This is a genomic window from Rothia nasimurium (assembly GCF_035916755.1).
Lineage (GTDB): Bacteria > Actinomycetota > Actinomycetes > Actinomycetales > Micrococcaceae > Rothia.
Genome location: NZ_JAYWIX010000001.1, coordinates 1 through 57,671, shown reverse-complemented (window position 1 = coordinate 57,671; position 57,671 = coordinate 1). Strand labels below are relative to the sequence as shown.

General features: G+C 60.1%; 47 protein-coding genes, 1 tRNA gene, 3 rRNA genes and 1 pseudogene (1 of these 52 running past the window's edge). 16 read left to right on the top strand and 36 right to left on the bottom strand.

Annotated elements, in window-relative coordinates; translation table 11 throughout:
* A protein-coding gene (locus tag VSX42_RS00260; RefSeq protein WP_326502440.1) for a pyruvate carboxylase crosses the window boundary here: on the bottom strand, positions 1–1,115 show its beginning. 2,335 nt of this gene lie to the left of the window's left edge; the window shows 1,115 of its 3,450 coding nt (coding positions 1–1,115); it begins with the start codon at positions 1,113–1,115; its stop codon lies off the left edge, out of view.
* A gap of 290 nt (positions 1,116–1,405) precedes the next feature.
* Between VSX42_RS00260 and VSX42_RS00255 the strand changes: the two genes are divergently transcribed.
* On the top strand, positions 1,406–2,221 hold the full coding sequence (locus VSX42_RS00255; protein WP_326502439.1) for a ParA family protein: 816 nt from the start codon (positions 1,406–1,408) through the stop codon (positions 2,219–2,221).
* 100 nt (positions 2,222–2,321) lie between these two features.
* Here VSX42_RS00255 and VSX42_RS00250 read toward each other — a convergent pair whose 3' ends face one another.
* The 5 genes from VSX42_RS00250 to VSX42_RS00230 form a co-directional block, all read right to left on the bottom strand.
* Positions 2,322–2,915 carry a MerR family transcriptional regulator gene (locus VSX42_RS00250; protein ID WP_326502692.1) on the bottom strand — a complete coding sequence of 198 codons (594 nt, stop codon included), beginning with the start codon at positions 2,913–2,915 and terminating at the stop codon, positions 2,322–2,324.
* Positions 2,916–3,142: 227 nt separating this feature from the next.
* On the bottom strand, positions 3,143–3,898 hold the full coding sequence (locus VSX42_RS00245; RefSeq protein WP_326502438.1) for a MerR family transcriptional regulator: 756 nt from the start codon (positions 3,896–3,898) through the stop codon (positions 3,143–3,145).
* A gap of 2 nt (positions 3,899–3,900) precedes the next feature.
* Positions 3,901–4,341, bottom strand: coding sequence for an FHA domain-containing protein (locus tag VSX42_RS00240; protein ID WP_237185455.1), 441 nt, complete (start codon positions 4,339–4,341; stop codon positions 3,901–3,903).
* 283 nt (positions 4,342–4,624) lie between these two features.
* Positions 4,625–5,011, bottom strand: coding sequence for a glycine cleavage system protein GcvH (gene gcvH, locus VSX42_RS00235; RefSeq protein ID WP_135011394.1), 387 nt, complete (start codon positions 5,009–5,011; stop codon positions 4,625–4,627).
* A 241-nt stretch (positions 5,012–5,252) separates the two neighbouring features.
* The gene (locus VSX42_RS00230) at positions 5,253–8,738 is read right to left on the bottom strand and encodes a proline dehydrogenase family protein (RefSeq protein WP_326502437.1); all 3,486 of its coding nucleotides are present in this window, start codon (positions 8,736–8,738) and stop codon (positions 5,253–5,255) included.
* A gap of 178 nt (positions 8,739–8,916) precedes the next feature.
* On the opposite strand from VSX42_RS00230, the gene VSX42_RS00225 reads away from it, so the two are divergent.
* Positions 8,917–9,819 (top strand): LysR family transcriptional regulator, encoded by a 903-nt coding sequence (locus VSX42_RS00225; protein ID WP_326502436.1) that lies wholly within the window; start codon positions 8,917–8,919, stop codon positions 9,817–9,819.
* 51 nt (positions 9,820–9,870) lie between these two features.
* Here VSX42_RS00225 and VSX42_RS00220 read toward each other — a convergent pair whose 3' ends face one another.
* A complete protein-coding gene (locus tag VSX42_RS00220; protein ID WP_326502435.1) occupies positions 9,871–10,815 on the bottom strand; it encodes a sugar-binding transcriptional regulator in 945 nt (314 codons plus the stop codon).
* 109 nt (positions 10,816–10,924) lie between these two features.
* On the opposite strand from VSX42_RS00220, the gene VSX42_RS00215 reads away from it, so the two are divergent.
* The 3 genes from VSX42_RS00215 (at position 10,925) to glpK (ending at position 15,200) form a co-directional block, all read left to right on the top strand.
* Complete coding sequence (locus tag VSX42_RS00215) at positions 10,925–12,688, top strand: glycerol-3-phosphate dehydrogenase/oxidase (RefSeq protein ID WP_326502434.1); 1,764 nt, start codon at positions 10,925–10,927, stop codon at positions 12,686–12,688.
* Between the two features lie 76 nt (positions 12,689–12,764).
* The gene (locus VSX42_RS00210; RefSeq protein WP_326502433.1) at positions 12,765–13,562 is read left to right on the top strand and encodes an MIP/aquaporin family protein; all 798 of its coding nucleotides are present in this window, start codon (positions 12,765–12,767) and stop codon (positions 13,560–13,562) included.
* Between the two features lie 84 nt (positions 13,563–13,646).
* Complete coding sequence (gene glpK / locus VSX42_RS00205) at positions 13,647–15,200, top strand: glycerol kinase GlpK (RefSeq protein WP_326502432.1); 1,554 nt, start codon at positions 13,647–13,649, stop codon at positions 15,198–15,200.
* 112 nt (positions 15,201–15,312) lie between these two features.
* Here the strand turns inward: glpK and VSX42_RS00200 are convergent.
* A pseudogene (locus tag VSX42_RS00200) lies at positions 15,313–16,191 on the bottom strand (Abi family protein).
* A 340-nt stretch (positions 16,192–16,531) separates the two neighbouring features.
* Between VSX42_RS00200 and VSX42_RS00195 the strand changes: the two are divergent.
* Positions 16,532–17,290 (top strand): alpha-ketoglutarate-dependent dioxygenase AlkB, encoded by a 759-nt coding sequence (locus tag VSX42_RS00195; protein ID WP_326502431.1) that lies wholly within the window; start codon positions 16,532–16,534, stop codon positions 17,288–17,290.
* A gap of 22 nt (positions 17,291–17,312) precedes the next feature.
* Entirely contained in the window at positions 17,313–17,978 is a 666-nt protein-coding gene (locus VSX42_RS00190; RefSeq protein WP_326502430.1) for a DNA-3-methyladenine glycosylase I, read from the top strand.
* 11 nt (positions 17,979–17,989) lie between these two features.
* On the opposite strand, the gene VSX42_RS00185 is transcribed toward VSX42_RS00190, so the two are convergent.
* Positions 17,990–18,688, bottom strand: a complete 699-nt coding sequence (locus VSX42_RS00185; RefSeq protein WP_326502429.1) for a class I SAM-dependent methyltransferase — start codon at positions 18,686–18,688, stop codon at positions 17,990–17,992.
* Between the two features lie 146 nt (positions 18,689–18,834).
* Between VSX42_RS00185 and VSX42_RS00180 the strand changes: the two genes are divergently transcribed.
* Both VSX42_RS00180 and VSX42_RS00175 read left to right on the top strand, forming a co-directional pair.
* The gene (locus VSX42_RS00180; RefSeq protein WP_326502428.1) at positions 18,835–19,344 is read left to right on the top strand and encodes a methylated-DNA--[protein]-cysteine S-methyltransferase; all 510 of its coding nucleotides are present in this window, start codon (positions 18,835–18,837) and stop codon (positions 19,342–19,344) included.
* 61 nt (positions 19,345–19,405) lie between these two features.
* On the top strand, positions 19,406–20,647 hold the full coding sequence (locus VSX42_RS00175; protein ID WP_326502427.1) for an Mbeg1-like protein: 1,242 nt from the start codon (positions 19,406–19,408) through the stop codon (positions 20,645–20,647).
* On the opposite strand, the gene VSX42_RS00170 is transcribed toward VSX42_RS00175, so the two are convergent.
* Both VSX42_RS00170 and VSX42_RS00165 read right to left on the bottom strand, forming a co-directional pair.
* Positions 20,613–21,905 carry a cytochrome P450 gene (locus VSX42_RS00170; RefSeq protein WP_326502426.1) on the bottom strand — a complete coding sequence of 431 codons (1,293 nt, stop codon included), beginning with the start codon at positions 21,903–21,905 and terminating at the stop codon, positions 20,613–20,615. The two genes, VSX42_RS00175 and VSX42_RS00170, sit on opposite strands and share 35 nt — an antisense overlap.
* A gap of 165 nt (positions 21,906–22,070) precedes the next feature.
* Positions 22,071–23,726: a lactate permease LctP family transporter gene (locus VSX42_RS00165; protein ID WP_326502425.1), complete on the bottom strand. Its 1,656-nt coding sequence runs from the start codon at positions 23,724–23,726 to the stop codon at positions 22,071–22,073.
* A gap of 515 nt (positions 23,727–24,241) precedes the next feature.
* On the opposite strand from VSX42_RS00165, the gene VSX42_RS00160 reads away from it, so the two are divergent.
* The 3 genes from VSX42_RS00160 to VSX42_RS00150 are packed head-to-tail and all read left to right on the top strand — an operon-like array spanning position 24,242 to position 25,075.
* Positions 24,242–24,730, top strand: a complete 489-nt coding sequence (locus VSX42_RS00160) for a hypothetical protein (protein WP_326502424.1) — start codon at positions 24,242–24,244, stop codon at positions 24,728–24,730.
* The gene (locus VSX42_RS00155) at positions 24,717–24,890 is read left to right on the top strand and encodes a hypothetical protein (RefSeq protein WP_326502423.1); all 174 of its coding nucleotides are present in this window, start codon (positions 24,717–24,719) and stop codon (positions 24,888–24,890) included. The genes VSX42_RS00160 and VSX42_RS00155 overlap by 14 nt, the downstream gene beginning before the upstream one ends.
* Entirely contained in the window at positions 24,887–25,075 is a 189-nt protein-coding gene (locus VSX42_RS00150; RefSeq protein WP_326502422.1) for an S-layer homology domain-containing protein, read from the top strand. The genes VSX42_RS00155 and VSX42_RS00150 overlap by 4 nt, the downstream gene beginning before the upstream one ends.
* Positions 25,076–25,156: 81 nt before the next feature.
* Here the strand turns inward: VSX42_RS00150 and VSX42_RS00145 are convergent, their stop codons facing one another.
* The 13 genes from VSX42_RS00145 to VSX42_RS00085 all read right to left on the bottom strand — a co-directional run bounded on the left by VSX42_RS00145 (position 25,157) and on the right by VSX42_RS00085 (position 37,828).
* Positions 25,157–25,618 carry a hypothetical protein gene (locus VSX42_RS00145; protein ID WP_326502421.1) on the bottom strand — a complete coding sequence of 154 codons (462 nt, stop codon included), beginning with the start codon at positions 25,616–25,618 and terminating at the stop codon, positions 25,157–25,159.
* A gap of 262 nt (positions 25,619–25,880) precedes the next feature.
* Positions 25,881–25,954 (bottom strand) — tRNA-Pro (locus tag VSX42_RS00140).
* Positions 25,955–26,091: 137 nt separating this feature from the next.
* Positions 26,092–27,669, bottom strand: a complete 1,578-nt coding sequence (der, locus tag VSX42_RS00135; protein ID WP_326502420.1) for a ribosome biogenesis GTPase Der — start codon at positions 27,667–27,669, stop codon at positions 26,092–26,094.
* Between the two features lie 94 nt (positions 27,670–27,763).
* Positions 27,764–28,435 carry a (d)CMP kinase gene (gene cmk, locus VSX42_RS00130; protein ID WP_326502419.1) on the bottom strand — a complete coding sequence of 224 codons (672 nt, stop codon included), beginning with the start codon at positions 28,433–28,435 and terminating at the stop codon, positions 27,764–27,766.
* Between the two features lie 11 nt (positions 28,436–28,446).
* The gene (locus tag VSX42_RS00125; protein ID WP_326502418.1) at positions 28,447–29,601 is read right to left on the bottom strand and encodes a prephenate dehydrogenase; all 1,155 of its coding nucleotides are present in this window, start codon (positions 29,599–29,601) and stop codon (positions 28,447–28,449) included.
* The gene (locus VSX42_RS00120) at positions 29,601–30,680 is read right to left on the bottom strand and encodes a pseudouridine synthase (protein WP_326502417.1); all 1,080 of its coding nucleotides are present in this window, start codon (positions 30,678–30,680) and stop codon (positions 29,601–29,603) included. Before VSX42_RS00120 ends, VSX42_RS00125 begins: the two co-directional genes overlap by 1 nt.
* 59 nt (positions 30,681–30,739) lie before the next feature.
* Positions 30,740–31,507: an SMC-Scp complex subunit ScpB gene (gene scpB / locus VSX42_RS00115; protein ID WP_326502416.1), complete on the bottom strand. Its 768-nt coding sequence runs from the start codon at positions 31,505–31,507 to the stop codon at positions 30,740–30,742.
* A complete protein-coding gene (locus tag VSX42_RS00110; protein WP_326502415.1) occupies positions 31,504–32,334 on the bottom strand; it encodes a ScpA family protein in 831 nt (276 codons plus the stop codon). The genes scpB and VSX42_RS00110 overlap by 4 nt, the downstream gene beginning before the upstream one ends.
* Before the next feature lie 150 nt (positions 32,335–32,484).
* The gene (locus VSX42_RS00105) at positions 32,485–33,345 is read right to left on the bottom strand and encodes an AAA family ATPase (RefSeq protein ID WP_326502414.1); all 861 of its coding nucleotides are present in this window, start codon (positions 33,343–33,345) and stop codon (positions 32,485–32,487) included.
* 71 nt (positions 33,346–33,416) lie between these two features.
* The gene (locus VSX42_RS00100; RefSeq protein WP_326502413.1) at positions 33,417–34,418 is read right to left on the bottom strand and encodes an NADP-dependent oxidoreductase; all 1,002 of its coding nucleotides are present in this window, start codon (positions 34,416–34,418) and stop codon (positions 33,417–33,419) included.
* Between the two features lie 34 nt (positions 34,419–34,452).
* Positions 34,453–34,881, bottom strand: a complete 429-nt coding sequence (locus VSX42_RS00095; protein WP_326502412.1) for an Rrf2 family transcriptional regulator — start codon at positions 34,879–34,881, stop codon at positions 34,453–34,455.
* A 78-nt stretch (positions 34,882–34,959) separates the two neighbouring features.
* A complete protein-coding gene (locus VSX42_RS00090) occupies positions 34,960–35,631 on the bottom strand; it encodes a hypothetical protein (protein WP_326502411.1) in 672 nt (223 codons plus the stop codon).
* Positions 35,632–35,917: 286 nt separating this feature from the next.
* Entirely contained in the window at positions 35,918–37,828 is a 1,911-nt protein-coding gene (locus tag VSX42_RS00085; RefSeq protein ID WP_326502410.1) for a propionyl-CoA synthetase, read from the bottom strand.
* A 250-nt stretch (positions 37,829–38,078) separates the two neighbouring features.
* On the opposite strand from VSX42_RS00085, the gene VSX42_RS00080 reads away from it, so the two are divergent.
* The 4 genes from VSX42_RS00080 to VSX42_RS00065 are packed head-to-tail and all read left to right on the top strand — an operon-like array spanning position 38,079 to position 42,397.
* Positions 38,079–38,759: a GntR family transcriptional regulator gene (locus VSX42_RS00080; RefSeq protein ID WP_326502409.1), complete on the top strand. Its 681-nt coding sequence runs from the start codon at positions 38,079–38,081 to the stop codon at positions 38,757–38,759.
* A gap of 52 nt (positions 38,760–38,811) precedes the next feature.
* Complete coding sequence (locus tag VSX42_RS00075; protein WP_326502408.1) at positions 38,812–40,329, top strand: MmgE/PrpD family protein; 1,518 nt, start codon at positions 38,812–38,814, stop codon at positions 40,327–40,329.
* Entirely contained in the window at positions 40,329–41,240 is a 912-nt protein-coding gene (gene prpB, locus VSX42_RS00070; RefSeq protein WP_326502407.1) for a methylisocitrate lyase, read from the top strand. The genes VSX42_RS00075 and prpB overlap by 1 nt, the downstream gene beginning before the upstream one ends.
* A gap of 20 nt (positions 41,241–41,260) precedes the next feature.
* Positions 41,261–42,397: a bifunctional 2-methylcitrate synthase/citrate synthase gene (locus tag VSX42_RS00065; RefSeq protein ID WP_326502406.1), complete on the top strand. Its 1,137-nt coding sequence runs from the start codon at positions 41,261–41,263 to the stop codon at positions 42,395–42,397.
* A gap of 105 nt (positions 42,398–42,502) precedes the next feature.
* On the opposite strand, the gene VSX42_RS00060 is transcribed toward VSX42_RS00065, so the two are convergent.
* The 12 genes from VSX42_RS00060 to VSX42_RS00005 form a co-directional block, all read right to left on the bottom strand.
* Positions 42,503–43,465 (bottom strand): site-specific tyrosine recombinase XerD, encoded by a 963-nt coding sequence (locus tag VSX42_RS00060; RefSeq protein ID WP_326502405.1) that lies wholly within the window; start codon positions 43,463–43,465, stop codon positions 42,503–42,505.
* Positions 43,462–44,202 (bottom strand): NUDIX hydrolase, encoded by a 741-nt coding sequence (locus VSX42_RS00055; protein ID WP_326502404.1) that lies wholly within the window; start codon positions 44,200–44,202, stop codon positions 43,462–43,464. Before VSX42_RS00055 ends, VSX42_RS00060 begins: the two co-directional genes overlap by 4 nt.
* Positions 44,203–44,344: 142 nt before the next feature.
* The gene (locus VSX42_RS00050; RefSeq protein ID WP_326502403.1) at positions 44,345–45,652 is read right to left on the bottom strand and encodes a DUF3500 domain-containing protein; all 1,308 of its coding nucleotides are present in this window, start codon (positions 45,650–45,652) and stop codon (positions 44,345–44,347) included.
* A 212-nt stretch (positions 45,653–45,864) separates the two neighbouring features.
* Positions 45,865–47,571, bottom strand: a complete 1,707-nt coding sequence (gene recN, locus VSX42_RS00045; protein ID WP_326502402.1) for a DNA repair protein RecN — start codon at positions 47,569–47,571, stop codon at positions 45,865–45,867.
* A 23-nt stretch (positions 47,572–47,594) separates the two neighbouring features.
* Positions 47,595–48,590 carry an NAD kinase gene (locus VSX42_RS00040; RefSeq protein WP_326502401.1) on the bottom strand — a complete coding sequence of 332 codons (996 nt, stop codon included), beginning with the start codon at positions 48,588–48,590 and terminating at the stop codon, positions 47,595–47,597.
* Between the two features lie 81 nt (positions 48,591–48,671).
* Positions 48,672–49,436 carry a TlyA family RNA methyltransferase gene (locus VSX42_RS00035; protein ID WP_326502400.1) on the bottom strand — a complete coding sequence of 255 codons (765 nt, stop codon included), beginning with the start codon at positions 49,434–49,436 and terminating at the stop codon, positions 48,672–48,674.
* A 28-nt stretch (positions 49,437–49,464) separates the two neighbouring features.
* Complete coding sequence (locus tag VSX42_RS00030; protein WP_326502399.1) at positions 49,465–49,665, bottom strand: hypothetical protein; 201 nt, start codon at positions 49,663–49,665, stop codon at positions 49,465–49,467.
* Positions 49,658–50,647, bottom strand: a complete 990-nt coding sequence (locus tag VSX42_RS00025) for an HAD-IIA family hydrolase (protein WP_326502398.1) — start codon at positions 50,645–50,647, stop codon at positions 49,658–49,660. Before VSX42_RS00025 ends, VSX42_RS00030 begins: the two co-directional genes overlap by 8 nt.
* Positions 50,647–51,843, bottom strand: coding sequence for a hypothetical protein (locus tag VSX42_RS00020; protein WP_326502397.1), 1,197 nt, complete (start codon positions 51,841–51,843; stop codon positions 50,647–50,649). The genes VSX42_RS00025 and VSX42_RS00020 overlap by 1 nt, the downstream gene beginning before the upstream one ends.
* A 251-nt stretch (positions 51,844–52,094) precedes the next feature.
* A 5S ribosomal RNA gene (gene rrf / locus VSX42_RS00015) occupies positions 52,095–52,211 on the bottom strand.
* 111 nt (positions 52,212–52,322) lie between these two features.
* Positions 52,323–55,414, bottom strand: a 23S ribosomal RNA gene (locus VSX42_RS00010).
* Between the two features lie 376 nt (positions 55,415–55,790).
* A 16S ribosomal RNA gene (locus tag VSX42_RS00005) occupies positions 55,791–57,321 on the bottom strand.
* Together the 16S, 23S and 5S rRNA genes form the textbook arrangement of a ribosomal RNA operon.
* Positions 57,322–57,671: the final 350 nt, after the last annotated feature.

The following is a 57,671-nucleotide window of genomic DNA, read 5'->3' as shown; positions in this document are numbered from 1 at the left end:
CCAGAGCCACCGGCTGAGCGGTAGTAGGTAACCTTGCCAACGTCGGGGCGGAAGCCGTTCGCCGGGTCTTCGGTGGTGATGCGGGACTGCAGGGCGAAGCCGCGCACGCGCAAATCTTCCTGGCGGATGCCCAGGTCTTCCAGGGTCTCACCGGCAGCAATACGCATCTGGGACTGTACCAGGTCAACGTCGGTGACCTCTTCGGTCACGGTGTGCTCAACCTGGATACGAGGGTTCATCTCGATAAAGACGTGCTGGCCAGCGCGTTCACCGGCGGTATCGACCAGGAACTCCACGGTACCGGCGTTCACGTAGCCCAGTTCCTTGGCGAACTTGACCGCGTCGCGGAAGAGGGCCTGACGGATCTCCTCATCAAGGTTGGGGGCGGGGGCGATTTCAACGACCTTCTGGTGGCGGCGCTGCAGGGAGCAGTCACGCTCAAAGAGGTGCACGATGTTGCCCTCGCCGTCGGCCAGGATCTGCACCTCAATGTGGCGGGGGCGCAGTACTGCCTGCTCAAGGAAGACAGTGGGGTCACCGAAGGCGGTGTCGGCCTCACGCATAGCCGCTTCCATAGCGGGGCGCAGGTCTTCACGCTTCTCAACGCGACGCATACCGCGGCCACCACCACCGGCAACAGCCTTGACGAAGATGGGGAAGCCAATTTCCTCAGCCTCAGCCAGCAGCTTCTCAACGTCTGCACTGGGCTCGGTGGACTTGAGCACCGGGATGCCGGCACGGCGGGCAGCCTTCAGTGCCTCAACCTTGTTACCGGCCAGTTCCAGAACCTCCGGCGGAGGGCCAATGAAGGTGATACCGGCCTCCGCGGCGGCGCGCGCTAGATCAGGATTCTCCGAGAGGAAGCCGTAACCCGGGTAGATGGCATCAGCGCCGGCTTCTTTGGCGACGCGAATAATCTCCTCAACATCGAGGTAGGCACGGACGGGATGGCCCTCTTCACCAATCGGGTAGGCCTCATCGGCCTGCTGACGGTGAATGGAGTGGCGGTCTTCGTAGGGGAAGACGCCGACGGTCTTAGCGCCGAGCTCGTAGGCCGCACGGTAAGCACGGATTGCGATTTCGCCGCGGTTAGCGACCAGAATCTTTGAAAACATTTTCTTCCGTTCCGCCCCACCCAGCACAGCGGGGTGCGGTGAGGCTAAGCCACAGTTCGTGTGTGAACACCTCAAATATATCTTTAGACTTCCTAAAGCACCTGGTTTTGTCTCATTTTTTGTGATGCGGGACGTAACGAAAAGATTTTATTGTGAGCATGACTACACGCGATAGGGTGTGAGCTGTGAGCTTCCCTGACTTTCCCTAGCACCTAGCGGCAGGCCCCTGCCCTGTTGGGTAGCATAGAAGGTCAGTGTGTATCCGCCGAATTCGAGAGGCTTTCGTGGCAATGAGCAGCGTGGTAAGTATTAGCAGCCTAAAGGGCGGCGTAGGCAAAACATCGGTCGTGCTGGGGCTGGCCTCTGCCACTCAGGCCAGCGGGCTCCGCACCCTCGTCATCGACCTCGACCCCCACGGGGACGCCTCAACCGGCCTCGGCGTGAACACCGCCGAAGGCACCGACATGGGCACCATCTTGCTCGCCCCTTCGGATTATTCCCTGGCGGACGAGCTCACCCCCGCTTCGTGGGCTACCCTCGGCAGCCTGGGCAACGCCTCCCGCACCGGACTGGACGCAGGCACCTGGGTTGGGCGCGCGTCCGCCCGTCTTACCGCCCTAGAGCAGCTCGACTCAGCCACCCTGCTCCCCCGCCTGGCAGACCTCCTTGAGCCTGTGCGCGAGAGCTTTGACCTGATTCTCATCGACTGCCCGCCCACCCTGGGCCGTCTCACCGAGATGGCGTGGGCTGCCTCTGACCGGGTGTTGTCTGTCGCAGAACCCTCACTCTTCTCTGTCGCGGGCTCCGAACGCACCCTGCGCGCCATTGCCCGCTTCGAAGCCAATACCCCCTATGCCGTGGAGTCGGCCTCTATCGTGATCAATAAGGTACGCGCTGGCGACCCAGAACACGACTACCGTATCGAGGAAATGAAGGTGCTCTTTGGCGACCTGGTCGCTGAGACTATCCTGCCCGAGACGCACCTGCTCCAGCGCATTCAGGGATCCGCCTACCCCGTGCACTACTGGCCCGAAGAAGAAGCCCAGGAACTCGCCAGCGCCTTCACCGCGCTACTGGCGGGCCTGCTCGATGTAGCTACGGAATAAGACGTATAGGGGCCCAGGCTCACGCTCGCTGTGAGCCTGCGCCCCTAGACGTGACTACCCCGCCTTCGCATCTGCGAGACGGGGTAGTTTTCTATGCTGTTTAGGCGCCGGCCTTGCGGGCTCGGCGGGCCGAAAGTTCGTCGTGGAACTCGGTCTCTGCCTGGATTTCCTGGGCGGTGCTTTCGCCGGGCAGTTCACTCAGCGATACTTCCAGTTCGCGCCAGACACGGCCGATAGCAATGCCGAAGACGCCCTGGCCGGCCTGCACCAGGTCAATTACCTCAGAGGCCGAGGTGCATTCGTAGACCGAGGCACCGTCGGACATCAGGGTGATTCCGGCGAGGTCTTCAACGCCGCGGGAGCGCAGGTGGTCGACCGAGGTGCGAATCTGCTGCAGGGATACGCCGGTATCGAGCAGGCTCTTAACGATTTTGAGTACGAGCACATCGCGGAAAGAGTAAAGACGCTGGGAGCCAGAACCCTGGGCTGAGCGGACGGTGGGCTCCACCAGGTGGGTGCGGGCCCAGTAGTCGAGCTGGCGGTAAGTAATGCCTGCTGCCTTACAGGCGGTGGGGCCGCGGTAGCCCAGGTTTTCATCAACCAGAGAAACAGGGTCGTCAAAGAGGACGCCCTGCTCACCCACCGGGGAGGTGCGGGGCATGACGTCTTCAAAGCCCAGCAGGGGCTGATCCATGGGGGCAGGTACGCCTCGCAGCGCGGCGGGGGCGCTAGGTTCACCGTTGTACTGTGTCACGGTTTGAGGTTCCTTCCCTTGAACTGATCATGGACTCTCTTATCCTACCTGCCCAGTAACCCTTTTGCCGGTTAATCGGTCGGCAGGGGCACCGGCGTTTTAACGTGGTTCTGGTCATTAAGACAGACCACGTTTACCCGGTGCCCCTCGCGCAAGGTTAGGTGGGGTTAGTCGAAGCTGGGCATACTCCCGGCTACCAGGGCCATGTGTAGGCGGAGCAGCAGCTGGGCAATATCACCGGCGAGTTCGGCCGCACGGGCCTGGGACTCTTCGTCCTTACGCAGGGCCAGAGGGCCCACCGCGGTTTCAACCAGGTCGACTTCGCGGTCGGCAGCGGCCCGGAAGGCTCGCAGGTGGCGCGGGTGCAGGCCGTGGGCGGTGAGCTGGTCGCTCACCCTCGTAACAGCCAGGTCGTACTGGTCGTACTCTTCTTTGTTGTCTGCCAGCAGACCGTAGTTCATGAGCTCACGTAGCAGGGGCATATCGACCCCGGCTGCCTGGCCCAGCTCACGCAGGGTGTAGGTGCGGGCCGGTTCTGCCTCGGCTGCCGGGCGGGCACTCGGCAGCTCTTCGGCACCCGGCTGCGCGGACGCGTCCGCCCCGCTCCCCTGCCCAACGGCCGGTTTGCTGCCGGGGGAGGGTACTAGCCCCGCGTCGATGTCGGCCAGGCGCTGGCGGATCACCTTGAGCGGCAGGTACTGGTCGCGCTGCAGCTGCAGCACAAAACGCAGGCGCTCAATATCTTCTTCGGAGTACTTGCGGTAACCGGTATTGGTACGCTGCGGGCTCACCAGACCCTTATCTTCAAGAAAGCGAATCTTCGAGGCGCTAATGCCCTCAAATTCCCCTTCAAGGGCGCTGAGCACCTGACCGATGGTCTTATTTTTTGCCCCAGCAGTTTCAGCAGAGTGAGCCTGAGCCATGGTTACTGCCCCTGGCCCTGGTAGAAGGCGAAGTGGAACTTGCCGATGTAGATTTCATCGCCGTTGCGCAGGTAGGCCTCGTCCACGCGGTCCTTGTTCACGTAGGTACCGTTCAGGGAGTCAGCATCGGTCAGGATGAAGCTGCCCGCGTTGGGGATGAAGAGGGCGTGACGACGGGAGACGGTGACGTCGTCCAGGTAGATGTCTGACTGGGGGCTACGGCCTGCGATGATGGGCAGGTCAGCGCCATCTTCGTCGGTTTCGGGGTTCAGGAGGAAGCGGGCGCCCTTGAACTGGCCGTCCAGACCAATGAGGACGGCTGACCCTGCGGGCAGGGTTGCCAGCAGGTCGCGTTCTTCGGCGGTGGGGTTATGGGACTGGGATACGCCCAGGGCTACCATGGCGATGGTGCTTGTGGGCGGGTGTGCTTCATGCTGGGCCATACGGTCTCGTCCTTATGTCTTCGGGCGGCGGGGCCTACGCCCGTACTGTGCCTGTGTTCTAAACGTTATGCGTGGTGTGGTGTGATGTAAGCGGTTCAAGGTCAAGAAATGGTAAACAGTGAACCGTTCGTTTAATCTTAGCCACTTCGCCTCTATTCTGCCCGGTTCGTGCCGTGTTCTCCCACCAAATTTTCCTGTTTTTACCTAGAGCAAAAGGGCCGCCTTTCCCTGCGGAAAAGACGGCCCTTAGGCGGACTCATAGCGTGATAGCTACTGCCGGGTTTTAGGCAATTTCTGCCTCGTAGTCGGCAGCTGAGAGCAGGCCTTCGATGTCTGCGGCGTCGTTGGGGCGAACCTCGATGAGCCAACCCGCGCCATAGGGGTCTGAGTTGACGGTTTCGGGGGCATCTGCCAGGTCTTCGTTGACGGCAACGACTTCACCAGCGATGGGGGCAAAAAGGTCCGAGACGCTCTTGGTGGATTCGATTTCGCCGAAGGTTGCTTCTGCGTCGATGGTTTCGCCTACCTCGGGCAGGTCGACGTAGACGACGTCGCCCAGTTCGCTCTGTGCGTGGTCGGTAACGCCGATGCGGACGGTGCCATCAGCGGTGAGTTCGCTGACCCACTCGTGCTCTTTGGTGTACTTGAGTTCTGCAGGAACGTTGCTCATCGGAGGTGTCCTTTTCTTTTGTGGGACTTCTGTGGGAGTGCCGATCGAGGTGCGTGAAACTCGACGAGGTGAGCTCCGACGAGGGAGAAGGAGCTCTCACCTAACGATTATATGACACAGGGTACAGGTGCTGGTGGCGGGCGCCACCGAAACGGCCCGGTTTTCTCTTAAATATAAAAGGACGCCCCACCCCACTTCCCTGAGCAGGGGAAGCCGGGTGGGGCGTCCTTACCTAGTCCTCTTAGATAACACCCTCAGAGAACTTGTAGGGGTTGCCGAAGCGGTGGGCGGTGATGGAGACTGCCTGCTCGCGCACGAAGGGCAGCATCTCGATGCGGCCGGCTTCGGTGACAGGCTGGAAGTAGACCGCGATGTCGGGGCGGCCGTCGAGTGCCTCGTAGATGCTGGTGGCGTCGCTACCGATGTAGCGGATGCGGGCACCTTCGAAGGCGGTTCCCTCAAGCTGCTTTGAGGGGGTCTTTGCAATCTTTGCCAGCGAAGCACGGTAGGCGGCATCGCTCTGCTCAATCAGGGTGACACCCGCACCGCGCAGGGCACCGGCAACAGCTACCGGGATGCTCTGGCCGGTGGAGAACTCGATAGTGGCACCGGCTGCTACACCTGCTAGCAGGACGCGCAGGGCGCGGTCGCGGTCGCCGTCCTCACCCAGACGCACCTGGACGGTGGTGGGCAGGTAGCGCAGGATGTTGCGTTCAACGCCCAGCTGGCTGGGGTCGTGGCCCACACCGAACTCGGTGGCCCAGGCCTCGGCATCGGAGCTAGCCGCGCGGGCCAGCATGTCGAGGGAGCCGTCGTTGGTGGCGGTGGGCTCGCGCAGGGCAGCCAGGATGGAGCGGACGCCCGCGTGTGAGGGGGCAGTGGTGGCGGTGGACTCTGCGGTCTCCCAGTCGGAGAGGGCGACCAGGTAGTTGGGGCCACCGGCCTTGGTGCCGGAACCTACGGTTGACTTCTTCCAGCCGCCGAAGGGCTGACGCTGCACGATAGCACCGGTGATGCCGCGGTTGACGTAGAGGTTACCTGCCTGGACCTTAGAGAGCCAGAGTTCCAGCTCGCCGGAGTCGAGGGAGTGCAGGCCAGCGGTCAGACCGTAGTCGGTGGCGTTCTGCAGTTCGATAGCCTCTTCGAGGGTGGCGGCCTTCATGACGCCCAGGATGGGGCCAAAGTACTCGGTCAGGTGGTATTCGCTGCCGGGCTTGACGCCTGCGCGAACGCCGGGTGACCAGAGGCGGCCGGTCTCATCGAGCTGTTCGGGCTTGATGATCCAGGTTTCACCCTCGCCCAGGGTGGTTAGGCCTCGCTTGAGCTTGCCCTCGGGCTTCTCAATAACGGGGCCCATTTCTGATTCGATGTCCTGGGGGTGGGCAACGTGCAGGGACTTCACGGCATCAACCAGCTGGTTGTAGAAGCGCTTGGACTCCCCTACCGAACCCACCAGAATCACGGTGGAGGCCGCCGAGCATTTCTGACCGGCGTGGCCGAAGGCTGAGTAGACGACGTCCTTGACTGCCAGGTCAAGGTCGGCGTTGGGGGTGACGATGATGGAGTTCTTGCCGGAGGTCTCGCCGAAGAGGGGCAGGTCCTTACGCCAGGATCGGAACATCTCGGCGGTCTCGTAACCACCGGTCAGAATCAGGCGGTCAACGGCGGGGTGGGCAATCATCTTTGAACCGGCGTCGCGGTCGGTGACCTTGACCAGGCGCAGGGCCTCGCGGGGTACGCCAGCTTCCCACAGCACCTCAGCGATGAGAGCACCGATGCGGGCGGTGTTGGAGGCGGGCTTGAAGATAACCGCTGAACCCGCTGCCAGGGCTGAGATAACGCCACCGACGGGTATCGCGGTGGGGAAGTTCCACGGCGGGATGACCAGGGTCAGCTTGACCGGGCGGTGCTGGGCGCCGTCTACTGAGTCGAGACGCTCTGCCAGCATGGCGTAGTAGTAGGCGAAGTCAACGGCTTCTGAAACTTCAACGTCGCCCTGGTCAAGGGTCTTGCCCGCCTCATGGGCCATGATTTCCATGAAGTCGCCGCGGCGGACTGCCAGGGCTACAGCTACCTTACGCAGAATCTCGGCACGCTCTGAGGCGGGGCGGGCGCCCCAAGCCTCGCCAGCTGCCACAGTCTCGGCAACCAGGGTTTCGGCGTCCTCGGCAGAGCCCAGCTCGTTGGCGGCCAAGGTTTCGATACCGATCTGGGTGGTCTTTGAACGCTCCAGGATGGCCCGGCCCCACTCGCGGTTACCGGCCAGGGCGGGGTCGGTATCGGGGGTGTTTTCGAAAGTGCCGTCGGCGGGCTTGAAGACGTTCTCTTCGGTTTCTTCCAGACGGTTCTGGGTACGCTGCGGGGGCTGCACCTCGTCGGTGACCTCGTTCAGGGAGCGTAGGAAGCGGTTCTTCTCGCGCTCAAAGAGGGCGGGTGAAGAGTCGAGGTCGAAGACGGCGCTCATGAAGTTCTCGCTTGAGGCGTTTTCTTCCAGGCGGCGGACCAGGTAGGAGATAGCTACGTCGAACTCTTCGGGGCGCACGACGGGGGTGTAGAGCAGTAGGTGACCAACGCGCTGGCGGATGACCTCGGCTTGCTGGGAGGCCATGCCGATGAGCATTTCGAACTCGATGTCCTTTTCAACACCGCGGTCTTCGGCCAGTAGCAGAGCGAAGGCGACGTCGAAGAGGTTGTGGCCGGCAACGCCTAGGCGGATGTTCTTGGTGTGCTCGGGCTGCAGGGCGTAGTTGAGGATGCGCTTGTAGTTGGTGTCTGAGTCCTGTTTGGAGTCGCAGGTGGTCAGGGGCCAGCCGTGCACAGCGGCTTCAACCTTTTCCATGGAGAGGTTAGCGCCCTTCACCAGGCGGACCTTAATACGAGCACCGCCGGCCTCAACGCGCTGGGCGGCCCATTCCTGCAGGCGCTGCATCGCGGCCAGGGTGTCGGGCAGGTAGGCCTGGAGCACGATACCGGCTTCAAGGTTCTTCAGGTGGGGCTGGTCAAGAATCTTGGTGAAGACCTCGATAGTCATATCGAGGTCCTTGTACTCTTCCATGTCCAGGTTGATGAACTTCGGGGCGGGAGAGTTTGCAGCCAGCTCGTAGAGGGGGGTGAGGCGGCGGACGGCTTCGTCCACCACTTCCTCGAAGGCCCAGTGGGAGTGGGGGCCAGAAACGGAGGACACCTTGATGGAGACGTAGTCGACGTCGTCGCGGGCCAGCAGGCGCTTGGTTTCGGTCAGGCGGCGCTCTGCTTCGCGGTCACCAAGTACAGCTTCGCCCAGCAGGTTGATGTTGAGCTTGTTGCCGGTTGAGGTGAGGTGCTTGATAGCGGGCCCCAGTTTTTCGTCGCGGGCATCGACAATCAGGTGGCCGACCATCTGACGCAGGACGGTGCGGGCAATCGGCACGGTGGGCCAGGAAGCCTTAGCGGCCAGCTTGCCGCCCAGGCCCACGGCGCTCTTCATGTACCAGGGCAGGAAGGAGGGGACGATGGGGGCAATGCGCCCCAGGTTCTTACCGGCAACGGCCTGGTCTTCAGGGCGTACCACGCCGTCGACAAAGCCGACGGTAAATTCAAGGCCGTTGGGGTCCTTCAGGACGCCTGCCAGCTTCTCTGCTGCGGGGTCGGCGGGGATGTTCTGGGCTTCTTTGACCCAGTCGGCGACGAGCTGGACGGCCTGGTCAGCTAGCTGCTGGTAGTGGGTATCGCTAAAAGGCTGTGCCAAGGGTGGTACCTCCTGCTAGCCCGCACGAGGGCGGGGTGAACTTTGTGTCTTGTTATCCATTTCACCACCTTTGGGTGCAAGTTACACTATTAGAAAAAATGAATATTATTTAGGCAGTACATTTAGTTCTGCTAATCTGTATTCGTGACGCCATTCACCTCTCACTCAGGAGTGCCCCATGTACGATTTGCGCCGCCTGGCCATGCTGCTTGAGATTCACGAGCGCGGCACACTCGCTGCGACCGCCAAGGCCCTGCACCTGACGTCCTCTGCTATATCTCAGCAGATCACCACCCTGGAAAAAGAGGTGGGCACTCCTCTGCTACGTAAGGTGGGGCGTCGGGTGGAGCTAACCACCGAGGCTCTGATTCTGGTGGAAAGCACCCGCAATATTTTGAAGGAGCTGGACGCCGCCCGCACCCGCATCACCCTGCTGGAGGGGGTGCCTGCAGGGCAGGTGCGACTGGCGATTTTCCAGTCGGCAGCAAAAGCCCTGCTGCCGGGTGCCCTGGCCCATCTGGCAGAGCACGCCCCGCAGGTGCAGCTGCACGTGGTGCAGATTGACCCCGAAACCGGTCTCTCGCTGACCCGAAGCCGGGAGTTTGATCTTGTGATTGCGGAGTCTTACCCCCACCACTACATTCCCGAGTACCCCGAGCTCACCTCCGAGCTCTTGACCGAGGACGCCCTCAACCTGGTGGTCGCAGCCGATTCTGAGGTTGAGACTTTGGACGACGCAGCCCGCCTACCCTGGGTTTTCGAGGGTGAGCACAACACCTCCCGTATCTGGGGTATCAACCAGTGCCGGGCGGCGGGGTTTGAGCCGCAGGTGCGCTACGTGATTGATGATTTGAACACACATTTGCAGCTGGCGGCTGGCGGGGCGGCGGCTATCATGCCGTCCTTTGCCCTACCCGCTGCCGGCAAGGAGCTGAGCCGGGTGCACGGGGTGAAAGCTCTCCCCTTGCCCGGCGCCCCCTACCGCGAAATTTATGTAGCCACCCGCACCGAAAGCACAGGGCAGCCTGCCATTAGGGCAGTGAAGAACGCACTGAAGGTGGCGGTGGGACAATTACCCTAAATCCACTTCCACACACAAACTGTCAGTTTCAGCTTGGACGCACTGTTACATCTAGAGCAGCCTCTCCGCCAGGTCCGCATCCACCACTAGGTCGGTGATGGCACCGGTGGCAAGGGCGGCCCGCAGGGCAACGGCACGGTGGCGGCCAGCAGCCGCGCACACACGTCGTCCCATCTTTACCAATTCTGCAGGGGTGGGGCCCGTCGCCCGCTGATTCAGGGCAAGATCAGCCCAGGTGCCATCCTCCCGCAGCAGCACCGTACACATGTCCCCCACAATGCCCTGGCTTTGCAGCTCCCGCATCTGCTCAGCATTGAAATAGCCACCGCTATAGACGTGCGACTTGAGCTCACCACCAAAAGCACCCACCCCAAATAGGGCCACATCTGCGCTGCGCTGCACCGCCAACACGCCACGAATCGACCGTTCCCGCCACATAGCCGCCTTCGTATCAGCAAAGTCAAAGAAGGCAGGCACCGGGAAATGCACCATTTGCGCCCCGTAGGCGGACGACACCTGCCCAAGAATCGCACCCGAATACGGGATACCCGTCTGCACGGCATTGCCCGCCCCGTTCAGCTGAACCACCGTCACCCCGGTCAGAGGCCGCTTGGGCAGAAACTGGGCCACCTCGGTCACCGTGGAACCCCAGGCAACACCCAGGGTCGTTCCCGGAACAATTAGAGAATCCAAAAGGTTCGCTGTGGCTATTGCCACCCGCCTCATACGAGCCTGCTCCGTGGCATACTCAGGGGCCCTCACCACCGTTACCCGCACCCGATAGAGGTCAGTAAGACGTTTTTCAAGGGGGTCAGAACTATAGGATCTCTCGTTGAGATGAATTGTCACAACACCCGTTTCACGTGCAGTTTTGAGCAGGCGAGAAACCGTGGGGCGAGAGACTCCCAGGCGTGTAGCGATAGTGGACATAGTCAGGTGCTCCCCGTAATAAAGCTGGGCTGCCTCAACGACCTGATTCTGACTTTTGTTCACCATAATTCGATTCTAACTGAACGTTTGTTCACAGAGCTGGCGGTTATTTGCTCGCACAGTTGAAATGGTGACCAAGACATTAGCCAGGCAACCCGTCGCAAGGAAGATTCCCATGACTGCCACCTTCACCGCCCAGTCCCACCTCACCGCAGAAACCCGCACCCAGGCCCTAGCCGCCATGACCGATGAAGCGGGCGTAGACGTCCTCATCATCGGCGGCGGCGTGACCGGCGCAGGCATCGCCCTGGACGCCGCAACCCGCGGCCTATGCACCGCCATTGTTGAGGCAGGCGACTGGGCAGCTGGCACCAGCGCTTGGTCCTCCAAGCTCGTGCACGGTGGCCTGCGTTACCTCTATAACCTCGATTTCAAGCTGGTTGCCGAAGCCCTCAAGGAACGCGGCCTGCTGCTCGAACGCACCGCTCCCCACTTGGTCAAGGCTCAGCCTTTCCTCTGGCCCCTCAAGATGCCCGTGATTGAGCGTGCCTACTCCGCCGTGGGTATCGGCATGTACGACACCATGGCCTTTGCCGGTGCCGGCGGCCACCGCACCGTGCCCGCCCAGCGCCACTTCACCAAGGAAGGCACCAAGAAGGTCTTCCCCGGCATCAAGGATTCAGCCTTCACCGGCGCCATCCAGTTCTATGATGCCCGCGTGGACGACGCCCGCCTAGTCATCGACCTCGTCCGCACTGCCGCAGGCTACGGCGCCCTGGCAGCCTCCCGCACCCAGGTCACCGCTATCAACAAGGACGCCACCGGGCGAGTCACCGGCGCCCAGATCGTTGACCTTGAAACCGGCGACGAGAAGACCGTCAAGGCCACCCACATTATCAACGCAACCGGCGTGTGGACCGAAGAGTCAGAGTCCATGGCGACCAAGGACCAGGGTTTGAAGGTGCTGGCTTCTAAGGGCGTGCACATCACCGTGCCCCGTGACCGCATCAAGGCAACCAGCGGTATCTTCACCAAGACCGAAAAGTCCGTGCTCTTCATCATCCCCTGGCAGCGCTACTGGATCATCGGCACCACCGACACCCCCTACACCGAAGACCGCGAGCGCCCCGTCGCCACCAAGGCCGATATTCGCTATGTGCTCGACCAGGCGAATAAGCTGATTGCCGATGAGCTGACCGAGGCCGATATCATTAGCTCTTACGCTGGTCTGCGACCCCTGCTGCAGCCGGTGGCTAAGAAGGGTGAGAATGCTGCGTCAACCAAGGTGTCGCGTGAGCACACCGTCATGGAAATCGCCCCGGGTATGAGCGCTATTGCCGGTGGTAAGCTGACCACCTACCGTGTGATGGCCGAGGACGCCGTGGACTTTGCCCTGGGCGACCGCGCTAAGACCCTGCCTTCTGTCACCGAGAACATCAAGCTGGTCGGTGCTGAAGGTTATGAAGCTTTGGCTGCCCGCGCCGATGCGCTGGCCGCTGAGAACGGCTGGGATGCTGCCCGCGTGGAGCACCTGCTGGAGCGCTACGGCGCTGAGCTGGCCGATATTATCGCCCTCATCAAGGAAGACCCTGCCCTGGGTACTCCCCTGGCGCAGGCACCCCAGTTCCTGCGGGCCGATGTGGCCATGGCCGTGCGTGCCGAAGGTGCCCTGCACCTTGAGGACGTGCTGGTGCGCCGCGTCCGTCTGGATCTTGAGGCTACCGACCGCGGCCTGTCCGCCGCCGACGAGATTCTTGAGATTATGGCCGCTGAGCTTGGCTGGGACGAGGCCACCGTGGCCCGCGAAAAGGCGATTTACGCCGAGCGGGTTGAGGCTATCGCCGCAGCTGAAACTCATACCGAGGACGCGGACGCCGCGGCTGAGGTACTCGGGGCAACCCACGTGGCTCCCCGACGTCCTGTCACTACTCTCCACTAAAACAACCATTAATCACTAACAACCGCCGGGTGCCCGTTTCGGGCACCCGGCCCACACAGAAAATACGAGGTCAACGATGAGCTCACTACTGGTCGCTGGCGCTGACGCTAGCATCCAGGCAAGCGCCCTTATCTCAGCAGAGGGCAATGCGACCCTGCTTGGCGCTTTTGTTTCTGAAGTTATCGGTACCGGCATTCTGATTCTGCTGGGTGCTGGCGTGTGTGCCGCAGTTACCCTGCCCAAGTCAGCTGCTAAAAATACTGACTGGCTGACCATCGCCTTCGGCTGGGGCTTTGCGGTGTTCGCCGCCGTTTATATGTCTGCCCCTTCAGGTGCTCACCTCAACCCCGCTGTCACCCTGGGTCTGCTGGTTTCCGGCGGCGACTTCGCACCCGGAATCTCACCCACCATGGGCAACTTCTTCGTTTACGTAGCTGCCCAGATGATCGGTGCCTTCCTCGGTGCCTGGGGTGCCTACCTGGTCTACAAGAAGCACTTCGATGAGGCAGAGCCCGGTACCACCAAAGGTATCTTCTCTACCGCTCCTGCTATTCGTTCCTACGGTTGGAATACCGTGACCGAAGCTTTCGGTGCCTTCGTCCTGGTTGGCTTCGTACTGGCCTCCGGCAGCACCCCTTCAGGTCTAGGGCCCCTGGCAGTTGCCTTCATCGTTGTAGCCATCGGCCTCTCCCTGGGCACCCCCACCGGCTACGCTATCAACCCAGCCCGCGACCTGGCTCCCCGTATTGCCCACGCCCTCATGCCCATCAAGGGTAAGGGAGCCTCCGACTGGGCCTACGCCTGGGTTCCCGTTGTCGGTCCCCTCATCGGCGCAGCCGCAGCCGCCATCCTCGTCCCTGCTCTGCTGGTCTAAGCCGGCCCACCGGCGTCCGCGCCCTAAACTAAAAACAACCCCTTACCGCGCCAAGGACGGCGCACACACGAAAAGAGAAAAACCATGTCGCAGCTCCCCGAACGTAAGAAGTACGTGCTCTCCATCGACCAGGGCACCACCAGCTCCCGCGCCATCCTCTTCACCAAGTCCGGTGAAATCAAGAGCGTCGGCCAGCACGAACACGAGCAGATTTTCCCCAAGGCCGGCTGGGTTGAGCACAACCCCATGGAAATCTGGGAAAACGTGCGTAAGTCCGTGGGTGAAGCCCTCACCAAGGCTGAGGTCAACCACCACGAAATCGCAGCCGTCGGTATCACCAACCAGCGTGAAACCGCCGTTGTCTGGGACAAGAACACCGGTAAGCCCGTCTACAACGCCATTGTCTGGCAGGACACCCGCACCCAGAAAATCTGTGACGAGCTCGGCGGCGAAGAAGGCCCCGGCAAGTACCACGACATCGTCGGCCTCAACCTGGCTACCTACTTCTCAGGCCCCAAGGTCAAGTGGATCCTCGACAACGTCGAAGGTGCCCGCGAGAAGGCAGAAGCAGGCGACCTGCTCTTCGGCAACACCGACACCTGGGTGCTCTGGAACCTGACCGGCGGTGTAGAGGGCGGCGTGCACGTCACCGACGTGACCAACGCTTCTCGCACCCTGCTGATGAACATCAAGACCCTGGAATGGGACGAATCCATCGCCGCCGACATGGGCATTCCCATGAGCATGCTGCCCGAGATCAAGTCTTCCTCCGAAGTTTACGGCTACGGCCGCCCCAAGGGCCTGCTCAACGGCACCCCCATCTCAGGTATTCTGGGCGATCAGCAGGCAGCAACCTTCGGCCAGGCCTGTTTCGAAAAGGGCATGGCCAAGAACACCTACGGCACCGGTAACTTCATGCTTATGAACACCGGCAACAAGCCCGTCATCTCAGAAAACGGCCTGCTCACCACCGTGGCCTACAAGCTGGGCGACGCCGACCCCGTCTACGCCCTCGAAGGTTCTGTTGCTGTCTCCGGCTCCCTGATTCAGTGGCTGCGCGACAACCTCAAGATGATCGACAACGCCGCCGAGTCAGAAGAGCTGGCCACCAGCGTTGAGAACTCCGGCGGCGCCTACGTCGTCCCCGCCTTCTCCGGCCTCTTCGCACCCCACTGGAAGTCAGATGCCCGCGGTGTCATCGTTGGCCTGACCCGCTACGTCAACCGCGCCCACATCGTCCGCGCCGCCCTTGAGGCAACCGCCTTCCAGACCCGCGAAGTGCTGGACGCCATGAACGCCGATGCCGAGACTGCCGGCACCAACGTGGAACTTGAGGAGCTGCGCGTGGACGGCGGTATGACCGCCAACGAGTTCCTCATGCAGTTCCAGGCTGACCTGCTGGGCGTACCCGTCATCCGCCCCAAGGTCATTGAAACTACTGCCCTGGGTGCCGCCTACGCTGCCGGTATCGCCGTCGGCTTCTGGGAGGGCGAGCAGGACGTCATCGACAACTGGTCCGAAGACAAGCGCTGGGAACCCCAGATGGACAAGGACGAGGTCGAGCGCCAGTACCGTCTGTGGAAGAAGGCTGTCTCTAAGACCCTGGACTGGGTTGATGAGGACGTAGAAACCGCCTAAACCGGTAAGGTGAGTTAGGCTCTAGCTACGTTAAGCCCGGTGGTCCAAACCTGTTAACGGTTTGGGGTACCGGGCTTTGTCACTGTCATTGCTGGATATGCAGATGGAATGTCTAAAATTTTCCGGTCCAGCCTGGAGGAATCCCCAGACTTCTATCCTCAACCAGTGGGTTGGAGCGGAACTCGGTATGAATGAGGTGGGCAACTTTTTCTGGCCATGTTGTACCTGGAGAAACCTCTCTCAGAATGTGCGCCATAACAAGGATTGCTCCGAAGATACGTTCGCTCTGCCCTTCGGGTAGGAAAGCAAAAACTTGTTGAGTCTTTAAAGCAGCAGTTGGCGCGGGAGTGAAAGACTTGTTCCACAGCCTGCTGTGGTGGGCGCAGGTATTCCTAACGATGGTAAGTTGCTCTAGCCAACGAGCCAACGGCGAACTATTTTTCACCTTTTGTTGCTGATTTTTTGATAGTTTTGCAAGGTCGCATAACAAGCCTAGACCTTCTGCGACAGCCCTCTGGTCAGCGGAACGCAAACCATCAAACATCCGGGAAATATCAGAGAAATCTAGGACTTCTGCTAGGACCCAAAAGGGAAAATGTCCGCCGTATTCATTCTGATAGTGTTTGATTGCTTCGTTCTGCCGTCCTACACGGGCAATTCGTTTTTCAGCTGTTCTGAGCCAGTTGTCATGTTTGAAACTTGGACGAAAGTTTTCCGGTGCTTGATAAAAAGTAGGGGAAATTTTACAGAGTCTCTCCCCGACTCAAGTCCGCATAGCCACCTCAACTCGTTCTACCCCATCGTGTATGAGAGTTCGGAGCTTTCGGTCTGCTTCATAAAGTTCAACAGCGTGCGCAAAAGAAGTACCGGGCCTAAATTTGTCGTGCTGGCTGTCTCCGTGGCTAAGCCATGCGGGGTACCAGTAGGCTGAAAGCCGGTAATAGCCCACATTGGACAGCCACTGTTCAGCCAGATTATGTTCTACTTCCATACCTCGGAAACGTAACAGGGCAATTTGTTGGGCGGCCGTGGTAGCCGGTTTTAGGGATTTAGGCATATAGAACTCCCTTGTCTATGTGCTTAAAGATCCAGCCCACTCCCAAACGAAAAATCGTTGGGGCGGGCTGAACGGTTGACTTCAGACTACCATATGAAGGGCACAGGCAGAAGAATCTCTAGTCCAATATAGACGCAGAACATATGGACCTCATGCTCTGCTCACCATCTGGTTCAGGGCATTCGGGAATCTCACGAGTGCTCCCGGTTCGGTAGGCTGGGTAGGATCGGGCAGGGCGTGCCCGGCTGACCCTTATTGAGGAGGCGTACCTGCGGTGTCTGATTCCCTTTTTGCTGACGCTATGCTCCCCCGCCGTGCCCGTGAGGTCCTGCCCGGGGTGGTGCATATTCCCGGCTGGCTGACCTTGGAGCAGCAGTTATTTATGGTGCGTGAGTTTCAGCGCATAGCGCGCGATGGAATCCCCGTGCACAGCCCCGAGATTTATGGCAGGAAAATGTCGGTGGAACTCACTACGCTGGGGTGGCACTGGAGCAACTACCGCTATATGCGGGAGGCTCCCGAGTTTAAGATGGACGCCGTTCCGCCACTACCGCAGTGGATGGTGAAGGCTGGCAGGTCTGCCCTGGCGGACGTTTACCGCCCCGAGGTTGCTCCGGGCTGGCCGGGGTTGCGCGGTGATGAGCTTTCCGGATGGGCGCAGGACTACACACCGGATATGGCGCTGATTAACTACTACAGCCCGCAGGCGTCGATGGGTATGCACCAGGATAAGGAGGAGCGGTCCAGTGCGCCGGTGGTGTCCCTGTCCATCGGTGATACGGCGCTGTTCCGGGCTGGAAATACCGAGCACCGTAATAAACCCTATAGGGACTTTAGGTTGGCGTCCGGTGACCTGGTGGTGTTTGGTGGACCGAGCCGGTTTATGTTCCACGGGGTGCCGCGCATTGAGCCGGGCACCATGCCGTACGCTACTGATTTTGCGCGGGTGGGGCTGACCGAGGGCAGGTTCAATCTGACCCTGCGCTACACCGGGCTGGCGCCCCTAGAAGAGGCAGGTCTGCCGCTTGCCTAGAACCCAGCAGGAGGTAAGTCCTATGGAAGAACAGCTGGTCCGTCCGGCGTGGGCTGAGTCTGATGACCTTATGCGTACCTACTATGACACCGAGTGGGGTGTGCCCGTCACCAGCGAGCACGGCGTGTTTGAGCGGCTGTGTTTGGAGGGGTTTCAGGCGGGGTTGTCCTGGCGCACGGTGCTGGTGAAGAGGGAGGCTTTCCGGGAGCTTTTTGCTGGTTTTGAGCCAGAGGCGGTTGCCGGTTTTACGGAGGAGGATGTTGAGCGTCTTGCTGGGGACGCCCGGATTATTCGGCACCGGGGCAAGATTCGCGCGGCTATTAAGAATGCGCGGGTGACGCTGGAATTGCGGGAGCTTGCCGCTAGCGGGGCGCCGGAGTTGCAGGGGTTTGAGGTGGAGCGTGCGAGGACCAGCGGGGTTGAGCCTGCCGTTAGGCTCCTGGTGGAGCCGGGGTTGCCCGCCCTGGTGTGGGGTTTCAAGCCGCAGGTTACTCCCCTACCCCGTAACGTTTGGGAGGTACCGACCAGCGACGCGGTTTCTACCGCGCTGGCGAAGGCGCTGAAGAAGCGGGGTATCGGTTTTATGGGCCCCACCAGCGCCTATGCCCTCATGGAGGCTATCGGTATCATCGATACCCATCCGGTTGGCACCCACCGGCGGGGTATCTCAGGGATCTACCCCACCTAGCAGTGTCCCCCCTAACTGACCCGGCGGATAACCAGCACGCCATCCGCGATGGTACCGGTTTCGCCATCGGGTGAGGTAACCTGCCGGGTGACCTCATCAGCCCGGATGACCGTAAATCTGCGGTCCTGTTCTGTAAGGGCACGGGCTTCGTCAGCGGGTACGGGCAGGAAGTGCTGGCTCTGTAGGCGCGGGTCGTGATCTTTGACGAAACTGGGCAGCCCGGCGTGGGAAATTGCTATGAGTTCACCGCCCACGGTCAGCAATTCCAGTGCCTGCTTAAAGATTCCTACACGGTCAAGGTCGGTGAAGTGGGATTGCAGGAAGCTGGAAACAATGAGGTCGAAGCTTTGCCCGGTTCCCCAGTCGGTGAGGTCGGCGGCGATAAAGGTTACCTGTACCCCGGCTTTCTGGGCAGCTGCTGTGGCGCGTTCTACGGCGACGTCGGAGAGGTCAATGCCTGTTGCCGTCCAGCCTTGCTGGGCTAGCCAGATGACGTCGCCGCCTTCGCCGCTGCCCAGGTCGAGGACGCTGGTGGGCTGGCGGTCGCCAATGAGGTCGATGAGGGTGGGGTTGGGTTTGCCGGACCACCGCTGTTCTTTCTCCAGGTAGATGTTGTTCCAGGAGTCGCGGTGGCTGGCGCTGGTTTCTGCGTTGGGGGTAGCGGGCCGAGCCGACGGGGTGCGTTGGTGGGCAGTGTTGCTGTGGGTCATGGCTACCAGCTTACTACTGTTGAGAATCGTTATCATGTGTTTTATCTGCGGGCTCAAGCTGGTCGCACGCATGGAGTTGAGCAAGTTCCCCATCCGTCTGACCGGGTATTCTAGGTATAAGAGTGAGCACCATGTGAGGACCCATCATGACCTACCACGCGCATACTTCTACTCCTTTGGGTGAGATGATTTTGGCGTCTGACGGCGAGGCGCTGACGGGTGCCTGGTTTACCGGGCAGGCGCATATGCCGGGTGATGATGAGCTGGGTAGGCGTGTTGAAGTGACGGACTGTGAGGTGCTCACACAGGCGCAGGCTGAGCTTTTGGAGTATTTTGCCGGTGAGCGTACTGTCTTTGAGGTTCCATTGGCGCCGGACGGTACGGATTTTCAGTTGGCGGTGTGGGCGGCGCTGCGTGATATTCCTTTCGGGTATACCACCACCTATGGCGCTATTTCTAGGATAGTGGGGCCTGGCGCGCCCGCGCAGGCGGTGGGCCAGGCTGTGGGCCGCAACCGTATCGCTCTTTTCATCCCCTGCCACAGAGTGGTGGCGGCGGACGGCAAACTCACCGGGTATGCTGGCGGGCTGGACCGCAAGGATTACCTGTTGACCCTTGAGGAGCCGACGGCGGAGGAAGAGGGCAGACTCTTCTGAACCTTCCGCCCCCCTGCCTGTTGGTGTTTCAGTCCTGTAGCCCCTCCCCCGAAGAAAGACCATGAATCTCTCCCAGTACGCCGCCAAGATGTTGAGTGTTCCGCTGTCTGAGCTTCCACTCAATCACGTGGATCTCTGCCTCATCAACGAGTTGGCGTATTTGCCGATGGATGAGGTGGCGGAGCACCACAGGGGTTTTGCGCGGGGTATTAGTGCAGCGCAGATTTTGCAGGAGTTTCAGGCAGAGCCTAGTTTGCGGGCTAACTGGTTTTTGGTGACGAGTAACCGGGTGAATCTGTTGAAGCTGGTTGCGTCTTCACCGCGTTTTGCGGGCCTGCGGTTCTTTGATTATGAGGCGCGGCTTGATGTAGCTGAGCAGGTTCAGTTTGCGGCGTTGACGGCGGTGTTGCCGGGGGTGTTCCGGCAGGTGATTTTCCGGGGTACTGATGATTCGTTAGTGGGTTGGAAGGAAGATTTTAGGCTCGCCCTGCGCCCAGCGATTGCGGCGCAGACCCTGGCGAGCGCATATCTTGAGGCTAACCTGGCGCAGGAGGCGAAGACTCCCATTTACGTTACTGGTCATTCCAAGGGTGGGAACCTGGCGATATATGCGGCGAGTACCGTGAGTAAGACGGCGCGTACCCGGATCAGTGAGGTGCTGGCTTTTGACGCGCCGGGGTTCTCCCCTGCCTTTTTGGAGACGGAGGGCTACCGGGCAGCCCTCCTCAAACTCACGGAGTACATTCCGCAGGATTCGATGGTGGGCAGATGCATGAGTCGGGCTGGCACGCCCACGGTGGTGCACAGCGGGGCGGTTGGGCTGATTCAGCATTCCATTTTTACCTGGCATACAGATAGTGAGGGCGGCTTCATCACCGAAGAGGCGCCATCACTCACCAGCGACCGTATGGACCGGGTGACGGACGCCTGGGTCGAGCAGCATAGCCCCGAGGACATCGAGGCGGTAATCGATACCCTCTTTGATCTGGCGCTGGGTGAGGGGTACACCAGTCTGCTTGATATTGGGCAGAACCTGGTGCCTTTCATTCAGGTGATGAAAGCTAAGACCGCTGAACTAGAGCCCGATACTGCCACCCGGGTTCAGGGTATCCTCGATGATTTTTTGGTGCTCTGGCGGGCTGATAAGGCGGAGCAGAAAGAATTGAATAAAAAGGAGGCACCCGCCAGGTTGAGTGATTTTCTCAACCTGCCAGGTGCCGTCCCCTCGCTCACCACACATGCTTTGGTGGAGCGGGCAAGAGAGCTACCTAGGCAGCTACCGAGACGCGCACACCGGTCTTAGGGCGGGTCAGCAGCTGGGTCATGCTGAAGGTGGTGTCCTCGGCGTCTTCAGAGATAGTGACATTATCTGCAGAGAGCGCTGCGATGGTGGAAGACAGCGCCGCTACTGCGATCTTTTCACCGGGGCAACGGTGACCGGTGAGCACATCGCCGCCACCCTGGGGAATGAACCCCTTGATCGCTTCGTACTCGGGCTGGTCGAGGAAGCGCTGCGGGTCGAAGCTGGTGGCGTTCTTCCAGAGCTGGGGCGAAGTGTTGGTGCCCAGAATATCCAGCAGGACGCGCTGTCCCTTCTGAATCGGGCAACCCGAAAGTTCTGTATCTTCCTTGACCATGGCGGGGAGCATGGGAACGAAGGGGTACTTGCGGCGGGTTTCCTGGGCGAAAGCAACGGCTTCAGGGATGTTGACCAGGCGACCGTCGGCGTCCTCAACAGCCTTCTTGACCTTGGCAGCCCACTCGGGGTTCTCGACCATAGCGACGGCTGCGAAAGCGGCGAAGCGGGAGACAGCCACGGTGGGGCGGGTAAGGTTCTGCAGCTCGATACCGGCCAGCTTTGCGGTGACCAGCTCGCCCTTTTCGTCGCGTAGGTCAGCCATGTGGCGTACTACAGAATCAGGGTCAACGGTCAGTTCGCCGGAGCGGACCTTTTCGATGAGCTCTTCTGCCCAGGCGTCCAGCTTCTTGCGGTCGATCCAGGACAGCACGTTCTGCTTGAGCTCACCGAAGGTGTCAAGCAGGTGGCTCATCTGGGTAGCGCGCTTGTTGAGCTCGCGGTCGGACGCGGGCACCCCGGCCCAGCGGAAGGCGGCACGGCCGTAGGCAACAGCAACATCGTCGTAGATGTTACCGGGGTTGGTTTTCCAACGTTCGATAAGAGCCTTCATTTCTTCTTCAACGAAGTCCTTGAAAGCGTCGACGCGCTCGTCGGCGTAGGCCATTTCAGCCATCTTAGCCTTACGAACTTTGTGGGCTTCACCGTCGAGGGTGTGAACGGCGCCTTCGCCGAAGAGGGGCCCCTGGATTGCTGCGGGCATGGCACCTCCACGGCTGATCTTGGACTCGTCGTAGAAGAAGTCCACGGCTTCTTCGCCGCGAATCAGGGTTGCGGTGCCACCCAGAGCGGGGAAAGTGACGGGGCAGTGCGACTCTGCGGGCACCCCGGCCTTGCGGCGCTGGTGCGACATAAAGAGGTAGCCCTTTTTGATGAAGCTGGGCAGCTGGTCATTCAATAGGTTTTTTACGGGTGTGATGCTCATACCAACAGTTTACTTTCTTTCAGCGGGTATTTAGACCAGTTGGTCAGGCGAGTTGGCTTCCACTTTGCCCGGGGTGAGAAAAGGACGCCCGCCCCGGCTCCCCTGACGCAAGCAGGAGAAGGTGGGGCGGGCGTCCTTATCTAATACCGTCTGAAGCCGCGAGCTTTAGGCGGGCATAATCAGCGAAAGTACGTAGACCCAGACACAGAGGATAACCAGCAGAGCCAGCGAGTACTTGATAGCTGCGTTGGTGATCTTTGATTCCTGGCCAGACATGTTCACCGAAGCAGCGGCAATTGCAATCGACTGGGGCGAAACAACCTTTGCCATCACACCACCGGCGGTGTTAGCTGCAACCAGAAGGCCAGAGTTGGCGCCAATCTGGCTTGCGGTGGTGGCCTGCAGGCCGGCGAAGAGGGTGTTGTTATTGACCACGGAGCCGGTCACGAAGACGCCAATCCAGCCGATGATGGGTGAGAAGAGGGGGAAGATAGAACCGACAGCTGCTAGGGCCAGAGCCAGGGCGGAAGACATACCACCGAAGTTCATCACGTTAGCAACAGCCATGACCAGGCAGATGAGCAGAATGGGCTGCCAGAGCTGCTTCCAGGCGCCGCCGAATTCTTCGAAGGCAGCCTTCCAGCTGATGTTGGAGATAGCGATGGTGATCAGGGCGGCGAAGAGGATAGCAGTGCCTGATGCGCCGAAGATGGTCCAGTTCCAAACTGCCTTCATGGCGGTTTCTTCTGCCACGATGGGAGCAACCTGGGAAATCTGACCGTGTAGGGCGGGCATCTGGACGGGGATGGTGGTCCAGTTGAGGGCACCCGCTGCGCTGGTTTCGGTCTTAGCCTTGACCAGGCCCTTAATGAGCGGGGTCGACCAGAGCAGAATCATGATGGAGAGGATGATGAAGGGGCTCCAGGCCTTGACGACGCCAGAGAAGGTGAAGCCACTGGGGCTCTTCTCAAGCTCCTCCAAGGAGGGGGCACCGGGTTCGCGGTAGATATGGGCGGGCTGCCACTTCATCATGGTGACGGCCAGCAGGATCAGACCGAGCAGGTAGGGCAGAATATCGACCAGTTCGGGGCCGATGGCCATCAGGACGCCTGCCTGGGCAGCGGAGACAACCACACCTAGGCCCAGGGCAACCAGGCCGGTTTCTTTGAGACCGCGGATGCCATCCAGCATCATGACCAGCAGGACGGGAATGAAGATGGTGATAATCTGCAGGACCCAGACCATCATGGAGTTCAGTTCAGCCTGGGGTACGCCGGAGACGGTGGAGCCGGTGAGGACGGGGATGCCGATAGCGCCGTAGGCACCGGAGGCAACGTTGGAGACCAGGGCTAGAAGACAGGCCTTGATGGGCTCAAAACCAAGGGTTACCAGCAGGGCTGCACAGATAGCAATCGGAATACCGAAGCCTGCGGCGCCTTCGAGGAAGCCACCGAAGCAGAATGCAATCAGGAGTACCTGGATACGCTGGTCAGCTGAAACTGCGGAAACCGAACCGCGAATCACTTCGAAGTTACCGGCGCGGACGGTGATGCGATACAGCCAAACGGCCATGAGCACAATCCAGCCGATGGGCCACATACCAGAGAGGAATCCGTAGCCGATAGCTGAGAGGGAGGACGCAAAGGGCATGCCGAAGACGAGGACGGCCAGTGCCACGGCTGAGGCCAGGGAGACGAGGGCTGCGTGCAGGCCCTTCATTTTCAGGACGGTGAGCCCCAGGAGGAAGGCGAGGATTGGCACTGCTGCCACGAGGGCTGAGAGTGCCTGGTTGTTCAGTGGGTCGTAGACCTGCTGCCACATGAGTATGGGTTCCTTCGCTGCGGAGGTGTGTTCCGCGGTTGGCTTTGTGTGCTGTTTGCACTTTTCTACCTCCTAAATTACCACCAATTCACACACAAAACTCACGAAAAACCAACCCTGCACAGGGGTATCTGTAAAGGTCAAGAATGACCTAAGTATGCCTGTCTAAGATGCATACCTGCATCGGAAGGTATATTTTCACATCTTACCTAGTCAAAAGCATCTTAACCTTCTGCCCAACATGTGTCACCCCACTTAAAAACACCCCCACCCTAACACCGTGGACTTCCTTACACCGGCAACAGTTTCCATCCCGATAACCACACCGCTTAAGCAAAAACCCACAGACTCACACATACCCGCCGAAGAAGTAGCAAAAAAAATTAACCGTCCCGCTACATAATTTTTGAATCGCGGCTTTAAATTTTGTACAGGTTAAGACCCTAGAATGGTGTGAGGCGGCTCCATGATTCACATCACCACACATCTGCTATTAGCATTCCCCAAGGACTCTCATGCCTGTTTTCCGACGCCTATCACACCACCGTGCGGTGTTGTCACAGCTGTCTATGCCGAAGGCGGCCTGCGCGGTTCGAGGGGCTGCTACCCTCGCTAGCTTCGAACGACAGCAGTCGAAAATCGTTCAGGCTATCAACAAGATCGATACCTCCGTGCTCTCCCCGGAAGAAATCGAGAACACTCTAGCCACCGGTCACGATAACCGCGATATCGCCCTCAACAAGCTGGTTGAAGCGCTCAATAAGGACGCCGGCTACGAAAAGTGGGCGGCTGTTGCTTTACCCAGTGCTCTGCCCGCCAGCGAGGACGTCATTCACACCGCCTTCATCTACCAGCCCGCTGAGGTTAAGCCGATCGGTGAGTCTGCCATACTTGACGATGCAGCTTTCTCTAATGCCCGCCAGCCCCTGGCCCAGGCTCTGGTGAACTTCACTGCGGCCCAGGGGGGAACGGCACGGTACCGACAACATCATGCTGCTGGGTGACTTCAACTCCTACACTCAGGAGGACCCCATGCAGGTGCTCTACTCTGCCGGTTACACTAACCTGGGTGAGAAGTACGATGCTGGCCATACCTACCTTTACGGCGGTCGCGTTGATTCGCTCGATCATATTCTGGCTCTCTCCCCCCGCTGGTCGGTATGAATCTGACTCCCGCGCCGATTTCTTTTGTTGATGTTACCGAAGCCGATATTTTCTACCGTGAAATCATGTGGCTGGCTCAGCAGCGCATCACGACCGGCTGGGCAGACGGTACCTTCCGCCCCTACGGGCCTATTAAGCGCGATGCCATGGCGGCCTTCATTTACCGCTACGCTTACAACAAGTAGCAGTTGCCTTACACCTACCTGTGAATGCTAATAGATAGCAGTACGACCGCCTGCTCCGACTACTTCGGGGCAGGCGGTTCTTTATAGTTTGATGCGGTAGCGCTGTGTGTTCGGTTGTTCTGCCACATCGGTGAGGGTTCGCTCCAGGCTGGTGATGCGGATGCCCGGGGCGAGCACGGTGGTATCGGTAGGCAGGTGCAGCTCCCCGTGGTGCACGGTGTAGTCTTTGGCGCGGGTACGGTGGTAGCAGTAGACGTGCACCGTCTCGGGCAGGCTTTCTAGGGGCAGCCCATGGAGCAGGGCGGCTGTCTGGTGGGAGAAGATAATTCCGGGGTAGGACGCCGCCAGGGCCAGCACCCGGGCCAGGTAAACTTCTTCCGGCGTGAGGCTATCCCAGTCGGTGCGGTGCAGGTAGAAACCGCGTGCTACCCGCCGGTAGAGCCCCCTCGCTATTGCGGCCTCAAGCCGGTAACGGCTAGGGTAGCGGACGGTGAGTTGCTGGCAGGTGAGTAGTTTCTGGTTGAGTTCTTCTAGCTGAGTCATGCCACTAGGCTAGAAAACCAGGGGCTGACCAGTACAGGCAGGGGCAGCCTGTGGATAACCTTGCAAGCACCCCACCCCCATGTTTTCCAGGCAAACCCGGGGTGCGGGCGTCCGCACCTCCCCGAAAACGGTGCAGCCGTGACGCGACTATGACGCCCGGCAAGCGATATCCACAGGGCAGCTTCACCGGCTAGCTCCGCTTTTCAGGCAAGAAAAAAGCTCCGGCCACTAGGTTTTACCCTAGTGGCCGGAGCCTTATCTGTCGGGTTGACAGGATTTGAACCTGCGACCCCTTGACCCCCAGTCAAGTGCGCTACCAAGCTGCGCCACAACCCGATTGCCTCTCGTGAACTTTGCCGTTCCCTTGAGCACTCGTATAACTATACACACCTCTTTGAGAGAGTGCAAAATCGAAAACCAGGTTTTTAGGGCTTTTTTGGAGCGTTTTAGGTCACACTTCAACTAGGCCGGTGTTAGCGGCGTCCGCCCTTACCTGACTTACCGCTCTGGCGCTCCCCCAGGCTACGACGCTCACGCACGCGCATGGTGATGTCGATGGGGGTGCCGGTGAAGTCGAAGGTTTCACGCAGGCGGCGGGCGATGAAGCGGCGGTAGCCGGGATCGAGGAAGCCGGTGGTGAAGAGAACGAACTTGGGCGGGCGGGAGGACACCTGGGTGCCGAAGAGGATACGGGGCTGCTTACCGCCACGCAGGGGGTGGGGGTGGGCTGCCACGATTTCGCCCAGGAAGGCGTTCAGGCGGCCGGTGGGGATGCGGGAGTCCCAGGATTCCAGGGAGTGTTCCAGGGCGGGAACCAGCTTGTCCTTGTGCCAGCCGGTCTTCGCTGAGATGTTGACGCGAGGCGCCCACTTCACGTGAGCCAGGTCGCGCTCAATCTCGCGTTCGAGCATTTCGCGGCGGTCTTCGTCGAGGGTGTCCCACTTGTTGAAGGCCAGAACCATCGCACGGCCGGCGTCCACAGCCATCTGCACGATACGGACGTCCTGCTCGCTCAGGGGCTCAGAAACATCCAGGAGTACCACAGCGACCTCGGCACGTTCAATAGCGGTCTGGGTACGCAGGGAGGCATAGAAGTCTGCGCCCTTGGCCATGTGCTGGCGGCGGCGGATACCTGCGGTATCAACAAAGCGCCAGGGGCGGCCACCCAGTTCGACGATTTCATCCACGGGGTCGCGGGTAGTGCCCGCCAGGTCGTTGACCACGGCGCGTTCTTCACCTGCCAGCTTGTTGAGCAGGGAGGACTTACCCACATTGGGGCGGCCGATCAGGGCGATACGGCGGGGGCCACCCAGGGCTTCGGGCTCGGCGTACTGGGAGTGCTCGGGCATAACCTCGAGCAGGGCATCGAGCAGGTCGGCCAGGCCGCGGCCGTGCAGACCAGAGACCGGGTAGGGCTGACCCATACCCAGTGACCAGAGGGCGTGGACTTCGGGTTCCTGGTGGGCATCGTCAATCTTGTTGGCGATTAGCAGGATGGGCTTGTCGATACGACGCAGCATACGCACAATCGCCTCGTCGGTTGCGGAGATACCGACCAGAGCGTCAACGACCAGCAGCACGACGTCCGCGTGGGCTACAGCGATTTCAGCCTGGGCAGCTACCTGGGCGTCGATACCCTTAGCGTCGGCTTCCCAACCGCCGGTATCGACCAGGGTGAAGTCCTTACCTGCCCATTCGGCCTTGTAGGAGACGCGGTCGCGGGTCACGCCGGGCTTATCTTCAACCACGGCTTCGCGGCGGCCCAGGATTCGGTTGATGATGGTGGACTTACCGACATTGGGGCGGCCGACGATGGCGACCACGGGGTCAGCTTCACGGTTGTCGTCCTCGTCAGTGTCGTAGCCCCAGGATGCCAGAAGCGCGCGGTCTTCTTCGTCCAAGTCGTAGTCTTCCAGGCCAGCGAGCAGGGCTTCTGCGCGCTGGTTGGCGGTTTCGTCGTCAATTTCGGCCAGGCGGTCCGATACGTCATCGTCGCCGCCACCGAGGAACTTGACCTCGTAGTCGTCGTGGGGGGTGAGTTCGTCGCTCATGGGCGATACCTCCTGTGGTGGTTTCCGGCGGGTGCCGGTGCGTTGGTAGATAAGTTTAGTTCACGGTGGGGCGGACGCCTACGCGGCCTACCGGTTAGCGCTTGAGTTGGCCTTCGACGGCTTCGATGACCGCTGCGATGGTTTCTTCAAAGTTGAGCTCTGATGAGTCGACCAGGGCTACGCCTTCGGCTGCTTCGGTAAAACTGGTGACCTTGGAGTCTTTAGCGTCGCGGGCTGAGACCTGGGCTGCGAGCTGCTCGGAGTTCTGGGTACCGCCCAGTTGCAGGCCTCGGCGGGCAAGGCGCACTTCTTCGCTGGCGGTGAGCAGGACGCGGGCGTCGGCATCGGGGGCAACGACGGTGGTGATATCGCGTCCTTCTGCCACCATGCCGGTCTTGGCGCGGGCGATGAAGTCCCGCTGCAGGTCGATGAGAATCTGGCGGACCTCCATATTCGAGGCAACTGCAGAGACCGCCTCAGAGATGCGGGGTTCGCGGATAGCCTCGCGCACGTCCACTCCCCCAACTTCGATGACCTCTTCGTCGGGGCTGGTGCCCTGCACGTAGGGGAAGCTGCGGGCAGCAGAAACTAAGGCTGCGGCGTCCGCGGTGTCTACCCGAGTATCTAGACAGTACCAGGTCAGGGCGCGGTACATAGCGCCGGTGTCCAGGTATTCGAGCCCGTAGTGGCGGGCCACGGCCTTAGAGACCGAGGACTTGCCGGAGCCAGAAGGGCCGTCAATGGCAATCACGATCTTGTCAGACATAGTTTTCTTCCTTACTTGACGACCTTCCAGCCGCGGCTGGTGAGGTCTTCGATGAGTTTTTCGTGTTCGTTGGGGTTGACCGAAATTTCGGCCATACCCACCTGGGCACCGGGTGAGTGCTCTAGGCGCAGGTCCTCCAGGTTGACGCCGAGTTCGCCGATTTCAACCAGCAGGCGAGCCAGGGTGCCGGGGGTATCGTCCACCAGCACGGTCAGCTGGGCAAAGGCGGACGGTGAGCCGCCGTGCTTGCCGGGTATGCGGGCCACGCCCGAGTTACCCTCGCTCATCAGCTGGGCGATATCAAGGCGGGCTCCGGCTGCGGTGGGGGCTTCCAGGGTGCTGATGAGGCGCTCTAGGTCCTCGCGCACCCCGTAAAGGGTTTGTACGACGGGCTTCGCGTTTGCCGAAAGAATCTGCACCCACAGCCCGGGGTCTGAGGCCGCGATACGGGTGGTATCGCGCAGTCCCTGCCCGGCCAGGCCGAGCGCATAGAGGGGAGTGTCCTGCAGGCGGGAGGCCAGCAGAGAGCTCATTACCTGGGGAACGTGGGAAATCAGGGCGACGGTACGGTCGTGCTCTTCCACATCCATATGGGTGATAGTTGAGCCCAGTTCAGTTGCTAGCTGCTGGGCGACCTTCACCAGTTCGGGGCGCACCGTCTCGTGGTTGCACAGCACCCAGGGGCGGGCGGAAAACAACTCGCCACGGGCGGCCACGGGTCCAGACTTTTCACGCCCGGCCATGGGGTGGGTGCCCAGGTAGCGGCTCACATCGGCCCCTGCTTCCCGCACCGCGCTCAAGATACCCGACTTCACCGAGGCTATGTCGATGACAAAGGACGCCGGGTAGTCGGCGAGCGCGCGCACCACCAGGTCGGCGGTGACGTCCGGGGGTGCCGCCACGACGACCAGCTGGGGGGCAAGTTCCAGCTGGTCGGGAGCGTCCTGCCCCTCTTTCCCCTGCCATTCGTGGGCTAGGGCCCGCAGGGAGGTGCCGGCACCGATATCTTCGGCGACGGCTTCGGTGGTGGGTGAGATATCGGAGATGTAGACCGTGTAGCCGCGGTGGCTCAGGCCCAGCCCGATGGAGGCACCCAGCAGGCCCGCGCCAATCACCAGGACGGGGCCGTGCAGGTGGGAGTCGTAGACGGTGGGTGAACCGCTCATTACATGCCTACCGAGGCCAGCAGCTTACCGATTTCGACCTTGGACAGGTTGCGGACGGTGCCCTGCTTCTGGGAGCCGATGTGAATGGGGCCCATTTCGACACGCACGAGCTTCTCGACGGGGTAGCCGACGTGCTCGAACATGCGGCGGATGATGCGGTTCTTGCCGGAGTGGATGGTGACCTCAACGAGAACGTGGCCGGGGGTTGAGTCAACCAGCTTGAACTCGTCAACGCGGGTGACGCCGTCCTCCAGGCGCAGGCCCTTCTTCATGGCTGCACCGATGCCGGGTTCCATGGGGCCGGGTACCTGCACCAGGTAGGTCTTGGGTACTTCGTAGGAGGGGTGGGTCAGACGGTTGGCCAGTTCACCGTCGTTGGTCAGCAGCAACAGGCCTTCGGTTTCAACGTCCAGGCGGCCCACGTGGAAGACGCGTTCGGTCATGGATGAGCGCAGGAAGTTGGAGATGTTGGGGCGGCCGTCGGGGTCGTCCATGGCTGAGACGACGCCGGCGGGCTTGTTCAGCACCATGTAGACCAGCTTGTCGTTGGTCTGGATGGTCATGCCGTCGACCTGGATGGTGACCTGGTCGGGGTTAACGCGTACGCCAAGTTCGGTCACGAGGACGTCGTTGACGGTCACGCGGCCCTCTTCAATCATTTCTTCGCAGACGCGGCGGGAGGCCACACCGGCGGAGGCCATGATTTTCTGCAGGCGGACGCCCTCGTGGTCGTAGAAGGGGTAGTGGTCGACGGGGGCGTTCTTGGGGCGGCGCGGACGGTGGGGGCCAAAGTTCTTGGAGCCGCGGTTAGCGGGGCGGAACTCGCCCATTTCCTTAGCGAAGGGCTGGCCTGAGCGGAACTTGGGGCCCTTACCGGTACCGGCCTTGCGGGGGCCGCCGGGGGCGCCGGGCTTAGCGCCCTTGTTACCGGCGAAACCTGAACGGCCGGAGCCGCCCTTACCTGCTCCGCCCTTGCCAGCGCCGGCAAAACCCTTGCCGCCGCGTCCGGCACCTGCTTTGCCTGCTCCGGGTCGGCCGCCGTGTCCTGCGTTACCTCGTGAATTGTTTCCGTATGCCATATCTTTTATCTCTTTCCTCTGTGTCGTAGTTTCTGGTGATGCCGCAGCTAGCGTGTGCGTTAGCTGGGGTCATCCAAGTCTAGGGTGGTGGTGCTGCCCACCTCGTGGGGGTCGGGTAGGTAGGGGGCCAGGGCGGGAAGCTCGTCAAGGGAGTTCAGCCCCAGCTTTTCCAGCAGGGTGTCGGTGGTGATGTACTGGGTGGCCCCGGTTTCATCGGGAACGGTCTCGGTAATGAGGCCGCGCTGTAGGAGGTTGCGCACCGCCGCGTCTGCCGAGACCCCGCGCACCTGGGCGATATAGGCCCTGGTGGCCGGTTGCTGATAGGCAATGACGGCCAGGGTTTCGAGGGCTGCCTTGGTGAGTTTGACGGTTTGGGAGCCCACCACGAACCGGCTGACCCAGGGTGAAAAATCAGCCCGGGAGTAGAGCCGCCAGCCACCTGCCACCTGGCGGAGCTCAAAGCCGCGGGGCTCGTGGGTGCCGGTGGCGTCGTCGTAGCCGTCGTAGTCGCGCATCAGCTCGTCGAGGGCGGTTTCAATGGCCCGCTCTGAGACAATTAGGGCCGCCGCGAACTCGCGGACGCTCACCGGCACATCGGCTACCGCTAGGATCGCCTCGATAGCGGCTTTCACACCGCCGGGCTGGAGCTCAACTCGGTTGAGTTCGTGGGCGGACGCCGCCACCTGCGAGGTGGCTTTCGCTGGCTTGGTAGCGGGTTGGGGTGCTACTGGGGAGGTTTCTTCTGGTGCTGGCTCCGGTTCAGCCTCCCAGCTGCCGGAGAGCAGAATCTTGAGGTCTTCGTCGGTGTAGTCGGGGTTCCCGCTCATTCTGTCTCTCCTTCCCGGTTGGTGGATGCTGGGCTTTCAAGTCGCAGGGTTATGGGGCCCAGGGCTTGGCTCTGTTCTACGGCGAGTTTGCCCTCTTTATAGAGTTCTAGCACCGCAAGAAAGCGGACGGCCACGACTTCGCGGCTGGCGGCGTCCGCGCAGGCCTCGGCGAAGCTCAACTGCCCACCGCTCTCCCCAAGCTTGGCCAGTAGCGTCGCTTCTTCGGCTGCGATGGTGGTGGCCGGGGTGTAGATGTGGCCGGTGTCGATATGCTCGGGGTCCGGCTCGATATCGGGGTCTTCGTGCAGGCGCAGGGCGCGGGCGGCTATCTCAGCAAATGCCTGCGGGGTCAGGTCAAAGACCAGCTCGGGTAGTACCTTGGTGAAGGCCGGTTCGAGGGCTACGGTGCGGGAAAAGCGCTGGTTTTCTGCGGTGAAGCGCTCTTCGAGCACACTTGCCACCTCGCGGTAGGCCCGGTACTGAAGCAGGCGGGCAAAGAGCAGGTCGCGGGCTTCAAGCAGGTCGGGGTTGGCGGCAAGAGCTTTGTCGCTGCGCGGGAGCAGTCGCGCTGTTTTGAGTTCGAGCAGGGTGGAAGCGGTGACGAGGAAGTCGCTTGCGGTATTGAGGGCGGCGTCGCTGCCGTCTTCAAGCAGGGGGCGGATGTAGGTGAGAAATTCGTCGGTGACTTCGGCCAGGGCGATATCGGTGATGTCGAGTTTGCGGCGGGAAATCAGGCTGAGCAGCAGGTCGAAGGGGCCTTCGAAGTTGCTCAGGGTGAGCGTAAAGGGCGCGGGGGCGCTCTCGGTAAGTGTGTTCGGTACCGTCACGGCAGCGAGTCTCCTGTGGGTCTTTGAACCAGGATTGGCGGCTTCTCATGAGCCGTTCTTTTACTGTGTTTTAACCATTGTGCCCGCCTGCCCCGAGGTTCTTCAAGGGCAGACGGGCAAAAGTAGCCTAGAGCATAGGGTCAGACGCGCTTAAGGGGCGCCGCCGCGGGAGATCAGCTCGCGGGCCAGCTGACGGTAGGCCTCAGCACCGGGGTGGTTAGAGGCGTACGACAGGATGGGCTCTGCCGATACGGAGGCATCGGGGAATTTGACGGTGCGCTTGATGACGGTGTCGAAGACCTTGTCGCCAAAGGCATCGACGATACGGGCTAGTACCTCTTTTGAGTGCAGAGTGCGGGAGTCGAACATGGTGGCCAGCACGCCGTCGATTTCGAGCTTGGGGTTCAGGCGGTCCTGTACCTTTTCGATGGAATCTACTAGCAGGGCTACCGCGCGCAGGGCGAAGAACTCGCAGATGAGCGGGATGATGACGCCGTGGCTGGCGGTCAGGGCGTTGACGGTGAGCAGGCCCAGGGAGGGCTGGCAGTCAATCAGGATCACGTCGTAGTCGTTTTCGACCTTGCGCAGGGCGCTGGCGAGCACCTGCTCGCGGGCGACTTCGTTGACCAGCTGCACCTCGGCTGCGGAGAGGTCGATGTTGGCGGGTAGCAGGTCGATGTTCTCAAACTCGGTGCCCTGGATAACCTCGCGGATATCGACCTTGCGGTCCATCATGACGTTGTAGACGGTGAGGTCGAGTTCGTGGGGGTTGGCGCCGAAACCGGCGGACAGCGCACCCTGGGGGTCGAAGTCGACGAGCAGGACGCGGCGTCCGGCTTCTGCGAGCGCTGCACCGAGGTTGATGGTGGAGGTGGTTTTTCCGACGCCGCCCTTTTGATTGACCATGGAGATGATGCGGGCGGGCCCGTGGGTGGAGAGGGGGGCGGGGTCGGGGTAGATGCGCAGGGGGCGGCCGGTGGGGCCGAGCTGCTCAGCGCCGGTTTCAGTCACTGTATTTCACCTTTGGTTGGGTTCAAGACTTTTACCTACCAGTTTAGCCGGTGGGTGCAAGTCATCACCTTCTAGTCCATCTCGACGACGATTTTGCCGGGGCCGCCCTTGCCTGCTGCGAGCAGGTCGAGGGCTTCTTCCAGGCTGTCAAAGGGCAGGGTCTGGGCCACCAGGGGCTTGATAGCGCCGGATTCAATGGCGGGAGTGAAAGCTTTGAGCTGTTCGCCGCTGGCCCGCATGAAGAGGAACTTATAGGTCATACCGAGCTTCTTAGCAGCTGCCCGCTCTTTCCGGCTCAGCAGCCACATGACCGGCTTGAGTGCTTTCTTGCCGAGCTGGGTGGCGAAGTCGGCGTCGGGTGCCCCAACCACGGTCACCAGGGTGCTGCCGGGAGCCAGCACCTTCATGGAGCGGGTAGTTTCACCCTTACCCAGGGTATCGAGTACGATGTCGTAGCCCGAGATGTGCTCTTCATAGTTCTGGGTGCGGTAGTCGATGACCGCATCGGAGCCCAGGGTCTTTGCCAGCTCGACGTTCTTGGTGCTGACGGTGGTGGCGACGGTTGCGCCCAGGTGCTTGGCAACCTGAATGGCGATGGAGCCCAGTCCGCCGGTTCCGCCCTGAATGAAGACCTTATCGCCGGGCTTGACGGGGGCCTTTTCGGTGAAGGCCTGAATAGCGGTGAGCAACACAAGGGGCAGGCCAGCAGCTTCGGCGTAGGTCAGGTTGGCAGGCATGGGGGCGACCTGGGCAGCGTCTACAGCGACCTGCTCTGCGAAGCCACCAATGGCGTCAATGGGCAGGCGGGTAAAGACCTTATCCCCCACTGCGTAGCCGGTAACGCCGCTACCGATGGCAAGGACATCCCCGGCGACTTCCTGACCCAAGATGACGGGTAGCTGATAGGGCAACAGGCGCTTCAAGTCACCGCGGGCGATCATGGAGTCGAGCGGGTTAAGGCCTGCGGCGCGGACCCCAATAAGCACCTGGCCGGGCCCGGCGACGGGGGCGGGGACGTCCGCCCACTCAGTAGTGCCACCGTTGGCGTAGGAGGTGAGGGTAAATGCCTTCATGGTGTTCTCTTTCTGATGAGTGATGTTTTTAGGTTTATGCCTTGGATCGGGCAGCTAGGTAGCTGGCCCTGATATCTTCGATGACCTCATCCAGGGTGATTCCTGCCAACTGGTTAGTCATGGCCTGTTCGGCACGGGCGGCGATGGGGTCGAGCACAGCGTTGATGTGCCCCCCTACCGGGCATTCCGGGTTGGCGTTTTGATGGGTGTCAATGTGGATGTTGGGGTTAACGGCTCTGTAGATATCGAGCAGAGTCATTTCGGTTTTTGGCTTACCGAGCTGGTAGTCAAAACTGCCGGGGATGCGGTCGAGTAGGTCTGCTTTTTTGAGCAGGGAAATGATTTTGCGGATGTAGCTGGCATTGGTGCCCGCGCTGGTTGCTATGGCTTCGGAGGTGAGTTTGTCGTCGGTTTCCGAGAGCATGACCAGGGTGTGTATGGCGACCGAGAATTTGGTATCCACAGAACATCCTTTTTGTATTTGTTTTAGGAACAGATACAAATATAGGGCGTGAATCGACACACATCAAATCTTCCCCATCTAACGGGCAGTCAGCGCCCCAAAGAAGACCGCGCCTACCAGCAACATCAGGCTATAGACAGCAGTTCGGTTGGCGTTCTTAATCCTTGTAAGCAGCCCGGTGACAGTATGAGCAAAACCCGGGAAACGGTCCCAGTTTGCCTCGAGTAGCAGGTAGGGTCCAACCAGTCCAACTGTAAAGACGAGATAGGCCAGCACCCATTCAACCGCACTGTGGCTTACCGACGCGAGCAGGCGGCCCACCATATACATCGTTGCCATCGAATTCAGGCCGATAGCCAAATTCAAAAAGCCTTCCAGCGCAGCTTTCCGCGGTGAGAGGTGGGAGTTTTTAACCTTATGTGCTCTTTTGGGGCGGTTTCTACGTACCCAGAACAGGGCAGCCGAAAGTGCAAGCAGCAGGGCAGCGCCGGCGTCAATGCTCTTGCGCACGAGTATTTTGCTCGCATCGCTGTGAACCAGCTGTATCAGGCTTTCTGGATCGACGAAGCGAAAAAGCACAACGAGCGTGGTGGCCCCTGCAACAATCCCACCGCTAATCCAGCGGACGATATGCATTTTGCTGGGGTCGTTGACGAGCGCCAGAAAGGTAATGCTGTAGAGCGAGGGGCTAAAGCCCATCATGAGTCCCAGCCCGAGCAGTGCAGGCGCAGCAGCGAGCAGGGTTGTCATGGCTACCAGTATGACACGGGCAATCAGCCCTACCAGGCTAATCAAGAGGCTTATTCATAAGGAGAGGTGAAGCATGCTAACAGCAAAGCTACTGGCTCGGATGAAGTGAGCGAGTGCGAGCGCGCGAGCACACAAGAGCGAACGAAATCCGCCGCAAGGCGGGGCGCGAGAGTCAGGCTTACGCCTATTCCGCCCGCAAATTATTTTCCTCGCGCGCTCGGAATCTGCTGGGCTCCATCCAGTGTGAGCCTGCGGAACCTCCTATGAATAAGCCTCTATACATGAATTAGCTACGCAACACCTTAGCGATATCGTCCAGTACGCTCATATCTTCGATAGTGGAGGGCACGGTGTGCTGCTCGCCGTCGGCAATCTGGCGCATGGTCTTTCGCAGGATCTTGCCGGAGCGGGTCTTGGGCAGGCCGTCCACAATCTTGACGTCCTTGAAGTCAGCTACCGCACCGATGTCATTACGCACGCTGGCAATAAGCTCAGCAGCCAGCTGCTCTTCGGTGATGTCGGCACCGGCCTTGAGCACCACGTAGCCGGCGGGCCGCTGGCCCTTGAGCTGGTCAGCCACACCAATCACAGCACACTCAGCGACAGCCGGGTGGCCGGCGAGCACCTGCTCCATAGCACCGGTTGAGAGGCGGTGGCCCGATACGTTGATGACGTCGTCTGTGCGCCCCATGACGAAGACGTAGCCGTCCTCATCAATGTAGCCGGAGTCGCCGGTGGTGTAGTAGCCGGGGAAGGCATCAAGGTAGGAGGAAATGTAGCGGTCATCGTTCCCCCAGAGGGTAGGCAGGGTGCCCGGGGGCAGGGGCAGTTTGATGGCAAGGTTGCCCTCTTCTCCGGGACCGACCGGCTCGCCAAACGGGTCGAGCACTTGCAGGTTGTAACCGGGTGAGGGAACAGAGGGTGAGCCGGGCTTCAGCGGCAGGGTTTCCAGACCCCGGGGGTTAGCGGCAATAGCCCAGCCGGTTTCGGTCTGCCACCAGTTATCAATGACGGGAACCCCCAGCTTTTCGGTGGCCCAGTGGTAGGTTTCGGGGTCTAGGCGTTCACCGGCGACGAAGAGCAGCTGTAGGGAGGAAATATCGTAGCCACCGAGTAGCTCAGCTTCAGGGTCAGCCTTGCGGATGGCTCGCAGGGCGGTGGGAGCGGTGAAGAGGGACTTGGCACCGGATTCCTGGATAACGCGCCAGAAGGCACCGGCGTCCGGAGTACCAACAGGCTTACCCTCATACAGAACGGTGGTTGCCCCGGCCAGCAGGGGGCCGTAGACAATATAGGAGTGGCCAACAACCCAGCCCACATCCGAGGCACACCACATCACTTCGCCAGGGCCCACGTTGTAAATATTTTTCATGGTCCAGGTCAACGCCACAGCGTGACCACCGTTATCGCGTACCACACCCTTGGGCGAGCCTGTGGTGCCGGAGGTGTAGAGGATGTAAAGCGGATCGGCTGCCTTCACATCGACCGGTGCGTGAGGCTCAGCGGCATTAACAGCCTGCCCCCAGTCCAGCCAGGTAACGCCGGTGGAGTTCTCTTCAGCCCGGCGCACCGCATCAGATACCGAGTTCTCAAAACCCTCACGCTCGAAGACCAGCACGGTCGCAGGCTTGGTCTGCGATAGCTCAATAGCCTTTTCTACGGCGGGAATGTATTCGATACGGCGCTTGGGTTCCACACCGCCAGAGGCGGTCAGGACGACGGTGGGCGAGCAGTCATTGATACGGCTCGCTAGTTCGTTGGGGGCAAAGCCGCCGAAGACCACCGAGTGCACGGCGCCAAGGCGGGCAACCGCCAGCATGGCCATGGCAGCCTGGGGAATCATGGGCATATAGATGAGCACGCGGTCGCCTTTTTCGACCCCGGCGGATGCGAGCGCCCCGGCAATTTTTTCTACCTCACCTTTGAGTTCCGAGTAGGTGATGTTCTGGCGGGTGCCGAGCATGGCTGAATCGTAGGTGATGGCGGTACGATCGCCGTGGCCGGCTTCTACGTGGCGGTCCACTGCGTTGTAGCAGGTATTGAGAGTGCCGTCGGGGAACCAGCGGTAGAGGGGCGCAGCATCGCTATCGAGGGCGCGGCTTGGTTCGGTAGACCAGGTGATGGCCTGCGCCTGTTCCAACCAGAACTCTTCCTGGTTTTCGATACTACGGGTGTAAGTGTCAGCGTATGTTGCCATGTGGGGTGCTCCTTTGCGGACGCCGGTGGTGGGTTGTCATGAGGGAGTGACTCCAACCTAGTGCGAGGGGTCACATTTGGCAAGGTTTTGTATACAGAAATTTGTGAAACTAGTGAAAATGACACATTATTTCCTGCACAGTCCGAAAATTTTCCCCTTTTTGTATACAAACCTCGGGTCTGTGTTTTAGAGTGGTCACAACCGCGATTTTCAGTGCAACACATCACAAAACTGTGAAAGGAGAGAGCGAATGAGAGCTAGTGAACTGGCCTATCAGAGCCTGCGCAGCGACATCATGGAGGGAATGCTCGCTCCCGGTTCTGTGATTGCAGAGGTAGAACAGTCAGAGCGCCTGGGGGTCTCTCGCACCCCCGTCCGCGAAGCTATATCCCGCCTTCTCGCCGAGGGTCTTGCCGAACCGGCACCGGGCCGAGGCGTCATCGTTGCACCGATTTCTCTAGCGAATGTGTACGCCCTCTTTGAACTCCGCACCTCGCTCGACAGCACGGCGGCAGCACTTGCGGCACGTCGAGGCGATTCCAAGGTCTTCAAAGAGCTGGCACGAGCCTTTGAAGAGGCATCGTTCGCCCTGCACCGCGGAGAAGCCTCGCTGGCGGAATACTACTCCCTGGTGGATAAACTCGATACCGCAATCGACGCGGCAGCCAACAACCGCTACCTGCACCAAGCACAGACGTCCTTGCGTACCCAGCTCACCCGCATCCGCAAGCTTTCCAAGGCCAACCCCATCCGGCTAGAGCAGGCGGCTGAGGAGCACGCCCAGATTGCCCGCTGTATCGCCTCCGGCGACCCACAGCTTGCTGAAGCCGCTACCCGTCTGCACTTGGCCAACGCGCTCTACGCCATCGAAGAGGCCGCAGCCTCCCAGAGCCAGCACAGTCTTTTCAACCATCCAGAACCAACAGCCTAAGAAACCCTCACCGGCGCTGCTGCCGGTAGGAACAACGTGAAAGGAAACATCAGTGACCAAGCTACACTCCGTTCGAGTTTATAAGTCCGAAGAAAACCTGCCCCGCGAAGACCAGCTCGCCTACAAGCTCGCCCAGGTAGCCACCGACCCCGTTGAGGTGCTCCCCGAGGTCGAAGAGATGGTCATCAACCGCATCATCGACAACGCCTCCGTCGCTATCGCTTCCCTCAACCGCGGCCCCATCATCTCCGCCCGCGACCAGGCCCTTACCCACGCCCACTCCCCCAACGGCAAGGGCGCAGCCATCTTCGGCGTCCCCACCAGCACCAAGGTCTCCCCCGAATGGGCAGCCTGGGCCAACGGCGTGGCAGTGCGAGAACTCGACTACCACGACACCTTCCTGGCCGCCGAATACTCCCACCCCGGCGACAACATTCCCCCAATTCTGGCAGTAGCCCAGCACGTGGGCTCCACCGGCCGCGACCTGATTCGCGGTATCGCTACCGGCTACGAGGTCCAGGTCGACCTGGTCAAGGCCATCTGCCTGCACAAGCACAAGATTGACCACGTCGCCCACATCGGCCCGTCCGCCTCCGCTGGCATCGGCACCCTGCTGGGCCTGGGCACCGAAACCATCTTCCAGGCCATCGGTCAGGGCCTGCACACCACCACCGCAACCCGCCAGTCCCGCAAGGGTGAAATCTCCACCTGGAAGGCCCACGCCCCCGCCTTTGCAGGCAAGATGGCAGTTGAAGCGGTTGACCGCGCTATGCGCGGCCAGACCTCCCCTGTGCCGATCTACGAGGGTGAGGACGGCGTCATCGCCTGGATGCTGGACGGCCCCGACGCCCACTACGAGGTACCCCTGCCCGAGCCCGGCGAACCTAAGCGAGCCATCCTCGACACCTACACCAAGGAGCACTCCGCTGAGTACCAGGCCCAGGCATGGATCGACCTGGCTCGCAAACTGAACCGCGAGCACCCCGAGTTCGCCAACCCCGAGAACATCGAGTCGATTGTTCTGCACACCTCCCACCACACCCACTACGTCATCGGCTCTGGCGCCAACGACCCCCAGAAATACGACCCCACCGCCACCCGAGAGACCCTGGACCACTCCATCCCCTACATCTTCACCGTTATGCTGCAGGACGGCGAGTGGGATCACGTCGGCTCCTACGCTCCCGAGCGTGCCCAGCGCGAAGACACCGTAGCCCTCTGGCACAAGGTCACCACCGCCGAGGACGCCGAGTGGACCCGCCGCTACCACTCCAACGACCCCGCAGAAAAGGCCTTCGGTGGCCGCGTTGAAATCAAGCTGGCTAACGGCGAGACCTTCAGCGAAGAAATCGCGGTAGCTGACGCCCACCCCCTCGGCGCCCGTCCTTTCGCTCGCGAAGACTACATCGGCAAGTTCCGCAAGCTGGCCGAAGGCAAGGTCTCTGAAGAAGAGCAGGACCGCTTCATCGAGGCAGCCGAGAACCTGGCCAACCTGGGTGCAGGGGAGCTGGATGCCCTCAACATCACCGCCTCCATCGACCTTGAAACCGGCAAGAAGGGTATCTTCTAATGCTGTACGCTTCAAAGACCGCTGCCCAAAAGCGCAAGGACCTGCGCGAGATGCTGGCTAGCGACCAGATCCGCCAGTTCCCCGGCACCTACACCCCTATCTCAGCCCGCCTAATCGAGGAGAAAGGCTTTGACGGTATCTACATCTCGGGTGCGGTGCTCGCCAACGAGCTGGGTTTTCCGGACGTCGGCCTCACCACCCTCTCCGAGGTAGCCCAGCGCGCAGGGCAGATTGCCCGCATCACCAATCTGCCCGCTATTGTGGATGCCGACACCGGCTTTGGTGAGCCCATGAACGTGGCCCGTACCATCCAGGAGTTCGAGGAGTACGGGCTGGCTGGTTGCCATATTGAGGACCAGTTCAACCCCAAGCGCTGCGGCCACCTGGACAACAAGAACATGGTTGACCTTGAAACCGCAACCAAGCGCATCAAGGCTGCGGCTGAGGCCCGCCGGGATAAGAACTTCCTGATTATGGCCCGCACCGATCTGCGCGGCACCTCATCCCTTGAGGAAACCATCAACCGCATCAATGCTCTGGTCGATGCCGGCGCCGATGCGATTTTCCCTGAGGCCATGAAGAATCTGGATGAGTTCAAGGCTGTCTGCGACGCTGTGGACGTGCCGGTTCTTGCCAACATGACCGAGTTCGGCAAGAGCGAGCTCTACACCAAGGAACAGCTAGCTGAAGCGGGTATCTCAATGATTATCTACCCCGTCACCCTGCTGCGCTCATCGCTGGGAGCCATGGAACGCGTCCTTGAAACCATCGAGTCCGATGGTACCCAAGAGGCCTACGTGGACCAGATGTTCACCCGCTCACGCCTCTACGACCTGGTCGACTACGAAGCCTACAACCAGTTCGACACCGGCATCTTCAACTTCGAGGTTCCCGGTAAGTTCGAAGCCTAAACGCACAAGGAGAAACAGACATGAGCGACAACGACGTCAAAAAAGGTCTGGCCGGTGTAGTTGCTGACTACACCGCCATCTCAAAGGTCAACGCAGAAACCAACTCCCTGCTCTACCGGGGCTACCCGGTGCAGGAACTGGCGACCGTCCCCTTTGAAAAGGTAGCCCTGCTGCTCTGGAACGGGGAGCTGCCCACCGACGAAGAGCTGGCAGAGTTCACCGCTTTCGAGCGAGCCCACCGGGCTCTGCCCGACGCCCTCAAGGCAGTCATCGACGCCCTGCCCACCGACTGCCACCCCATGGATGTCTGCCGCACAGCAACCTCCTTCCTGGGCGCAGCCGACCCCAAGAGCGAGGATCTCGCCCCCGAGACCGAACTGCTCAAGGCCAAGGAACTGTTCGCGGTCATGCCGGCTGTGGTCTGCTACGACCAGCGCCGCCGCCGGGGCCAGGGCATCATCGCCCCGCGCGAAGACCTGGACTACTGCGATAACTTCCTCTACATGGCCTTCGGCGAAGTCCCGGCCCCCGAGGTCAAGACCGCCTTCAACGTCTCCATGGTCATGTACGCCGAGCACTCCTTCAACGCCTCAACCTTCACCGCCCGCGTCATCACCTCCTCCCTCTCAGACCTGCACTCAGCCGTCACCGGTGCTATCGGTGCCCTCAAGGGCCCCCTGCACGGGGGTGCCAACGAGGCAGTGCAGCACACCTTCGATGAAATCGGTGTGATTGAGGGTGAGTCCCAGGCGGACGCTAAGGCTCGTGCAAAGGCATGGATGGAGGCCGCCTTGGCAGAAAAGAAGAAGATTATGGGCTTCGGCCACCGGGTCTATAAGAACGGTGACTCCCGTGTGCCCACCATGCAGAAGTCCTTCTTCGACATGGTCGAATACTACGGACGTCAGGACATCATCGGTCTCTACCAGGGGCTGGCTGAAGCAATGGATGAGGCTAAGGGAATCAAGCCTAACCTGGATTATCCCGCTGGCCCCACCTACCACCTGATGGGCTTTGATACCCCCACCTTCACCCCCATCTTCGTGGCTTCCCGCATCACCGGCTGGACCGCCCACATCCTGGAGCAGCGCGCAGCAAACTCACTAATCCGCCCGCTCTCTGCCTACAACGGTGTGAACGAGCGCCACCTGAGCTAAGGTACATCCTCTTAGCGTAGAGAAAGGCCGGCTGGTTCAGAGATTTCTTGTCTCTGAATCAGTCGGCTTTATCTGTGACCGTCAAGGCCCCTAACCGAAGCGAAACTAGCGGGCGCGGGGATGGCTGGCGGCAAAAACCTCGCGTAGGGTATCGGCGGTGACCTTGGTATAGACCTGGGTCGTGGTCACTGAGGCATGCCCCAGAAGTTCCTGCACCACGCGAATATCGGCCCCGCCCTCAAGCAGGTGGGTTGCGAAGGAGTGGCGCAGGGTATGCGGAGAAATCTCAGCCCGAATTTTCGCCCGTTCAGCGTGGTTTTTAAGGATAAGGTAGGCCCCCTGCCGGGTGATACGCCCACCCCTCGCGTTGAGAAAGAGGGCAGCGTTTCCCTTGCCCCGGGAGGCGAGCGCCGGGCGTCCGCGCACTAGGTAGTCTTCGATGGCTCGGGCAGCGTAGGAGCCAACCGGCACGACTCTCTCCTTGTTGCCTTTACCGAAGAGTCTCACGACAGCGGGCAGCTGGGGGTTTTCTTCTGTGGGGTTTCGGTCGATGACTAGATCATCAATGTCCACGGTGATAGCTTCACTGATGCGGGCACCCGTGGAGTAGAGGAATTCGAGCAGGGCCCTATCGCGCAGCCCTGCGGGGGTGGCGGGGTCGGGGCTTTCAAGCAGGCGGCTAATGTCGGCCAGGGGTAGGGCCTTGGGCAGACGGGCAGCGGGAGTGGGCGGACGGACGGTCGCAGCAGGATCTGTGGGCGTGGTGCCTTCGCGGTACCAGAAAGAGTGGGCACCGCGTACGCCGCTGATGATACGGGCGACCGATTTCGCTGCGAGGCCTGATCCCCCGTCCTTGCCCGGGGCAGAGCAGTGGGCGGCGAAGTCGCGCACGTGTTTTTTGGTGATGGTGCGGGGGGCGATGACGCCGGCGCTGGCGAGGTAGTCGCGGTAGCGGGTGAGGTCGCGGCGGTAGGCTGCCTGGGTGTTAGCGGCTAGGCCTCGTTCGATGGCCAGGTGGTTGAGGTAGGCCTCGATGGCGGTCTCGAGCGGGGTGGGTTGGGGGTTCATGCGGCGGGGTCGGTGATGCTACCGCGCGTGTTGGGGTCGCGGAGGTAGGGGTGAGCGGGCCAGGGGTCTTCAGGGTCAGTGAGGGTGCTGAAGCCCGTGAGGGAGGCGGCGTGGGCGGCGAGGACGCCCATGATGGTGCTGGGTGAGTGGATGCGGGAGGCGAGGATTGCTTGGACGACTTCGTCGAGGTCGAACCAGCGGGCTACGATTTCGGCTTCTTCGCCTTCACGTTCTTGGCGGTCTGCTGCGTCTAGTTCGCTGATTCCGCGGGCGAGGTAGACGCGGTTGGCTTCGGTGGAGCAGCCGGGTGAGTTGTGGTATTCCATGAGGCGGTGCCAGGTGGTGGCGGTGAGGAAGGTTTCTTCGGCGAGTTCACGTTGGGCGGCGAGGAGGGGGGATTCACCTTCGACGTCGAGCATGCCGGCGGGGATTTCCCAGAGGTTCATGCCGACGGGTTGGCGGTATTGGTTAATGAGGAGTACCTGGTTTTTGTCGTTGAGGACGACGATGGCGACGGCACCGGGGTGGGTGATGTAGTCGCGGCCCATAGCGGGGCCGTCGGGGGTGAGGGAGAAGTCATCGCGGACAACGTCCCAGATGAAGCCTTGGAATTTGGTGGTGCGGTTTTGGAGGTAGCGGGGGTTGACGATGTCAGCCAGCTGGGTTTGGTGTTGGGCTTCGGCTGCGGCGTCAATACGGGGTGCTGTGCCGTCTTTGCGGTCTACGGTCTGCTTCATGCGGATTCTCCTGGGCGGTGTTCTTGGCTCTGGTCTTGTGTTTCCAAGCCTAGTACAAGGTCTTACCGTCCAGGAATATACAGGGCGACACCCGCTCCCCTGTTGGGGTGCGGGTGTCGTCTACTTGTGGTGGTGGCTAGGTTTAGCCGTTGGAGCCTGGTGCACCGGAGGGCGGAGTCATGCCGTTGGGGGCTTCGCCTGAAGGTGCTCCCCCTGCCGGTGCGCCTGCACCGCCGCCCATGCCGGAGGTTGCGTTCTGTTCTACGCTGCCGCCGTAGTCATTGCTGGGGTCGCGGTAGATGGAGTGGACGTGGCCCCAGCCGGTGGTGATGTCGCCTTCTACGTCAGCGCCCGCGGAGGCGCCCTGACCGGAGAATTCCAGGTAGACGTTGGGGCCGGAGATGAGGAAGTAGATACCGCCCTCGATGGAGGTGTCGTATTCGGTGGCACCGGACCAGGCGATGTAGGTGTCGTCGATGGTTGCCAGGATGTCAGCTTTCTGGGCTTCCCAGGTTTCCTCGTCTGCCATGCCAGCGTAGTTCTTGATGAGTTCGAGCAGTAGTTCCTTCTGCTCGTCGGTCAGTTCGGAACCTGCCAGGCCGGTGCCGGTGGAGAAGTCGCAGGTGTCGCCGGGGGCGCAGGTGAGGTTGGCGACGCTTTCGCTCTGGTAGACGGTGGAAAGCTGTTCTTCGGTGAGGGAGTTGTAGAAGGCGAAGGTGTCGGTGTAGATGGCGTCCATGGTGGTGATGGTTTCGCCGTTTTCGTTGGTGTAGCTGTAGGGCTGGGAGCCGAGGTGGGTGGGGGCGAAGGTGATGGACTGGGTTTCGCCGTTGAGGTCTACGTTGAGGCCGAGGTGGTGGCCGCCGAATTGGAGGCTCCAGGTGCCGTCTACGGTGGGTTCGCCAAAGAAGGCGATGTAGTACTGACCGAGGGAGTCTTCGGTGGTGTTGGAGTAGTCGAGCAGGTACTGGTCGCCGTTCATGATATTGACGGCGAGTTCGTAGGCTTCTTCGTTGAGGACGCCTTCGAGGACGGCGAGGGCGGCTTCTTTTTGTTCATCTGTGAGGTCGTGCAGGTTGATGCCGGCGCGGTCGACGAAGGTGACGGGGAAGTTGCTCCAGGAGGTGGATTTGGTGGAGTCGTTGTAGTCGTAGACGAGGGCTTCTTTTTGTTCGTCGGTGAGCAGATCCATGAAGGCTTGGGCGGCATCTGCTGCGCTGGTGAGGGTTCCGGCGGTGGTGCCTGTAGTGGTTGCGGTGCTTGCTAAGCTTGAAGCGGTAGCGGTTGAGCCGGTGGTTGCTTCTGTGCTGGTGCTAGTGGTGGCGCTGGCTGAGATGTCGGTGCCGGTGGTGGCGCCGCAGCCGGTGAGCAGCAGGGTGGTGAGGAGGAGGCCTGCGCCTGCGGTGCGGTAGGCGGTGGAGGCTTTGGTGATGATGTTCTGCTTAGTCATGTTTCTAGTATTGGGGCGGCTCCTATGGTGGGGTTTTGTTCTTGCTGTGTTTTAGCTGTGCGAGCTTTTGCAGACGTTTTTCAGCTCTGATATGGGGTTTTAGGTTAGGTGTGAGTGCTGTGGTGTTGCTCCGCTATCAGCTGAGGGGTTTGGGGGCCTCTTCGACACACTGTGGGAAGGGCTCCCCTCCCGGGGTCTTGACGTGCGGCTGTTTAGAGTTGCCCTGCGTCTGCGAGCAGTTCACGGGCGTGTTCCTGGGCGGCAGCGGATTGGTCGTGGCCAGAGAGCATGCGGGCGAGTTCTACCACGCGTTCGTCGGGTGTGAGAACCTGCACTCTAGAGAGGGACCCGTCATCGTTTTTGCGTACCAGGATGTGCTGGTCAGCGAAGGCCGCAACCTGGGGCAGGTGGGTGACCACCAGCACCTGAACATTCTTAGCGAGCATGGCCAGGCGGCGGCCGATTTCGATGGCTGCCTTACCGCCGACGCCGGAGTCCACCTCGTCAAAGATGAAGGTGGGCACGGGGTCTACTTCAGAAAGCACCACTTCAAGGGCCAGCATGACGCGGGAGAGCTCACCACCCGAGGCGCCCTTGCCCAGGGGGCGGGGCACTGCCTGGGCGTGGGGAGCTAGCATGAAGGTCACCACGTCCTTGCCAAAGCGGTTAAATTTCTCGGTTTCTTCCACCTCAACCACCAGCGAGGCGTTGGGCATGGCCAGGGCTGAGAGTTCCTCGCTGACGGAAGCAGCCAGTTTGCGGGCTGCCTTGGTGCGCAGGTCGGTGAGCTCCGCTGCCTGCTCCCCCAGAGTCTCGCGCAACTGGCGCAGCTCAGCTTCCAGGGCCTCCTGGCGGGCAGGGTCGTCTGAGAGGGTTTCCAGACGGGCCCGAGATTCTTCTGCCCAGGCCAGCACCTCGGCAATATCAGCCCCGTACTTACGGGTCAGGCTCTTGAGCTGAGCCCGGCGGTGCTCGACCTCAGCCAGGCGCTCAGGCCCCTCGGTATCTAGCCCCGAGGTGTAGGCCGAGATTTCTTCGGCAATATCGGTCACATGAATCAGGGCGTCGTTGAGGCGCCCCGCGAGAGCTGCCAGGTCGGCGTCCGCATCTGCTTCTGCTGCCAAGGCGGTGCGGGCGGCATCGAGCAACCCCAGCACATTGGGCTCGTCCGCGTCCCCGTATTCGGTTCCAGACAGAGCAACGGACGCCGTCGCCGCAGCTAGACGCAGGGACTCAACGTTGGCCAGTTTTTGGCTTTCTACCCGCAGGGCCTCATCTTCGCCCTCGGCAGGTTGCACCGAATCGATTTCTGCCAGAGCCCCCTGCAGGGTCTGGGCTTCCAGAGCGCGGGCGCGGGTGTTTTCGCGGACATCGCGCAGCTCCCCGGCGGCCTGGCGATAACGTTCGTAGTTGACGGTGTAGGCCGCCAAAAGCTTTTCAAGTTTTTTCCCGGCGTAGGAGTCCAAAGCGTGACGCTGTTCGGCGGCGTCCTTGAGGCGCAGCTGGTCAGACTGGCCGTGCACCGCAACCAGGGTATGGCCGATATCTGCCAGGGTACCGATAGGGGCAGAGACCCCGCCCACGTGGGCGCGGGAACGACCGGCGGCACTGACGGTGCGGGCCAGAAGCAGCTCGGCAGAACCACCGTCGAGCTCCTCAACCGAACCACCGGCGTCCTCGGCTAGGGTGAGCGCCCGGTGCCCCTGAGGCAGGCGGATAACGGCTTCAGCCAGGGCGTTCTTAGCGCCGTTGCGCACGCTCGAAGCATCGGAGCGAGCGCCCAGCAGCATGCCCAGAGCCGTCACGACCATAGTTTTACCGGCACCCGTCTCACCGGTCAGCACCGAGAAGCCGGGTTCAAGGGGCAGACGGGCATCGGTAATAACACCCAGATCGCGCAGGTGGATTTCTTCAATCACGTGGGAAAACTTTCTTGACGAGGTTAGTCGTTACGGATAACGGTCAGGGCGCTGGTTGCAGGCCCGGGGGTGTGGGGGCCGCGCCAGCCCGCAATAGGTAGCTCGAACTTTTTGACCAGGCGCTCTGAGAAGGGGGCCGGGTGCATACGGGCCAAGCGGACGGGCTTAGACGAGCGGGTTACCTCGACGCGGGCCCCGGGAGGCAGGTCGCGGGTACGGCGCCCATCGCACCAGAGCACACCTTCTGCCCCGTTAGTGGAAATCAGTTCTACCGCCATCATCGAAGTCGGTGCGGTGACCAGGGGGCGGGCAAAAAGAGCGTGGGCTGAGAGAGGTACCATCAGCATAGCCTCAACACTGGGCCAGACAACCGGGCCCCCGCCCGAAAATGCGTAGGCAGTTGATCCGGTGGGGGTTGCCAGCACCACGCCGTCACAGCCAAAGGACGAGAGCGGGCGCCGGTCGACCTCAATGACTACCTCAATCATCTTTTCGCGGTTGCCCTTTTCGACGCTGGCCTCGTTGAGGGCCCAGGTTTCAAGAATTTTCTGGCTGCCGTCCCAGACCTTCACGTCGATTGCCATGCGCTCTTCAACCGTGTAGTCGCCCGAGACCACCCGCTCAACGGTTTCGGTCAGGTCGAACTCTTCGGCCTCTGCAAGAAACCCTACGTGGCCAAGGTTGACGCCGATGAGGGGTATCTGGGTGTGGCGAATCATCTCAGCGGCGCGCAGAATCGACCCGTCACCACCCAGCACCACACCCAGTTCAATATCTTTGAGGGCAACCGACTCATGGGCCACAGCTACCGGCACGGGGTTCTCCCATTTTTCGGTCAGGGCTTCCAGGTCAGCGCGGTTCATCACGGGCACCAGGCCAGCCCGGTGCAACTGCGTGCAGGTAGCACGAGCAGCGTTGCGAGCCTCAAGACGGCCGGTATGGGCGAAGACAAGAATATTGCGTTCCCCCGGCGTCTTGGTCTGCTGAGGTATGAGAGCGGTGTCAGGTGTTTCGTTCACACTTTTAGGCTAGCTGACCGTGAGCAGTTTTGCTGTTTTTCTGGGCCCAACACACCTTAATTTTTCGAATATTTATTCGATTTAAGATGCGCTGGGGGTGGCAGCTTCATTCTCTGTGGGCTTATGGCACCAAAGGAAAAACTCCACGTTGCCGTCCTGCCCCGGCAGGGGGCTTTCCTTCTCCCCCAGCACGAGCAGCCCGGCGTCCTGCGCTGCTGCGCGGACGGACGCCAAGGCGTCCGCTCTCGCCTCGGGGTCGGTCACCACCCCGCCCTTGCCGATACGGGCCGGGCCCACCTCAAACTGGGGTTTGACCATGAGCAGCAGATCCCCACCTGCGGCCGTTGCCCGAGCCAGTGGCTCAACGACCTTGGTGAGGGAGATAAAGCTTAGGTCTGAGACCGTAAGGGCTACCTGTCCGCCGATGTCATCGGGGCTCATGTGCCGCACGTTCATGCCCTCATACACATCAACGGCTGGGTGGTTCCGGATCTGCTTGACCAGCTGGTCATGCCCTACATCGACCGCTGCAACGCGGCTGGCACCCCGGCGCAAGAGCACGTCGGTAAACCCGCCGGTAGAGGCGCCTGCGTCCAGGCAGAATTTACCGGCAACGGTGATCTCGGGGAAGGCGTCCAGAGCGCCAGCTAGCTTGTGCCCGGCGCGGCTCACGTACTCGGTCAGCTCGCTGCGGCGGACGCGGACGCGGTCCCCCTCCTTAAGCTTTTGGGCTGGCTTCGTCACGGTACGGCCGTTCACGCTGATGTGCCCGCCCTCAACCATCTTGGCTGCCAGCGTGCGGGAGCGGGCAATCTTTGCCTGCACCATGTACTGGTCCAGTCGCATTCTCTTCCTTCCCGCTCCGTGCTCGGCTCTAGCGGCTTGAATCTAGGTCTTCTTTGAGCGCGGACGCCAGCTGCCCCAGTCTCTCTATCCGTTCGGTGGCGTCCAGAGCCAGGGCAGCGGTCAGAGCTTCCTCGAATTCGGGGTCTAGCTCCTCGGTTTCCTCAGCCGGGGAATCCGCCCCAGCCTGGCCCTGGGGCTCCTGCCCGCGCTCGTCCGCTCCCCTAGCCACGGTGGACCTTGGCGGGAGCGACCGGAGCGGACGCATCGGGGTGGGCAGCCCACCAGGCTGCGCAGGCCACACGCCAGCTATCAATCTCGCTGCCCTCACCTGTGATGGTGAGTTCGGTGTCGGTTGCCTCAGCAGACCAGCCTGCGCCCCGAGCGCTCATACCGGTTGCTGTTGTCTGCACCTGAATCTGGGGGTATGCCTCAAAGAAACCCGAGAGGTCTTCCAGAATGTAGGTGGGGCGCTCCATCGGAATCGCAGCCAGGATGCTCTGGTAGGTCTCTACCCCGGTCATCACCACGGCGGTCGCCATGGCTGCCCGGTTACCGCCCTGGATATCGGTATCCAGGCGGTCGCCCACCACCACGGGGCGCTGAGAGTTCAGCTTCTGGGCGGCGGTGACGAAAATAGGCGACTCCGGCTTACCCGCCACCTGCGGGGTGCGCCCGGTAGCCGTCGCCACAGCCCCCACCAGGGTGCCGTTACCGGGGGCGATGCCGCGTTCCTTAGGGATCGTAAAGTCGGTGTTGGAAGCAACCCATAGAACCTTCTCATCAGCCAGGGTATAGGCGGCTTCGGCGAGGTCTTCCCACACAATCTTGGGGTTGAATCCCTGAGCAACCGCAACCGGCTCATCAGCCTGGCTATCGACGGGGGTTAGCCCGGCAGCCGCCACGCAATCGGCCAGAGCCTGTGCCCCGGTAATCAGCACCTTAGCCCCGGCAGGGAGCTGGGCCTTCAGCAGCTCAGCCGCAGCCTGGGCTGAGCTAATCACGTGGTCAGCGTCGGTGTTGACGCCGAGCGCCACCAGATGATCGGCAACGGCCTGGACGCTGCGCGAAGCATTGTTGGTCACGAAGGCTACCGGTACCCCGGCGTCCTGGGCCCTGTTCAGAGCCTCCGGGGCACCTTCAATAGCGAAGGGCCCCGCGTACACTACACCGTCAAGGTCAGAGAGAATAGCATCGTGGGCTGCCAGTAGCATTAGTCGCGGCCCTCCTCAGCAGCTTCAGCAGACAGCTCGAAGAGGGCTTCTTCCTCTACCTGGTCTTCGCTCACTACGGTTTCAGTGGTCGTCAGGGTTTCGTCGACCTCAAAAAGGGCACCGTCTTCGTTTGCTTCAGACTCTTCTGCGGTTATTGCATCGGCAGCCTCAGTCTCGGTGGCTTCAGCAGCCGGTGCCTGAGCTTCAGCAGCTTCAAGGTCAACGGAGGGCTCTTCGGGTTCAAGTAGGTCCTGCTCAGTGAAGATATCGAAGATTTCAGGTTCGACGAAGTCCCCCTGGCCTAGAGCGGCTTCGGTCATCAGGGCGAGGCGGGCCCAGCGGGCTGCTTCCTTGCTGCGTCCGTCCTGCTTCAGCAGTTCAGCGTAGGTATTGAAGAGGCGGGGTGAGTAGTCGAAACCGCGCTTGGGGTTCAGCTCAGGAATCTCAAGGGCCTTCAGAGCCTTCTTCAGATCGCCCTGGTCGCTGTAGACACCGGAGACAACGATAGCGACCTCAGAGCGGACGGCCGCAGGTACCTCTTCGTTCTTCGCTTCTTCAGCCAGGGTCAGAGCCTTTTCGATACGCCCCAGGGCACGCTCGCAGTCTACGAGCAGTGCCAGGTGCTCGTTGGAGCCCGAGATACGACGGTGAGTACGCAGCTCACGCAGGGCCAGTTCAAAGTCCTCTGCAGCGTAGGCTGCGATACCGACAACTTCGCGGACGACGCCGATTCGGCCTGCGCGCTTTGAGGCAGCAACAGCGTGTTCTAGTGCGAAGTCGGGGTCAATGTCGAGGTAACGGCCGACCATGACCAGGTGCTTGGCTACGGTATCTGCGTTCTGGGCTTCTAGCTGGCGCAGGGCACGCAGGGTCCAGTTTTCAAGTTCCTTGCCGGTGACGTCGGTGTCGATCTCAGGTGCATTCTTTGATGGACGGTAGTCACCGCTGGGGTTCTTTACCTCAGCAGTAAAGTTACGGTCTTTGCGCTCCCCCTGGAAGCCGCGCTTATTCTGGTCGCGGTCGAAGTTCTTGCGGGGGCCATTGCCCTTACGGTCGAAGGAGCGTTCGCCGCGACCATTGCCGTTGTTTTTACGGTTGGAGCGGTCGCTGCGGTAGGGGCGTGAGGAGTTACGGTCGTTGTTCTTCTTGTAGCCACCGCGGTTTTTATCTGAGTGGTTACGTGAGTATTCAGCCAAGTGAGCTCCTCTATGGTGTTTATGGTGGGGTTAGGGCGCTGTTCTGCCCTGATTTTTTCGCTAGGTTCTAGTCTAGCTGGCTTGTGGTACCTTGCGTAGGGGCTGCCTGGTCTTACCGGTGCGTTTTCAGGCACACAGCTCCACGCTGGCCCATCGCTTTAAAAGAAAAAGGGCTCGGAGCGATAGCTCCGAGCCATAAACAGGAAGAGCCTGAGCTGTATAGCTCAGGCTCTTCCTGTATCCCAATCAAAAACCGGCAGTAACCTACTCTCCCACACCGTCACCAGTGCAGTACCATCGGCGCAAAGAGCCTTAACTTCCGGGTTCGGGATGGAACCGGGTGTTTCCCTCTCGCTATAACCACCGTAAACCAACGATGACCACCCCACCAAACAAAGCAAGGGGCAGCAATAACAAACCCAACAAGGCTGTTATCTCAAAACCATACAGTGGACACAAACAAACAAAACTCAGTCAAAAAGTGTAAGCCTTCGGACTATTAGTACCAGTCAACTCCACGGGCATTCCCCGCGTCCATACCTGGCCTATCAACCCCATCATCTATAGGGATCCTCACACAACAAACGTTGCCAGGAAATCTCATCTCGAAACAGGCTTCCCGCTTAGATGCTTTCAGCGGTTATCCCTCCCGAACGTAGCCAATCAGCCATGCACCTGGCGGTACAACTGACATACCAGAGGTTCGTCCGTCCCGGTCCTCTCGTACTAAGGACAGCCTTTCTCAAATTTCCAACGCGCGCAGCGGATAGGGACCGAACTGTCTCACGACGTTCTGAACCCAGCTCGCGTACCGCTTTAATGGGCGAACAGCCCAACCCTTGGGACCAACTCCAGCCCCAGGATGCGACGAGCCGACATCGAGGTGCCAAACCATGCCGTCGATATGGACTCTTGGGCAAGATCAGCCTGTTATCCCCGAGGTACCTTTTATCCGTTGAGCGACGGCCGTTCCACAACGTACCGCCGGATCACTAGTCCCGACTTTCGTCCCTGCTCGACCTGCCAGTCTCACAGTCAAGCTCCCTTGTGCACTTACACTCAACACCTGATTGCCAACCAGGCTGAGGGAACCTTTGGGCGCCTCCGTTACTCTTTGGGAGGCAACCGCCCCAGTTAAACTACCCATCAGGCACTGTCCCTGACCCGGATCACGGGCCGAAGTTAGACATCCAGAGCGACCAGAGTGGTATTTCAACAACGACTCCACAAACACTAGCGTGCCTGCTTCACAGTCTCCCACCTATCCTACACAAGCCACACCGAACACCAATACCAAACTATAGTAAAGGTCACGGGGTCTTTCCGTCCTGCTGCGCGAAACGAGCATCTTTACTCGTACTGCAATTTCGCCGAGTTCATGGTTGAGACAGTAGGGAAGTCGTTACTCCATTCGTGCAGGTCGGAACTTACCCGACAAGGAATTTCGCTACCTTAGGATGGTTATAGTTACCACCGCCGTTTACTGGGGCTTAAATTCTCAGCTTCGCCACAAAATGGCTAACCAATCCTCTTAACCTTCCAGCACCGGGCAGGAGTCAGTCCGTATACATCGTCTTACGACTTCGCACGGACCTGTGTTTTTGATAAACAGTCGCTTCCCCCAATTCTCTGCGACCCATACACGCTCACGGCCGCACGGACCGGTCACGCTCAAGGCTCCCCTTCTCCCGAAGTTACGGGGACATTTTGCCGAGTTCCTTAACCATGATTCTCTCGATCGCCTTAGTATTCTCTACCTGATCACCTGTGTCGGTTTCGGGTACGGGCGGCTAAAACCTCACGTCGATGCTTTTCTCGGCAGCATAGGATCACCAAATCCCCCACAACAGGGTCCCATCACGTCTCAGGCCAACACCGGCGCATTTAACAACCGGATACCCTACACGCTTAGACCACGACAACCATCGCGTGGCTTGGCTACCTTCCTGCGTCACACCTGTTAATACGTTTACCTCCAAAAATCGGGTCCTGCAGTCCACCATAAGCCCCCCACCACAAACGGCAGGGTTACAAACAGCTTCTCACAGTTAGCATCAAAATATCAGTATGGGCGGTTTTTCGCCGGTACGGGAATATCAACCCGTTATCCATCGACTACGCCTGTCGGCCTCGCCTTAGGCCCCGACTAACCCAGGGCAGATTAGCTTGACCCTGGAACCCTTGATCATCCGGCGCACGGGTTTCTCACCCGTGATTCGCTACTCATGCCTGCATTCTCACTCGCATACCCTCCACCACTGGTTTACACCGCAGCTTCACCGGATACACGACGCTCCCCTACCCAACCAGCAAAAAACTGATTGCCATAACTTCGGTGGTGTACTTGAGCCCCGCTACATTATCGGCGCAGAATCACTTGACCAGTGAGCTATTACGCACTCTTTCAAGGGTGGCTGCTTCTAAGCCAACCTCCTGGTTGTCTAAGCAACTCCACATCCTTTCCCACTTAGTACACGCTTAGGGACCTTAGTTGATGGTCTGGGCTGTTTCCCTCTCGACAATGAAGCTTATCCCCCACTGTCTCACTGCTACGCTCTCACTTACCGGCATTCGGAGTTTAGCTGACGTCAGTAACCCTGTGGGGCCCATCGGCCATCCAGTAGCTCTACCTCCGGCAAGAAACACGCAACGCTGCACCTAAATGCATTTCGGGGAGAACCAGCTATCACAGAGTTTGATTGGCCTTTCACCCCTATCCACAGCTCATCCCCTCCATTTTCAACTGAAGTGGGTTCGGTCCTCCACGACGTCTTACCGTCGCTTCAACCTGGCCATGGATAGATCACTCCGCTTCGGGTCTAGATCCTGCCACTCAAACGCCCTATTCAGACTCGCTTTCGCTACGGCTTCCCCACACGGGTTAACCTCGCGACAGAACACTAACTCGCAGGCTCATTCTTCAAAAGGCACGCTGTCACCCCACAAGGCTCCAACGGCTTGTAAGCACACGGTTTCAGGTACTATTTCACTCCCCTCCCGGGGTACTTTTCACCATTCCCTCACGGTACTGATTCACTATCGGTCACTAGAAAGTATTTAGACTTACCAGGTGGTCCTGGCAGATTCACACGAGATTCCACGAGCCCCGTGCTACTCGGGTGGCACACACGCGGTCTAACACATTACGATTACAGGACTCTCACCCTCTCCGGTCGCCCATCCCAAGGCGTTCACCTACATGCTAGAACATCACGTCAACAGCCGGTTGAAACTGTTATGCGTACTCCCACAACCCCCATGATGCAACCCTCAACCGGTATCACACACCACAGGTTTAGTCTCTTCCGCTTTCGCTCGCCACTACTCACAGAATCATTAGTTATTTTCTCTTCCTGAGGGTACTGAGATGTTTCACTTCCCCCCGTTCCCTCCAACCAGCCTATACATTCAACTGGTGGTAACAAACCATGATGGCTTGCTGGGTTTCCCCATTCGGACATCCTGGGATCAACGCCCTGTTATCGGCTCCCCCAGGCTTTTCGCAGATTCACACGTCCTTCATCGGCTTCTAGTGCCAAGGCATCCACCGTGTGCCCTTAATAACTTACACACAGATAAAATCAAAGATAATAAAACCTTGACTAACTAAGTACAAAATCAAAAGTATCAAAGAAACCCAATCACTAGAGATTGAGAAATCTTCATTACATTCGAAGATGCTCGCGTCCACTATACAGTTCTCAAACAACAACCCGATACCACTCAAGGCAACCAGGAAAAACCTGACCACTACTCTCATGCCGGGAACCTGAGAGCAACAAACCACGCATGGCTTGTTACCTCAAAACCCAAAAGCGCACCAGCATCACACCATTCCTATCAGCACCCACCAAAGGGCACCTGAACCAACATTCCACCCATGAGCAAACCACCCAAACGACACTCGCGTCCAGCGTGGCTCAACCAAAATTGTTGAAGCTCCTTAGAAAGGAGGTGATCCAGCCGCACCTTCCGGTACGGCTACCTTGTTACGACTTAGTCCCAATCGCCAATCCCACCTTCGACGACTCCCTCCCACAAGGGGTTAGGCCATCGGCTTCGGGTGTTACCAACTTTCGTGACTTGACGGGCGGTGTGTACAAGGCCCGGGAACGTATTCACCGCAGCGTTGCTGATCTGCGATTACTAGCGACTCCGACTTCATGGGGTCGAGTTGCAGACCCCAATCCGAACTGAGACCGGCTTTTTGGGATTAGCTCAACCTCACAGTATCGCAACCCTTTGTACCGGCCATTGTAGCATGCGTGAAGCCCAAGACATAAGGGGCATGATGATTTGACGTCATCCCCACCTTCCTCCGAGTTGACCCCGGCAGTCTCCTATGAGTCCCCACCATTACGTGCTGGCAACATAGAACGAGGGTTGCGCTCGTTGCGGGACTTAACCCAACATCTCACGACACGAGCTGACGACAACCATGCACCACCTGTATACCAGCCCCAAAGGGAAACTCTATCTCTAGAGCGGTCCAGTATATGTCAAGCCTTGGTAAGGTTCTTCGCGTTGCATCGAATTAATCCGCATGCTCCGCCGCTTGTGCGGGCCCCCGTCAATTTCTTTGAGTTTTAGCCTTGCGGCCGTACTCCCCAGGCGGGGCACTTAATGCGTTAGCTACGGCGCGGAAAACGTGGAATGCCCCCCACACCTAGTGCCCAACGTTTACGGCATGGACTACCAGGGTATCTAATCCTGTTTGCTCCCCATGCTTTCGCTTCTCAGCGTCAGTTACAGCCCAGAGACCTGCCTTCGCCATTGGTGTTCCTCCTGATATCTGCGCATTTCACCGCTACACCAGGAATTCCAGTCTCCCCTACTGCACTCTAGTTAGCCCGTACCCACTGCAAACCCGGGGTTAAGCCCCGGGCTTTCACAGCAGACGCGACAAACCGCCTACAAGCTCTTTACGCCCAATAATTCCGGACAACGCTCGCGCCCTACGTATTACCGCGGCTGCTGGCACGTAGTTAGCCGGCGCTTCTTCTGCAGGTACCGTCACTTTCGCTTCTTCCCTGCTGAAAGAGGTTTACAACCCGAAGGCCGTCATCCCTCACGCGGCGTCGCTGCATCAGGCTTGCGCCCATTGTGCAATATTCCCCACTGCTGCCTCCCGTAGGAGTCTGGGCCGTGTCTCAGTCCCAGTGTGGCCGGTCACCCTCTCAGGCCGGCTACCCGTCGTCGCCTTGGTGAGCCGTTACCTCACCAACAAGCTGATAGGCCGTGAGCCCATCTAAAACCAGTACATATCCCTTTCCACCAGCATCCCATGCGGGAACTGGTCGTATCCGGTATTAGACCTCGTTTCCAAGGCTTATCCCAGAGTTAAAGGCAGGTTACTCACGTATTACTCACCCGTTCGCCACTAATCCAACCCTGCAAGCAGGGCCTTCATCGTTCGACTTGCATGTGTTAAGCACGCCGCCAGCGTTCGTCCTGAGCCAGAATCAAACTCTCCGTTAGAAAAATGAAGTAGTTGATGATCCTGGTCTCTGATTGTTAGCGAACCATTCACCACGGGGTGGTGTGGTTCGAGCTGACGAATCTGAAACCATGTGATTATCAAATTCAGTGAGAAACCAAGGGGTTTCTCACGTCTTGTATAAATATTTGGTATCAGTTCAACTTCCGCACTACCTGGTGTTCATGGTGAACACTAGTGTGTAGTGTGGACGATAAGAATGTTATGTATAACATTGGTACGCTATTGAGTTTTCAAGCAACAAACCGCATTCTCAACCCTAGCCAGTGGAACTGGCCGGTGTTTCGTATCGGTCATTCTCAAGTTTTTGTGTCACCCGTTTGGGCAACTC

Coding starts and splice junctions, on each gene's coding strand:
- VSX42_RS00190 (WP_326502430.1), top strand. CDS start 17,313: ATGGAAGAACAGCTGGTCCGTCCGGCGTGGGCTGAGTCTGATGACCTT.
- VSX42_RS00120 (WP_326502417.1), bottom strand. CDS start 30,680: ATGGCATACGGAAACAATTCACGAGGTAACGCAGGACACGGCGGCCGA.
- VSX42_RS00050 (WP_326502403.1), bottom strand. CDS start 45,652: ATGACTAAGCAGAACATCATCACCAAAGCCTCCACCGCCTACCGCACC.
- VSX42_RS00180 (WP_326502428.1), top strand. CDS start 18,835: ATGACCTACCACGCGCATACTTCTACTCCTTTGGGTGAGATGATTTTG.
- VSX42_RS00155 (WP_326502423.1), top strand. CDS start 24,717: ATGCTGCTGGGTGACTTCAACTCCTACACTCAGGAGGACCCCATGCAG.
- VSX42_RS00035 (WP_326502400.1), bottom strand. CDS start 49,436: ATGCGACTGGACCAGTACATGGTGCAGGCAAAGATTGCCCGCTCCCGC.
- VSX42_RS00025 (WP_326502398.1), bottom strand. CDS start 50,647: ATGCTACTGGCAGCCCACGATGCTATTCTCTCTGACCTTGACGGTGTA.
- VSX42_RS00150 (WP_326502422.1), top strand. CDS start 24,887: ATGAATCTGACTCCCGCGCCGATTTCTTTTGTTGATGTTACCGAAGCC.
- cmk (WP_326502419.1), bottom strand. CDS start 28,435: ATGTCTGACAAGATCGTGATTGCCATTGACGGCCCTTCTGGCTCCGGC.
- VSX42_RS00100 (WP_326502413.1), bottom strand. CDS start 34,418: ATGAAGGCATTTACCCTCACCTCCTACGCCAACGGTGGCACTACTGAG.
- VSX42_RS00225 (WP_326502436.1), top strand. CDS start 8,917: ATGTACGATTTGCGCCGCCTGGCCATGCTGCTTGAGATTCACGAGCGC.
- VSX42_RS00245 (WP_326502438.1), bottom strand. CDS start 3,898: ATGGCTCAGGCTCACTCTGCTGAAACTGCTGGGGCAAAAAATAAGACC.
- glpK (WP_326502432.1), top strand. CDS start 13,647: ATGTCGCAGCTCCCCGAACGTAAGAAGTACGTGCTCTCCATCGACCAG.
- prpB (WP_326502407.1), top strand. CDS start 40,329: ATGCTGTACGCTTCAAAGACCGCTGCCCAAAAGCGCAAGGACCTGCGC.
- VSX42_RS00250 (WP_326502692.1), bottom strand. CDS start 2,915: ATGGATCAGCCCCTGCTGGGCTTTGAAGACGTCATGCCCCGCACCTCC.
- VSX42_RS00065 (WP_326502406.1), top strand. CDS start 41,261: ATGAGCGACAACGACGTCAAAAAAGGTCTGGCCGGTGTAGTTGCTGAC.
- VSX42_RS00125 (WP_326502418.1), bottom strand. CDS start 29,601: ATGAGCGGTTCACCCACCGTCTACGACTCCCACCTGCACGGCCCCGTC.
- VSX42_RS00215 (WP_326502434.1), top strand. CDS start 10,925: ATGACTGCCACCTTCACCGCCCAGTCCCACCTCACCGCAGAAACCCGC.
- VSX42_RS00240 (WP_237185455.1), bottom strand. CDS start 4,341: ATGGCCCAGCATGAAGCACACCCGCCCACAAGCACCATCGCCATGGTA.
- VSX42_RS00170 (WP_326502426.1), bottom strand. CDS start 21,905: ATGAGCATCACACCCGTAAAAAACCTATTGAATGACCAGCTGCCCAGC.
- VSX42_RS00085 (WP_326502410.1), bottom strand. CDS start 37,828: ATGGCAACATACGCTGACACTTACACCCGTAGTATCGAAAACCAGGAA.
- VSX42_RS00145 (WP_326502421.1), bottom strand. CDS start 25,618: ATGACTCAGCTAGAAGAACTCAACCAGAAACTACTCACCTGCCAGCAA.
- VSX42_RS00175 (WP_326502427.1), top strand. CDS start 19,406: ATGAATCTCTCCCAGTACGCCGCCAAGATGTTGAGTGTTCCGCTGTCT.
- scpB (WP_326502416.1), bottom strand. CDS start 31,507: ATGAGCGGGAACCCCGACTACACCGACGAAGACCTCAAGATTCTGCTC.
- VSX42_RS00160 (WP_326502424.1), top strand. CDS start 24,242: ATGCCTGTTTTCCGACGCCTATCACACCACCGTGCGGTGTTGTCACAG.
- VSX42_RS00185 (WP_326502429.1), bottom strand. CDS start 18,688: ATGACCCACAGCAACACTGCCCACCAACGCACCCCGTCGGCTCGGCCC.
- VSX42_RS00165 (WP_326502425.1), bottom strand. CDS start 23,726: ATGTGGCAGCAGGTCTACGACCCACTGAACAACCAGGCACTCTCAGCC.
- VSX42_RS00060 (WP_326502405.1), bottom strand. CDS start 43,465: ATGAACCCCCAACCCACCCCGCTCGAGACCGCCATCGAGGCCTACCTC.
- VSX42_RS00210 (WP_326502433.1), top strand. CDS start 12,765: ATGAGCTCACTACTGGTCGCTGGCGCTGACGCTAGCATCCAGGCAAGC.
- VSX42_RS00220 (WP_326502435.1), bottom strand. CDS start 10,815: ATGGTGAACAAAAGTCAGAATCAGGTCGTTGAGGCAGCCCAGCTTTAT.
- VSX42_RS00080 (WP_326502409.1), top strand. CDS start 38,079: ATGAGAGCTAGTGAACTGGCCTATCAGAGCCTGCGCAGCGACATCATG.
- gcvH (WP_135011394.1), bottom strand. CDS start 5,011: ATGAGCAACGTTCCTGCAGAACTCAAGTACACCAAAGAGCACGAGTGG.
- VSX42_RS00255 (WP_326502439.1), top strand. CDS start 1,406: ATGAGCAGCGTGGTAAGTATTAGCAGCCTAAAGGGCGGCGTAGGCAAA.
- VSX42_RS00055 (WP_326502404.1), bottom strand. CDS start 44,202: ATGAAGCAGACCGTAGACCGCAAAGACGGCACAGCACCCCGTATTGAC.
- der (WP_326502420.1), bottom strand. CDS start 27,669: ATGAGCGACGAACTCACCCCCCACGACGACTACGAGGTCAAGTTCCTC.
- VSX42_RS00090 (WP_326502411.1), bottom strand. CDS start 35,631: ATGACAACCCTGCTCGCTGCTGCGCCTGCACTGCTCGGGCTGGGACTC.